General features: G+C 66.2%; 53 protein-coding genes and 2 pseudogenes (2 of these 55 running past the window's edge). 25 read left to right on the plus strand and 30 right to left on the minus strand.

The annotated features are described in order from the left end of the window. Positions 1–350: the 3' portion of an organomercurial lyase gene (gene merB / locus E2484_RS05690; RefSeq protein ID WP_137284263.1), read on the plus strand. 250 nt of this gene lie to the left of the window's left edge; the window shows 350 of its 600 coding nt (coding positions 251–600); its start codon lies beyond the left edge, outside the window; its stop codon occupies positions 348–350. A gap of 1 nt (position 351) precedes the next feature. On the opposite strand, the gene E2484_RS05695 is transcribed toward merB, so the two are convergent. Further along, positions 352–1,302, minus strand: a complete 951-nt coding sequence (locus tag E2484_RS05695; RefSeq protein WP_137284264.1) for a phosphotransferase enzyme family protein — start codon at positions 1,300–1,302, stop codon at positions 352–354. 389 nt (positions 1,303–1,691) lie between these two features. Between E2484_RS05695 and E2484_RS05700 the strand changes: the two genes are divergently transcribed. Continuing rightward, positions 1,692–2,282, plus strand: coding sequence for a DUF7474 family protein (locus tag E2484_RS05700; protein WP_137284265.1), 591 nt, complete (start codon positions 1,692–1,694; stop codon positions 2,280–2,282). Positions 2,283–2,361: 79 nt separating this feature from the next. Here E2484_RS05700 and E2484_RS05705 read toward each other — a convergent pair whose 3' ends face one another. Then, positions 2,362–3,105 carry a DNA polymerase sliding clamp gene (locus E2484_RS05705; protein WP_137284266.1) on the minus strand — a complete coding sequence of 248 codons (744 nt, stop codon included), beginning with the start codon at positions 3,103–3,105 and terminating at the stop codon, positions 2,362–2,364. 137 nt (positions 3,106–3,242) lie between these two features. On the opposite strand from E2484_RS05705, the gene E2484_RS05710 reads away from it, so the two are divergent. Further along, complete coding sequence (locus tag E2484_RS05710; RefSeq protein WP_137284267.1) at positions 3,243–4,001, plus strand: RlmE family RNA methyltransferase; 759 nt, start codon at positions 3,243–3,245, stop codon at positions 3,999–4,001. A 10-nt stretch (positions 4,002–4,011) separates the two neighbouring features. Here E2484_RS05710 and E2484_RS05715 read toward each other — a convergent pair whose 3' ends face one another. The 6 genes from E2484_RS05715 to E2484_RS05740 all read right to left on the minus strand — a co-directional run bounded on the left by E2484_RS05715 (position 4,012) and on the right by E2484_RS05740 (position 8,928). Beyond that, positions 4,012–4,221, minus strand: a complete 210-nt coding sequence (locus E2484_RS05715; protein ID WP_137284268.1) for a hypothetical protein — start codon at positions 4,219–4,221, stop codon at positions 4,012–4,014. A 65-nt stretch (positions 4,222–4,286) separates the two neighbouring features. Continuing rightward, entirely contained in the window at positions 4,287–4,493 is a 207-nt protein-coding gene (locus tag E2484_RS05720) for a hypothetical protein (RefSeq protein ID WP_137284269.1), read from the minus strand. A 57-nt stretch (positions 4,494–4,550) separates the two neighbouring features. Next, a complete protein-coding gene (locus tag E2484_RS05725; protein ID WP_137284270.1) occupies positions 4,551–5,321 on the minus strand; it encodes a DUF7537 family lipoprotein in 771 nt (256 codons plus the stop codon). Positions 5,322–5,441: 120 nt separating this feature from the next. After that, positions 5,442–6,170, minus strand: a complete 729-nt coding sequence (locus E2484_RS05730) for a queuosine precursor transporter (RefSeq protein ID WP_137284271.1) — start codon at positions 6,168–6,170, stop codon at positions 5,442–5,444. Positions 6,171–6,184: 14 nt separating this feature from the next. Further along, positions 6,185–6,358, minus strand: coding sequence for a ribbon-helix-helix domain-containing protein (locus E2484_RS05735; protein ID WP_137284272.1), 174 nt, complete (start codon positions 6,356–6,358; stop codon positions 6,185–6,187). A 287-nt stretch (positions 6,359–6,645) separates the two neighbouring features. Next, entirely contained in the window at positions 6,646–8,928 is a 2,283-nt protein-coding gene (locus E2484_RS05740) for a twin-arginine translocase subunit TatC (RefSeq protein WP_137284273.1), read from the minus strand. Positions 8,929–9,021: 93 nt separating this feature from the next. Here E2484_RS05740 and tatC point away from each other — a divergent pair, with 93 nt between their 5' ends. Further along, entirely contained in the window at positions 9,022–9,858 is an 837-nt protein-coding gene (tatC, locus tag E2484_RS05745) for a twin-arginine translocase subunit TatC (protein ID WP_137284274.1), read from the plus strand. A gap of 221 nt (positions 9,859–10,079) precedes the next feature. Here the strand turns inward: tatC and larE are convergent, their stop codons facing one another. Together larE and E2484_RS05755 are read right to left on the minus strand one after the other, a co-directional pair. Further along, positions 10,080–10,964: an ATP-dependent sacrificial sulfur transferase LarE gene (larE, locus tag E2484_RS05750; RefSeq protein ID WP_137284275.1), complete on the minus strand. Its 885-nt coding sequence runs from the start codon at positions 10,962–10,964 to the stop codon at positions 10,080–10,082. Positions 10,965–11,155: 191 nt separating this feature from the next. Further along, positions 11,156–12,775: a SagB/ThcOx family dehydrogenase gene (locus E2484_RS05755; protein ID WP_137284276.1), complete on the minus strand. Its 1,620-nt coding sequence runs from the start codon at positions 12,773–12,775 to the stop codon at positions 11,156–11,158. Positions 12,776–12,874: 99 nt separating this feature from the next. Here E2484_RS05755 and E2484_RS05760 point away from each other — a divergent pair, with 99 nt between their 5' ends. Continuing rightward, a complete protein-coding gene (locus E2484_RS05760; protein WP_137284277.1) occupies positions 12,875–14,845 on the plus strand; it encodes a MutS-related protein in 1,971 nt (656 codons plus the stop codon). 559 nt (positions 14,846–15,404) lie between these two features. Beyond that, complete coding sequence (locus E2484_RS05765; RefSeq protein WP_137284278.1) at positions 15,405–16,538, plus strand: ORC1-type DNA replication protein; 1,134 nt, start codon at positions 15,405–15,407, stop codon at positions 16,536–16,538. 19 nt (positions 16,539–16,557) lie between these two features. Here E2484_RS05765 and E2484_RS05770 read toward each other — a convergent pair whose 3' ends face one another. Continuing rightward, the gene (locus E2484_RS05770; RefSeq protein ID WP_137284279.1) at positions 16,558–17,529 is read right to left on the minus strand and encodes a hypothetical protein; all 972 of its coding nucleotides are present in this window, start codon (positions 17,527–17,529) and stop codon (positions 16,558–16,560) included. A gap of 294 nt (positions 17,530–17,823) precedes the next feature. Next, positions 17,824–18,132 (minus strand): ArsR/SmtB family transcription factor, encoded by a 309-nt coding sequence (locus E2484_RS05775; protein WP_137284280.1) that lies wholly within the window; start codon positions 18,130–18,132, stop codon positions 17,824–17,826. A gap of 98 nt (positions 18,133–18,230) precedes the next feature. Here E2484_RS05775 and E2484_RS05780 point away from each other — a divergent pair, with 98 nt between their 5' ends. Continuing rightward, positions 18,231–18,533, plus strand: coding sequence for an amphi-Trp domain-containing protein (locus E2484_RS05780; RefSeq protein WP_137284281.1), 303 nt, complete (start codon positions 18,231–18,233; stop codon positions 18,531–18,533). A 250-nt stretch (positions 18,534–18,783) separates the two neighbouring features. Here E2484_RS05780 and E2484_RS05785 read toward each other — a convergent pair whose 3' ends face one another. After that, on the minus strand, positions 18,784–20,031 hold the full coding sequence (locus E2484_RS05785) for an ABC transporter permease (RefSeq protein ID WP_137284282.1): 1,248 nt from the start codon (positions 20,029–20,031) through the stop codon (positions 18,784–18,786). After that, positions 20,031–20,804, minus strand: a complete 774-nt coding sequence (locus E2484_RS05790) for an ABC transporter ATP-binding protein (RefSeq protein ID WP_137284283.1) — start codon at positions 20,802–20,804, stop codon at positions 20,031–20,033. The genes E2484_RS05785 and E2484_RS05790 overlap by 1 nt, the downstream gene beginning before the upstream one ends. A gap of 112 nt (positions 20,805–20,916) precedes the next feature. Between E2484_RS05790 and rpiA the strand changes: the two genes are divergently transcribed. Then, the gene (gene rpiA / locus E2484_RS05795) at positions 20,917–21,603 is read left to right on the plus strand and encodes a ribose-5-phosphate isomerase RpiA (RefSeq protein ID WP_137284284.1); all 687 of its coding nucleotides are present in this window, start codon (positions 20,917–20,919) and stop codon (positions 21,601–21,603) included. A 303-nt stretch (positions 21,604–21,906) separates the two neighbouring features. Here the strand turns inward: rpiA and E2484_RS05800 are convergent, their stop codons facing one another. Then, complete coding sequence (locus tag E2484_RS05800) at positions 21,907–22,074, minus strand: DUF1931 family protein (RefSeq protein WP_137284285.1); 168 nt, start codon at positions 22,072–22,074, stop codon at positions 21,907–21,909. Between the two features lie 181 nt (positions 22,075–22,255). Here E2484_RS05800 and larB point away from each other — a divergent pair, with 181 nt between their 5' ends. The 3 genes from larB to E2484_RS05810 all read left to right on the plus strand — a co-directional run bounded on the left by larB (position 22,256) and on the right by E2484_RS05810 (position 23,702). Continuing rightward, on the plus strand, positions 22,256–23,038 hold the full coding sequence (gene larB, locus E2484_RS05805) for a nickel pincer cofactor biosynthesis protein LarB (protein WP_137284286.1): 783 nt from the start codon (positions 22,256–22,258) through the stop codon (positions 23,036–23,038). A 196-nt stretch (positions 23,039–23,234) separates the two neighbouring features. Next, positions 23,235–23,390, plus strand: coding sequence for a DUF7563 family protein (locus E2484_RS26265; RefSeq protein ID WP_449272299.1), 156 nt, complete (start codon positions 23,235–23,237; stop codon positions 23,388–23,390). 57 nt (positions 23,391–23,447) lie between these two features. Further along, the gene (locus tag E2484_RS05810; RefSeq protein ID WP_137284287.1) at positions 23,448–23,702 is read left to right on the plus strand and encodes a GIY-YIG nuclease family protein; all 255 of its coding nucleotides are present in this window, start codon (positions 23,448–23,450) and stop codon (positions 23,700–23,702) included. A gap of 18 nt (positions 23,703–23,720) precedes the next feature. On the opposite strand, the gene E2484_RS05815 is transcribed toward E2484_RS05810, so the two are convergent. The 3 genes from E2484_RS05815 to E2484_RS05825 all read right to left on the minus strand — a co-directional run bounded on the left by E2484_RS05815 (position 23,721) and on the right by E2484_RS05825 (position 26,681). Next, positions 23,721–24,626, minus strand: coding sequence for an SDR family oxidoreductase (locus E2484_RS05815; protein ID WP_321111930.1), 906 nt, complete (start codon positions 24,624–24,626; stop codon positions 23,721–23,723). 2 nt (positions 24,627–24,628) lie between these two features. Then, positions 24,629–25,249, minus strand: a complete 621-nt coding sequence (locus E2484_RS05820; protein ID WP_137284288.1) for an NADPH-dependent FMN reductase — start codon at positions 25,247–25,249, stop codon at positions 24,629–24,631. A gap of 115 nt (positions 25,250–25,364) precedes the next feature. After that, on the minus strand, positions 25,365–26,681 hold the full coding sequence (locus tag E2484_RS05825) for a cytochrome P450 (RefSeq protein WP_137284289.1): 1,317 nt from the start codon (positions 26,679–26,681) through the stop codon (positions 25,365–25,367). Between the two features lie 198 nt (positions 26,682–26,879). Between E2484_RS05825 and E2484_RS05830 the strand changes: the two genes are divergently transcribed. Further along, complete coding sequence (locus E2484_RS05830) at positions 26,880–28,286, plus strand: phosphoglucomutase/phosphomannomutase family protein (protein ID WP_137284290.1); 1,407 nt, start codon at positions 26,880–26,882, stop codon at positions 28,284–28,286. Positions 28,287–28,371: 85 nt separating this feature from the next. Here the strand turns inward: E2484_RS05830 and E2484_RS05835 are convergent, their stop codons facing one another. From E2484_RS05835 to samp2, 4 genes and pseudogenes are all read right to left on the minus strand, one after another. Further along, entirely contained in the window at positions 28,372–28,572 is a 201-nt protein-coding gene (locus E2484_RS05835) for a hypothetical protein (protein ID WP_137284291.1), read from the minus strand. Between the two features lie 73 nt (positions 28,573–28,645). After that, positions 28,646–29,077 (minus strand): GNAT family N-acetyltransferase, encoded by a 432-nt coding sequence (locus E2484_RS05840; RefSeq protein WP_137284292.1) that lies wholly within the window; start codon positions 29,075–29,077, stop codon positions 28,646–28,648. Positions 29,078–29,086: 9 nt separating this feature from the next. Further along, positions 29,087–29,617 (minus strand): peroxiredoxin family protein, encoded by a 531-nt coding sequence (locus E2484_RS05845; RefSeq protein WP_321112433.1) that lies wholly within the window; start codon positions 29,615–29,617, stop codon positions 29,087–29,089. A 42-nt stretch (positions 29,618–29,659) separates the two neighbouring features. Then, positions 29,660–29,854: pseudogene (gene samp2 / locus E2484_RS25390) on the minus strand (ubiquitin-like small modifier protein SAMP2); the annotation flags it as partial. 314 nt (positions 29,855–30,168) lie between these two features. On the opposite strand from samp2, the gene E2484_RS05850 reads away from it, so the two are divergent. The 3 genes from E2484_RS05850 (at position 30,169) to E2484_RS05860 (ending at position 32,165) form a co-directional block, all read left to right on the plus strand. Then, entirely contained in the window at positions 30,169–30,450 is a 282-nt protein-coding gene (locus tag E2484_RS05850) for a hypothetical protein (RefSeq protein ID WP_137284293.1), read from the plus strand. A 115-nt stretch (positions 30,451–30,565) separates the two neighbouring features. After that, positions 30,566–30,841, plus strand: coding sequence for a hypothetical protein (locus tag E2484_RS05855; protein WP_137284294.1), 276 nt, complete (start codon positions 30,566–30,568; stop codon positions 30,839–30,841). Positions 30,842–31,202: 361 nt separating this feature from the next. Further along, positions 31,203–32,165, plus strand: a complete 963-nt coding sequence (locus E2484_RS05860) for a DUF5787 family protein (protein ID WP_137284295.1) — start codon at positions 31,203–31,205, stop codon at positions 32,163–32,165. A gap of 4 nt (positions 32,166–32,169) precedes the next feature. Here the strand turns inward: E2484_RS05860 and E2484_RS05865 are convergent, their stop codons facing one another. Next, positions 32,170–34,008 carry an aldehyde ferredoxin oxidoreductase family protein gene (locus E2484_RS05865; protein WP_137284296.1) on the minus strand — a complete coding sequence of 613 codons (1,839 nt, stop codon included), beginning with the start codon at positions 34,006–34,008 and terminating at the stop codon, positions 32,170–32,172. 189 nt (positions 34,009–34,197) lie between these two features. Between E2484_RS05865 and E2484_RS05870 the strand changes: the two genes are divergently transcribed. The 3 genes from E2484_RS05870 (at position 34,198) to E2484_RS05880 (ending at position 38,757) form a co-directional block, all read left to right on the plus strand. Beyond that, complete coding sequence (locus E2484_RS05870; protein WP_137284297.1) at positions 34,198–35,982, plus strand: flippase activity-associated protein Agl23; 1,785 nt, start codon at positions 34,198–34,200, stop codon at positions 35,980–35,982. Between the two features lie 116 nt (positions 35,983–36,098). Continuing rightward, positions 36,099–37,493, plus strand: coding sequence for an ATP-binding protein (locus tag E2484_RS05875; RefSeq protein WP_137284298.1), 1,395 nt, complete (start codon positions 36,099–36,101; stop codon positions 37,491–37,493). Positions 37,494–37,932: 439 nt separating this feature from the next. Continuing rightward, positions 37,933–38,757: an MBL fold metallo-hydrolase gene (locus tag E2484_RS05880; RefSeq protein WP_137284299.1), complete on the plus strand. Its 825-nt coding sequence runs from the start codon at positions 37,933–37,935 to the stop codon at positions 38,755–38,757. On the opposite strand, the gene E2484_RS05885 is transcribed toward E2484_RS05880, so the two are convergent. Together E2484_RS05885 and E2484_RS05890 are read right to left on the minus strand one after the other, a co-directional pair. After that, positions 38,754–39,959, minus strand: coding sequence for an aryl-sulfate sulfotransferase (locus E2484_RS05885; protein ID WP_137284300.1), 1,206 nt, complete (start codon positions 39,957–39,959; stop codon positions 38,754–38,756). The genes E2484_RS05880 and E2484_RS05885 overlap by 4 nt on opposite strands. A gap of 68 nt (positions 39,960–40,027) precedes the next feature. Beyond that, entirely contained in the window at positions 40,028–41,506 is a 1,479-nt protein-coding gene (locus tag E2484_RS05890) for an arylsulfotransferase family protein (RefSeq protein WP_321111937.1), read from the minus strand. A gap of 148 nt (positions 41,507–41,654) precedes the next feature. On the opposite strand from E2484_RS05890, the gene E2484_RS05895 reads away from it, so the two are divergent. From E2484_RS05895 to E2484_RS05905, 3 genes are all read left to right on the plus strand, one after another. Further along, positions 41,655–42,113 carry a DUF6653 family protein gene (locus tag E2484_RS05895; RefSeq protein WP_137284301.1) on the plus strand — a complete coding sequence of 153 codons (459 nt, stop codon included), beginning with the start codon at positions 41,655–41,657 and terminating at the stop codon, positions 42,111–42,113. Continuing rightward, entirely contained in the window at positions 42,110–42,841 is a 732-nt protein-coding gene (gene yqeC / locus E2484_RS05900; RefSeq protein ID WP_137284302.1) for a selenium cofactor biosynthesis protein YqeC, read from the plus strand. Before E2484_RS05895 ends, yqeC begins: the two co-directional genes overlap by 4 nt. Positions 42,842–42,907: 66 nt before the next feature. Next, a complete protein-coding gene (locus E2484_RS05905; protein ID WP_137284303.1) occupies positions 42,908–43,357 on the plus strand; it encodes a GNAT family N-acetyltransferase in 450 nt (149 codons plus the stop codon). A gap of 85 nt (positions 43,358–43,442) precedes the next feature. On the opposite strand, the gene E2484_RS05910 is transcribed toward E2484_RS05905, so the two are convergent. Together E2484_RS05910 and E2484_RS05915 are read right to left on the minus strand one after the other, a co-directional pair. Then, positions 43,443–44,057 (minus strand): molybdenum cofactor guanylyltransferase, encoded by a 615-nt coding sequence (locus tag E2484_RS05910; protein WP_137284304.1) that lies wholly within the window; start codon positions 44,055–44,057, stop codon positions 43,443–43,445. 224 nt (positions 44,058–44,281) lie between these two features. Then, on the minus strand, positions 44,282–44,926 hold the full coding sequence (locus E2484_RS05915) for a universal stress protein (protein WP_137284305.1): 645 nt from the start codon (positions 44,924–44,926) through the stop codon (positions 44,282–44,284). A gap of 206 nt (positions 44,927–45,132) precedes the next feature. Here E2484_RS05915 and E2484_RS05920 point away from each other — a divergent pair, with 206 nt between their 5' ends. After that, the gene (locus E2484_RS05920; protein ID WP_137284306.1) at positions 45,133–46,275 is read left to right on the plus strand and encodes a thiolase family protein; all 1,143 of its coding nucleotides are present in this window, start codon (positions 45,133–45,135) and stop codon (positions 46,273–46,275) included. A 349-nt stretch (positions 46,276–46,624) separates the two neighbouring features. Continuing rightward, positions 46,625–48,373, plus strand: coding sequence for a PQQ-dependent sugar dehydrogenase (locus E2484_RS05925; RefSeq protein WP_137284307.1), 1,749 nt, complete (start codon positions 46,625–46,627; stop codon positions 48,371–48,373). Between the two features lie 208 nt (positions 48,374–48,581). Here E2484_RS05925 and E2484_RS05930 read toward each other — a convergent pair whose 3' ends face one another. Then, a complete protein-coding gene (locus tag E2484_RS05930; RefSeq protein WP_137284308.1) occupies positions 48,582–50,270 on the minus strand; it encodes an aldehyde ferredoxin oxidoreductase family protein in 1,689 nt (562 codons plus the stop codon). Between the two features lie 76 nt (positions 50,271–50,346). Continuing rightward, positions 50,347–51,312: pseudogene (locus E2484_RS05935) on the minus strand (aldehyde dehydrogenase family protein); the annotation flags it as partial. Here E2484_RS05935 and E2484_RS25395 point away from each other — a divergent pair. After that, the gene (locus tag E2484_RS25395) at positions 51,202–52,095 is read left to right on the plus strand and encodes an NAD(P)/FAD-dependent oxidoreductase (RefSeq protein ID WP_321111945.1); all 894 of its coding nucleotides are present in this window, start codon (positions 51,202–51,204) and stop codon (positions 52,093–52,095) included. The pseudogene E2484_RS05935 and the gene E2484_RS25395 sit on opposite strands and share 111 nt — an antisense overlap. A gap of 150 nt (positions 52,096–52,245) precedes the next feature. Here E2484_RS25395 and E2484_RS05945 read toward each other — a convergent pair whose 3' ends face one another. Further along, positions 52,246–54,114 (minus strand): cation:proton antiporter domain-containing protein, encoded by a 1,869-nt coding sequence (locus tag E2484_RS05945; RefSeq protein ID WP_137284311.1) that lies wholly within the window; start codon positions 54,112–54,114, stop codon positions 52,246–52,248. Between the two features lie 165 nt (positions 54,115–54,279). Between E2484_RS05945 and E2484_RS05950 the strand changes: the two genes are divergently transcribed. Next, positions 54,280–56,087: the 5' portion of an N-6 DNA methylase gene (locus E2484_RS05950; RefSeq protein WP_137284312.1), read on the plus strand. The gene runs 430 nt beyond the window's last position; only the first 1,808 of its 2,238 coding nucleotides appear in the window; the start codon lies at positions 54,280–54,282; the stop codon falls past the right edge of the window.

A 56,087-nucleotide genomic window follows, 5' to 3' on the forward strand; every position in this document is an offset into this window, starting at 1 on the left:
CCTACCGGTTCGTCTGCGTCCTCGACGCCGTGTTGCTCCCGTTCCTGACGGACAGCACGGTCGAGGTGCGCTCCGAAGGCCCGCGGACCGGTACTACCGTCACCTCGCACGTCTCGCAGGCCGGTATCGAGACCGACCCCGAAGACGCCGTGCTGTCGTTCGGAGTCGCGCCGGTCGACCCGAGCGCCGAACCGACGCCGGAACTGACCTACGAGACGATGTGTCCGTACATCCACGCGTTCCCCGACCGAGACGCTTACGAGGGATGGTCCGAGAGCGTCGACGCGCCGACGACGCCACTCCCGCTCTCAGACGGGTTCGCACTGGCGCGGGCGATGGTCCGGGCCTGACTCACCGCAGGTCGCGCCGCGCGGCGTCGAGTCGGTCGCGGACGAACGACGCCATCACGACGCCGAGTTCGTCGGCCGGAACGTCCGCCCGGGCACCGACTTCGCCGACCTTCCGGAGCGGTTTCAGGGTCAGTGCCGCCCGGTAGACGGCCCTCCGGGCGTCGAACCCCGGCGGAAGCGGCCGGACCGACTCGTAGCCCGCTATCAGCGCGCTCCGGAGGTCGCCGTCGGTCTCGGGGGAGTGGGGCTTCTCGAACCAGCCGAGTTCGGCGCGAGCGAGGTCGAACTCGCCGGGCGCGGCCCGGGCGACCTCCCAGTCGAGGACCGACGACACGCCGTCGTCGCCGAACCGCAGGTTGTCGTCCTCGTAATCGCCGTGGACGAGGACCGGGTCGCCCGCGTCCTCGAACGCGGCGGCGTGGTTCCGGACGAACGCCACCACGTCTCCTCCGAGGTCGGCGAAATCCGACCCGGCGAGGCCGTCGCTCCAGTCGGCGACCCACTCGGCGAAGAGGTCGGGCCACGACTCGCGGGCGTCGAGTTCCAGCCGGTCGTCCGCGGGCCGGAGTTCGCCGTGTGCCTCGAACGGGAACGCCTCGTGAACCCGCGCGAGGGTCGTCCCGGCGTCGCGGAGGCGGCGCTCGCGGACCTCGCGCGGTGCGTCCCCGTCGTACTCGCCGCCCGCCGCGAACGACGCGACGTAGCAGTTCTCGCCGTGGACGAGGAGGTCGGGTACCGGGGCCGCACCGCTCTCGGCGACGTGCTCGTGAACCAGCGCATCGCGGTGTAGGCCGGTCGCGTCGTCGCGGGCGAGTTTGCAGACCGCGCGCCGCCCCTCGAACTCGACCTCGTGGACGACGTGGCGGTCGGTCGTCAACAGTTCCTCTCGGACCTCGAAGTCGTTCGTTACCGATGCGAGCGCGTCGCGTACGTCTTCCGGTGTTTCCGTCATGGGTTGTGCGCCGCGTTACGTGCGGCGACCGGTCGTGCTACGGGCCAGTGCCGCGGCTACGACCGAAAGAAGGTGCGCACGCTCCACTTCTCGGGAGCGCGACTTGAACGTTCGGTTACTCGACTGTTCGCCGAGTTTCGCGCTCGGAAGCGACAGGAGTTCCACCTTCGGAAATGTATTTGTTCTCTACACCACTCTCGACGTTGATCTGAGAATTGTATTTGTTTCTCGGTCGGGATTCCATCGCGCTCCTCGCGTTACGACTCCCGGCGTACAGTACTGTGTAGTCCGGTCCTGATTGGTCTGTGAGGGCTGGTGTCGAGAGACACCGACGCCCCGCGAGAAGCGAATCAGACGAGTTTTGTACCCCGAAAGAGACACTCCGAGTCGTGCCGCGGTTCGACTACCCCTGTCCCGACTGCCGGACGACGAGTAGCCTCCACGGCCCCGACTGCGGGTTCGAAGGCGCGTCGTGGTCCGACATCGAGAAGGCCTACACCGACATCGTGGCGGTGCTGTCGGGCAACGCCCTCCCCGAGGACGCGCTCCGGAACGCCGTCCACGGTCGGTGGAGCAACCTCCACAAGGCCGCGCTGGACCGCCTCCAACACGAACAGCGCGTGATGGAGACCGAGAGCGGCCAACTCGAACTGCTGACCGCCGCCGAGTACAAGGAACACGTCACCGACCCGAACGTCGAACCCATCAAGACCGTCGCAGAGAAGGGGTCGGTGCCGGGTGCCCACGACAACGCCGTCTTCGCCATGATCGCGTGGTACGAGATGGTGGGTCTCTCGTGGGAGGAGACTCGCGAGCGCGTCGTGGACTGGCTTCGCAACACTGGAACGTGGACCCGCGGCGGGTTCGAGGAGGCTTCGCCGCAAGAACTCGTGAACAAGAAGCGCCACGTCTACGAGTCGGGCTACGGTTGGAAGGAGAAGGCCGAGGCCGCGAAGGCGGTCATCGACCGGAGTCTGTAATCGAGGAGTCGGTGTCGGTGCCGATTACGGCTTGCGCTACTCGTTTTGGAGAGTCGAAGGAGAAGGTTCCGCAACCGAGTTAGTCGCTCTGAATCCGCGGCGCGAGCATGAAGGTGACGTTACCCTGCCCCTCCGCGATGTCGAAGTGAAGTTTGACGGGGAACTCCTCGCCGAGTTCGACCGTGACCTCGGCGTCGCTCGGGATGGCCTTGTTCATGTCCTTGAGGTAGTCGAGGCTGAACAGCGACCGGGCGGGACCGGCCTGCAGGTCCACGAGGTCCTCGCGGTCGAGTTCGAGGCGCACGTCGTCGGTGTCGCCCTCGGCCTCCACGACGAAGGTCTCCTCGTCGGCGTCGACCGCCAGCGCGATGTGGTCGGACACCATGTCGGCCGCCGTGACCGAGCGGTCGATGTCCTTGCCCTCGACGACGATTTCCGCCGGGAGGTCGAGGTCCGGGATGTCGGGTTCCTGTCGGATAGAGTCGGGGTCGATGAGCGCGAGGGTGTATTCGAGACCGTCGATCTGGATGTGAAGCTTCCGGGTCTCCTCGTCGAGTTCGAGATGAATCGGCTGGTCGCCGGTCGCCATTCCCGCGATATCTTCGAGTCGGTCGAGATTCACGCCGATGATGCCGCCGTCGGCCTCGTAGGACTCGAAGGCGGCCGCGTCGAGTTCGAGGTCCACCATCCCCACGTTGGCGGGGTCTACTGCCCGAATAGCGAGACCGTCCTCTTCGAGGTGGATCTTACACTCGTCCACCAGCACGCCCACGGAGTCGATAGTGTCCTTGAGCGTGTCGGCGCTCACGATAGCCTTAAACATCTTGGCAAGTGGTACGAACCCCCGGCATAAAAAAGACCCGTTCGGGCGCGCACGCGTGAGAGCGTACGCGGAACGAACCATTACTCGGTTCGAGCGAAGGTGGTAAACCACTCGCTCGACTACTACCTCCCAACTAAATGAGCCACAAAGACCACTACTACAACAAGTCGAAGCAGGAGGGCTATCGCTCTCGTGCCGCGTACAAACTCCAGCAACTCGACCGCGAGGAGGACCTGCTCCACGAGGGCAAGACCGTCGTGGACCTCGGAGCGGCCCCCGGCGGGTGGCTACAGGTCGCCGCCGAGGAGGTCGGCGAGACGGGAACCGTAATCGGCGTGGACCTCCAGCGAATCGACTCCATCGACGGCGTGGAGACGGTTCGCGGCGACATGACCGAGGAGTCCACGAAGGAGGAGGTCCGGGAGATTGCGGGCGACGCGGTGGACGTGGTCGTCTCCGACCTGGCCCCGAACATGACCGGCGAGTACAGCGTGGACCACGCCCGGTCGGTCCACCTCGCCCGGCAGGCGTTCGAGACGGCGCTCGACGTACTCGATTCGGGCGGCGACTTCGCGGTGAAGGTGTTCGAGGGCCAGGACCTGGACGAGTTCCGGTCGGACCTCGACGAGGAGTTCCAGTACGTCCGGACGCTCCGTCCCGACGCCTCCCGCGACTCCTCCTCGGAGGTCTACCTCGTCGCCAAGGGCCGGATGACCGCGCCCGTCGAGGAGGGCGACGTCGTGGAAGTCGAAATCGTGGACGAGGGGTCGGAGGGCGACGGCGTGGCCAAGGTCGAGGAGTACACGCTGTTCGTCACCGGTGCCGATCAGGGCGAGACCGTCGAAGTCCAGGTCACCGAGGTCAAACCCCGGTTCGGGTTCGCCGACCCGGTGTAGCCCGAGTCCGTCACCGCGAAATCCAGCAGTACGTCTGAATCCCGCCGAACACGAGCGCGAGTACGCCGTTTTCTATCAACAGGAACAGATGCGCCTGTCCCGGGTCTACTTGCCGGACCACCAGCAGCAGAATCGCGAACACCGTCGCCAGTACGAGGTTGTACTTCGCCAGCGCCGACCAACACGACTGGTCGAGTTCGATGAGACCGTCGCTGCCCATGTCGGTAAATCGAGACGGAGGCGGAAAAGCCGGACGGGTGTCACGAACCGCGGACTCGCCGTGTGTCAGATGCGCGCGCCGACGTCGGCCCACCTGACCAGCCCTCTGAAGAAGATGACGATGCCGACCAGGAACGCGGTCAGCGCCGCGAGCATCGACGTCGAGTCGAGTGACGGACCACCGAGGAAGGGTCCCCGGACCAGCATCCAACCGCCGAACAGGGTCACGGCGAGGCCGAAAGAGGCGGTCAACCCACCGAGTAGCTTTCGCATATTCGTCTGGCTCACTCAACCACACTCAAGAAACGCTTTTGGCCGTTAATTGACCAGTCAGTTACTAGTCTGGTTGTGCGCCTCGTCGAGCCACGTCGGTTCTTCGACTGCCGTCTCGCCCACGTCCGAAACCGTCATCGTGACCGAGATGCGCGACGCGGCGTCGTCGCGGCCGGTCCGTATCGACGCTTCGAACCGATGGACGACGCCCTGCTCGTCCACGAGGATGGTCGCGTTGTAGTCCGTAACGTTCGTCCCGTCGGGCGCGGAGACGTCGCTCCCGTCTGCTCGGAGAACGACGACTGTCGTACCGTCGACGTCGCGGACGCCGGTCGGCGTGAAGTTCGCTCCGACCTGTCCGGCGAACCGGTCGAGATAGGACGCGCCGGAGTACGACGACGGAACGAGTGACGTACCGTCGGACGTGCGCTCGGACGTCTGATACGTCGCGTCACCGTCGGTACCGATTCGGAGGTAGCGTTGCTCGGCGGTCGTGTACAGTTCCATCGCTCGTTTCGTGTCCGAGACGTTCATTCGCACGTTGTCGCGGTTCGGCCCGACCGCCGCTCGTAGGGCGGTCGACCGATTCGACTGCGAACTGCTCTGGTTCACGTCGAGTCCGAGCGCGAAACTACTCCCATTCAGCGCCTCGGTGTGGCTCTCTCCGAGGGCCGAGACGTTCGTTCCGTTCTCGGAGACGCCTGCCGGATAGGAGACGTCTTCGAGCGACTGTTCACCTGCACCACCGTCGCCGGTGAGCGCGCCGGAGCAACCGGCGAGGGCGACGAGACAACTGATCGCGAGTAACTGGAGGGCCTTGCGTCGCATGTGAATCCACGGTACGCGAGGGGGCAGAAAGAGCCACCGGTGTCAGTCGGGTGTGGGTGTCAGTCGGTAGGCGGGTGCGAGTCGCGGGCGTCCGCCGGAGGAATCGGTCTGGGGTCCGCGTCAGTCGGCGGTCCGCGGCGCTGGCGCGGCCGACCCGCGCGACCGGAGATAGCCGACCGCGGCGTAGACGAACGGGGTGTCGACGACCGCGATGAGGAGTTTGAGGACGTACTGGCCGACCACGAGTCCGAGAAGCGCGTTCAGGGCCTGCGGGTCGCCGCCGCGGAGCGCGGGCATGACGGCGAACCCGACGAACACGAAGATGAAGGTGTCGAGGAGTTGGCTCGTCGCCGTCGAACCGACGTTCCGGACCCAGAGGCGCTCGCCGTCGGTCCACTCGCGGATGCGGTGGAAGACCAGCACGTCCCAGTGCTGGCTCACGACGTAGGCCAGCAGGCTGGCGACGACGATGTCGAGACTCGCGCCGAGGACGCGCTCGAACGTCGCGGGGTCGATGGAACCGAACGGCGCGGCGGGCGCGGCGATGGTCGAGTAGACGAGCGCCAGCAGGACAAAGTTCATCGCGAACCCGACGTTGACCATCTTGTGGGCCTCGTCGGGACCGTAGAGTTCGGAGTAGCAGTCCGACGCGAAGAAGGTCAGGGCGTAGGCCAGCGCCGCGCCCGGCATCACCAGCATGTCGCCGGTGAACGGGAGCGAGGCGGGGATGGAGAAGCCCAGTAGCTTCGAGGCGGTCATCTGGGCCGTCACCAGCGCGGTGACGAACAACGCGACCAGCGCGATGCGTCCGGTAGGGAGCGGTGTGGTCTCTCGGTAGTGGTCGGTCATCTTCGAGTCCTCGGTCAGTCGTCTTCGAGTCGGCCGTGTCGCTCGTCGATTTCGTCCAGTACGTCCAGCATCTTTCGCACGGAGGCCCGGATGGCCTCGCTCCGGTTGACGAACTTCCCGTCTTCGCCGACGTGGTCGTCGAGGTCTTCGAGGAGTTCGTCGGGCACTTCCACGCTTATCTTGCTCATACTGGGGTATTATCGCTCGGTGGTTTAAACTGTTCGAGACTCCGACGTGAGCGGCGTCGAGCGCGAGTTCAGAAATATTTAAATTTCTATCGAGATTGTATTTCGTTCTATTAGAACGTTTTAGACACTTCGGTTTGCCATCTGAACGTCTCGCTCTGCGAGCGAACGGTGTCTGCTCGGACGCGACCCCGGTCGAGACGGCGTGTGCGCTAGCTACTGTTCGGTGGGCAGAACGAGTCTTCCGGAGTAGCGCCGAAACCAACGTCGAGAGACCGGCGGGTCGCGCCCTACCGCCGACCGCCGAGCGTCACGAGCCAGAGACCGCCGAGTCCGATCAAGTACGCCACCGAAATCGGGATGGCGAGGAGGAACATCGTGTAGAGGCTCCCGGGCGTGGCCAGCCCTGCGACCGCGAACACCGCGATGGTAACTTCGCGCCAGCGGTCTTTCATCGCGTCGAACGAGACGATACCGCCGCGCTCGAACAGCCACATCGTCAGGGGTATGTCGGCCAACAGGCCAATTCCGGCAGTGGTGAAGAACACCAGCCAGAAGAAGTTGCTGACGCGGTAGGAGATTATCATCTCGGCCCGAACCGCGTCGGCGACCAGCCACGAGATGACGGTCGGCGCGACGACGGTGTAGCCGAGGGCGCTCCCGGCGACCAGACCGACCGCGATGGTGCCCGACCAGAGACCGAACACGTTGCGGCTACCCGACGCGAGTCCGCGCTCCTTCATCGCGGGCCACGCGTAGTAGAGCACGAGCGGCAGGACCGCCACGGCCCCCAGCAGGGTCGCGATCTTGACCTCGAACACCAGCGCCTCGACCGGGTGGAGCGTCACGATGTTCAGCACGGTCTCGCCCGACCCCATCTCGGGCCTGACCTCGGCCGGAAGCCGCGAGAGGAAGTCCTCGCGGATCTTGCCGATGCCGCCGCGGTAGAGGAACGTGAACACGCTAGCGAGGACCGCCATGAACACCGCCACGATGCGGAACATCTTGGACGTGAGACTCTCGAAGATGAACCGGAGGTCGTAGAACCACCCGCCGATGTCGTCCTCGGTGGTCTCGTCCTCGGTGAAGGCGTCGGCCATGCCCGCGGCCGTGCTTTCGAGGACGTTACCCGAGGACTCGGGTTCGTCGGGTTGGCGGGGGAAGGTCGCCTCGTTCAGGTCCTCGTCGTCTTCGCCGGCCTCGGCCGCCGCCTCTGCTCCGGCGGCCCCCGCGGTCTCGGCGGCGTCCCCTTCGGCCTCCTCGTCGTCCTCGGGGTTGAGCTCGTCGTAGCGGTCGAGGATGGCCTGGGCCTTCTCGGGATCGTCGGCGTCCATCGCCTCGCGGGCGTAGCCGACCGCGTCCTCCTCGCTCATGTCGGCGAAGATTTCGGGTGGGGCCGCCCGGACCGCCCCGGCGTCGAGGGTCCCGAGGTCGATGTCGGCGGGAGCGCCCGCCGAGGGTACGCCGACGCCACCCGCGGCCATCGCGGCACTCGCGGCCTCGTTGAGCGCCTGCGTGAGGTAGTAGAGGAACACGGCGACGAACGCGACCAGTGCGACCGCCCCGGACGCGACGAGGACGGCCTCTGCACGCGGGAGACCGAGCGCCTCACCGACCGCCGGAAGTGCGTACTTCGCGGGAAGTTCCGCGTTCACGGACGCGACGCCGACGCGCGTGAAGAAGGTCCTGACGAGCAGGAACGCCAGCACGGGGACGCCGAGCATCCGTATCCAGTTGTCTCGGACCACTCCGGCGAAACTGAGTCGCTCGCTCCCGCGCTTGAGCGTCACGACGATTTTCGTGAGGTAGAGACTGAAGCCGTACAGCAGGATGAGCGGCGTCGCCCACATGATCTGGGTGAACGGGTCGGGCGGCGAGGCGACGGCCCCGAAGAGGAAGATACCCATGACGGCGTAGCGCCACTTGTCGCGGAACGTCTCGTACGGGACGATACCGGTGTAGCCCAGTCCGCTCATCACCAGTGGGAGTTCCGCGGCCAGTCCGAACGACAGCGAGAGGAACGCGATGAACTCGGTCCACTTCACGATGGAGTAGCGCGTCTCGAAGCCCGCGGTGATGGCGTTGTTGGCGAGGAACTTGAACATCAGCGGGAAGAACACGCCGTAACCGTACAGCATGCCGCCGACGAACAGTCCGAGCGCGAGCAGGACGAGAACGGCGATTTTCCACCGAGCGATGGGGGCACCCGGATACCACGACTGCTGGCGGAGCGAGTCCCGAGAGTAGTAGAGCAGTACCGGGAGTGCGATGATGATGCCCGCGACGGCACCGATCTTCGCCTGCAAGAGGATGACGTCGAACGGGGTCACGGCGATGATGGTGACCGACTCGGCCAGCGACGGCGGCATCTGGGCCTTGGTGACGCTCTTGAGGAACGGCCACCCGACGGAGCGAAGCGCGTAGAACGAGGCGACGAAGCCGACGAGGAAGACGACGAAGACCTTCTGGAGGTGGTCTTGCGCCGTCGAGAGCATCGCACCGACGGTTTCGCGGCCGCTGTTGACGGTGCGGGCGGTGTCCTCGTCTACGATACTACTTCCAGTCCCAGACATTCTTTGGGAAGGGTAGCCGTGTCTTAGTTATCAATCTTCTCGTCCTTCCAAGAGAAGAAAGCCTATAATGACAGGACTGCTTAGAGCGACTGAATGGCTGACGAATCGGAGGCGACGGCCAGCAATCTCTCGCCCGCGGAGGACCACGGAACCGCGCCGAGAGAGACGGAAACGCTGAACGATCCGGCGTCGAGGCCGGACGAGCCGCTCGAAGACGAGGAGATGCCGCTGGCCGACCACATCGAGGAGATGATAAAACGGCTGGCTATCATCATCGCCGTCGCGGGTCTCGTCACCGCCGTCGCGCTCCCGTTCTCGGAGCGAGTGATCAACTTCCTCTGGTACAGCATCATCCCGTTCGACCAGTTGGGAGAACAGGCGCGCCCTCGGCTCTACCACCCCTTGGCGCTGGTGCTGACCGAACTGAAGGTCGCTAGCCTCGCCGGAGTCGTCATCGCGCTTCCAGTGTTCGTCTACGAGACGTACCTCTTCATGCGGCCGGGTCTGTACCCGCACGAGCGCCGGTACTACCTCGCGGCGGTGCCGACCAGCCTCGTGCTGGCGGTCGTCGGCGTGAGTTTCGCGTTCTTCCTCGTCCTCCCCGCGGTGTTCACGTACTTTATCACCTACACCAAGGACGCGGCCGTCCTCGCGTTCGGACTGAGCAAGACGTTCAACCTCATCCTGATGCTGATGGGGTATCTGGCGGTCGTGTTCCAGATTCCGCTGTTCATCATGCTCGCCATCATGATGGGCCTGACGACCCGTCGATGGCTCGCGGACCGCCGACTCCTGTTCTGGGGCGGGTTCCTCGGCGTCTCGTTCCTGTTCACGCCGGACCCGACCGGGATGGCACCCATCCTGGTCACGCTGACCATGATCACGCTCTTCGAGTCCACCCTGTTCCTCCTGAAGTGGACGGGGAACTGAGGTCCGTTTTCCCGCCTTCCGATGCACAACGACACGTTTCCCTCGGCGTAATCGGCATATAACTAAGGGGCAAGGATACCAAGAACAGGTAGCGTTCGCGCCTGCCACATAGCTCGCGTGCCAGCAGCTACAACATCGCAGTTCGCGTGCCAGCAAACTGCCACCCTGGGTGCGAACGCCCATGCCACTTTCTACGACCCAACTGGCGAGTGACTACCGTCCTACTCGGCGGTCGGATACTCCGAATCGAACACGTCCTCCACGAGCGGTTCGTCCAGGTCGGTCGACTCGTCCGTCTCGCCCTCGGGACTGACGCTCCCGGTCTGATACCCCTGAAGGTCGAGCGTCACGTGGTCGAATCCGAGGTCTGTCAGTCGCTCGCGGGCGGCCGCCGCGAAGTCGGGATTCAGCGCCGCGTCGAGCTCGTCCTCGCCGACTTCGATGCGGGCGAGCCCGTCGTGGTCTCGGACGCGGAACTGCGAGAACCCCCACTGGCGGAGCAGCGTCTCGGCCTGCTCGACCCGCGAGAGTTTCTCCTCGGTGACTTCGAGTCCGGTGGGAATCCGCGACGAGAGGCAGGCCATCGAGGGCTTGTCGGCCACCGACAGGTCGTAGGCGTCGGCCAGTTCCCGGACTTCCTCCTTGTCGACGTCGTGGGCCAGCAGTGGCGAGTAGGCGTCCAGTTCCTCGACGGCCTGGAGTCCTGGTCGGTGGCCGCCGTCGGCGTCGCTGGCGTTCGTCCCGTCGCAGACGACCGGGAGACCCAACTCCTCGGCGGCCTCGAACATCTTGCCGAGGCGCATCGTCCGGCAGTGGTAACACCGGTCGTCGTCGTTCACCACGAAGTCGGGGTCGTCCAACTCGGAGAACTCCACGATTTCGTGTCGGACGCCGATTTCGTCGGCGACCCGCTTGGCATCGTCCAGCTCCGCCTCCGGCAGGGTCTCGCTCTTGGCGGTGCAGACCACGGCGTCGTCTCCGAGCGCGTCGTGGGCCAGCGCCGCGACGACGCTCGAATCCACTCCGCCCGAGAACGCGACGAGCACTCCCTCGCGCTCGGCGAGGTCCTCGCGGACCGCCTGCGCTTTCTCCTCGATGGTAGCCATGTCTCGGCGGTTGGAGTCGGCGAGAGAAAAGCGCGTTGAACGCGGCGGCGACTCGTGAAAAAAGAGCCCTTTCGACGCACTGAGTAACATCCTGTCCGTGCGCGGCCACGTCCGGCCAAGCCGATCTTGTAGGTGTATCGCTGTCTACAGACGACGAAGCCGAGTGGCTCGGAGTTCGACCTCGAGGCGGTTCACGCCGGACGACCCATCGTCCAGAGGAACGTCGGAGTCTGGCCGTCGCTCCGTGGCTCGAAGAACTCGGTCACGAGGTCGTCGTAGAAGGTCAGTCCGGTCGCGCCGAGGTCTCGGTGGGCGTAGGCCGCCAAGTACAACCTTCCGGCGGTCAGCGACGCCTCCAGTTGGGCCGCGCGATAGCCGCGGTCGCCCAGTCGCTCGACCACCGCGTCGAGGTCGGTCAGGAAGAACGCGCAGAGACCCGCGTCGCCAGCGAGTCGCTGGTCGAGCGCGAGGTGGGCCGCCTCCCGTCGGAAGTCGCCCTCCCGGAGCAGTTCGAGTTCACCCGCTTCGGGGTGGTACTGGTACGCGCCGGGAGCGACTTCCGCCACGTCGTGGACGACGAGGTAGCAGTCGCCGAACTGGAGCGCGGGTCCCTCGGGGTCCCGGAAGTCGGCCGGGAACCCCGAGACGGCGCGGTCCAACACGGTCGATACCTTCCGGAAGTTGAGGGTCTCGCGGTCGTACTCCCGACACGACCCTCGCCGCCGGACGGTCCGGTGGAGCGGCGTCTTCGCCGCGCGGGCGTCGTCCACGGGGTCTAACTCGACTCGCGCTCCGTCGCCCGGCGGCCGAGTCCCCACGCCCGAGTCCTCGGGTCGCTTCTCGCGCCACTCGCGGGCCGCCGCCCCGTCTTCGAGGGCCGACCCGCGGTAGGCGGCCGGAATCAGGTCGTACTGCTTCTCGCGGCGCGAGAGGGGTTTCGTCGCGGGCGAGAGCGGTTCGACTCCGGGCGCGTCGGGAATCGGCTCCTCGGTTCCGATCCCGGTTCCGGTTCTAGTTCCAGTGCCGGTTCCGACCGGGACGAGTTCGAGCGGCGCTTCCCGCTCCACGTCCACGCCGAGCAAGTCTGCGACCTGCCGGTCGGCGAAGCCAGCCACGACACCTGCCGAGAGGTCGAGCGCGTGCGCGACGCCGAGGAGGTTGGCCAGCACCGTCCCGGAGTCCCAGAAGGCGTGGCGGTACGTTCGCTCGCGGTACTTCCACGCGTTTCGCCACCACGTCGAGGTGGCGACGACGGTCAGCGGTGCGTCGGCGACTCGCTCCTCGTCGCCCGTGGCGTCTGCGAGGACTTTCCGGTAGTCGCCCTCCCGAAGCACGTCGAGCGAGAGCGTTCGCGGGTCGAAGTGGTAGACCCCGGCGTCGAGGTCGGGACGGTCGGCGGTTTCGTCGCCGCCGTCTCGTCGCGCCTGGGGCTCGACGCAGTCGCCGGTGACGAGATAGAGGTCGACGTGGTAGAGCGCCCCGGTGCAAGCGGCCGCCCGGAAGAGAATCTCACGCTCCCCTCGCCGGATTTTCTTGGTGACGCCCGCTGCGTAGTAACAGAGTTGGGTCAGGTCACCGAGGTCGGGGGTTCGAGTCTCCCCCGAGTCGGGGTTTCCGCCGGCGATGGCGGCCAACGTGGGACGTTGCGGCGGGCGTACTCGTCTCGGCAGTGCGACTGTCGGCAACTCCTCGTAGATTTTGTACGGCGTGGGCTTGTTCGAGAAGTCCAGACCGAAGTTCGAGTTCCGGAGTCGTTCCGGGGAGTGTTTCGTCTGCTCGTGGTACTCGCGGGCGGAGACGCGCTCGGCCATGCCATCGAATAACGTGGCTGCGGGCAAAAGTTCCCGGTCGAGACGACCACGTGACCCTCCGCGAATATTTTTAAGCACGGGGTCGGTAGTCCACGCCGAATGGAGTTGGAGGCGATACCCGGCGTCGGGTCGAAGACGGCGACGGCGCTCTCGGAACTCGACGACCCCGAGCGTGCGCTTCGAGAGGGTGACGTGGCCGAAATCGCCAGTGCCCCCGGCATCACGGAGGGCCGAGCGGCAGCAATCGCGCGAGGGGCCATCCGAGAGCGCCACGACGACCCGGGCGGCTTTCTGGCGACCGACCGCGCCAAGGAACTCTACCGAGACGCGCTCGACCTGCTGAAGGACCGGACGGTCACGAGCTACGGCGAGAAGCGCCTCGAGATCTTCTATCCGAGCGGGGTCGGCTCTCGCATCGAGGAGGCCCGAGAGTTCGCCGAGCGGGCCACCAACCGCGACTCCGACCCCGAGGTGTTGGACGCCCTCGCCGACGTGGAACCCCTCGCAGAGCCGCGGGACGTGACGGTCCGAGACCGGTGTCTGGCGACCGCCGACGCCGAGCGATACAGCGAGGCCCAGCAGGCGATTCCGGAGTTGAGCGTCGAAGTGGTCGAGGACGCCCGCGACCTCGCGGACCTCGCGCGGGGCTACTCGACCGTGGTCGCGCTCGACGAGGAGTTCGCTGGCGTGGCAGTAGACGGCGACGTGCGGGTCGAACCCGACGCCCTGGAGCGCCCGGCCGAAATCGTCCCCGAGCGGGTGCTGGCCTTCTACGCGGCGAACCGCGAGTGCCTGCAGGCCGCCGCGCGGGTCCACCGGGCCGCGGGCATCGACCCGCCGCTGGACATCGACGCGCTCGAATCGACGCTCGAACGCGTGGACTCCGAGGGAACCGTAGTCGGCGACGACGAGTTGGACCGACTCTCCCGCGCCATCGACGACCTCGACGCCGCGGTCTCGACCGCCGAGAGCGTGGCCAACGACGAACTCCGGAACGCCATCGAGGAACAGGACGTGACCGTCGAGGGGTCGGACCTGCTCTCGCTGGTCGAACAGGGCGCGGGCGTCGATTCGCTGCTCTCGCGCGAACTCGCCGACGAACACGCCGAGGCCATCGAGCAGGCTCGCGAAGAACTGATAGACTCGCTGGACCTGGATTCGGGCGAGGCGGAGGTCGCTCGCCGGGCGTTCCCGGAGGAACCGACCTTCCCGGTCGAGCGCGACGAGGAGGTCGTCTCTCGCCTGCGCGAGGACCTGCAGGCCGCGAAGGACCGCCGGGCGGCCCGCCGGAAACGCGAACTCGCCGCCGACCTCGCCGACCGCCGGGCCGACGCCGAACGACTGGTCCGGACCGCGCTGGAGTTGGACGTGGAGTTGGCCATCGCGCGATTCGCAGAGGACTTCGACTGCGTGATGCCCGAGTTCGCCGACCACGGCTTCGACATCGAGGGCGGACGCTCCCCGCTCCTCGACGTGGACTTCGAGGACGTGGAACCCGTCGATTACGACGTGTCGGGCGTGGCGCTCCTCTCGGGGGTCAACAGCGGCGGGAAGACATCGACGCTGGACCTGGTCGCGCTCGTCACGATTCTGGCCCACATGGGTCTGCCGGTGCCCGCCGAGTCGGTCCGCATCGAGCGATTCGGCGAACTCCACTACCACGCCAAGACCCAGGGGACCCTCGACGCCGGGGCCTTCGAGTCCACCCTCCGGGAGTTCGCCGGTCTCACGTCGGGCGGGGCCGACCGCCTCGTCCTCGTGGACGAACTGGAGAGCATCACCGAACCCGGCGCGAGCGCCAAAATAATCGCGGGCATCCTCGAAGAGTTGCGCGGCAGGGACGTGACCGGCGTGTTCGTCTCTCACCTCGCCGCCGAGATTCGAGAGATGGCCGATTACGACGTTCCGGTGGACGGCATCGAGGCGAAGGGACTGGAGAACGGCGAACTCGTCGTGAACCGCTCGCCAGTGAAGAATCACCTCGCGCGCTCGACGCCCGAACTCATCGTGGAGAAGTTGGCGGGCGATTCGGACGGCGAGTTCTACGATAGACTGCTGAACAAGTTCTAGAACGTTGTACAAGTGTATTATAGAATTTATATTAATTACTTAAGAAACATTTTTATTGCTCCAGATGGGCTGCGGAAGTGGTCGAGAAGCTAGCTACTTCTTGGCCACGGAGTCCCGCACCGCACAGCCACCGCACCCGTACCGCTCCGCACCGGAGCCGTACCGCCCTGCACCGGAACCGTACCGCACCGCAACCACGGGCCTCACATCTTCACCCTCCTGCGTTGCTCGCTACGCTGTGCTACTCGTCCACCGTCAGAGGCACGCTCTGCCGAGCCTGCACTCGCTTCGCTCGCGCAGACACCGGCAGACGAACCGCGTCCGCCGACCAATCACGCCGTCGGCGCGAAGACGCCAGCACGCGCCGGGGCGAAAAAACGAGGCCAGCGCGACGAGTTCGAACACACTGTCAACCGTAGAGGTCACCCGGTTGATAACGGGAAGCCGGAAGCTGACTCCGACCTAGCCACACCCCCTGAATCGGCCTCGTAGACCTCTCTTCGCTTGAATATTTTCGTCTGCCGAAAAGTTAAGTAGCTGGGACAGCGAGGTGAAAGTGATGGCAGACGACCCCGAGGAGGGGATGCTCTCGTGGGACGAGTCCGTGTTCCGGGACGAACACGTCTTCGAAATCGACTACGTTCCAGAGACCTTCGCCCACCGTGAGAGCGAGATGCGGAGCCTGAAGTACGCGCTCCGCCCTGCCGCGCGGGGTTCTCGCCCCCTGAACGTCATCGCCCGCGGCCCGCCGGGGACCGGCAAGACCACGGCGGTCCAGAAGGTGTTCGGGGAGTTGGGTGCCCAGACCGACGTGCGGACCGTCCGCGTCAACTGTCAGGTCGACTCGACGCGCTACTCGGTGTTCTCCCGCGTCTTCGAGGGTATCTTCGAGTACGAACCGCCGTCGTCGGGCATCTCGTTCAAGAAGCTCTTCCGCCAGATCACCGAGAAACTGGTCGAAGAGGACGAGGTGCTCGTCGTCGCGCTGGACGACGTGAACTACCTCTTCTACGAGGGCGAGGCCTCCGACACGCTCTACTCGCTCCTCCGGGCGCACGAGGCCCACTCCGGCGCGAAGATCGGCGTCATCGTGGTCTCCTCGGACCTGAACTTGGACGTAATCGAGGACCTCGACGGCCGCGTCCAGAGTGTCTTCCGGCCCGAGGAGGTCTACTTCCCCGTCTACGACCGCGAGGAAATCGCGGACATCCTCCAGGAGCGCGTGGACCGCGGATTCCACGAGGGAGTCATCTCGACCGAAGTCCTCGACGAGGTGGCCGAGCTCACGGCCGAGAGCGGCGACCTCCGGGTCGGTATCGACCTACTCCGGCGCGCGGGCCTCAACGCCGAGATGCGCGCCAGTCGGACCGTCAACACCGAGGACGTAGAGGCGGCCTACGAGAAGTCGAAGTACGTCCACCTCAGCCATAGTTTGCAGGCGCTCTCGGACAGCGAAATCGAACTGCTCGAAGTCATCGCCCAGCACGACGGCGAGCGCGCTGGCGACGTCTACGACGCCTTCCACGACCAGACCGGCCTGGGCTACACGCGCTACTCCGAGATAATCAACAAACTCGACCAACTCGACATCATCGACGCGACTTACACCAACGTCGAGGGCCGCGGGCGCTCGCGGCAACTCTCCTTGCGGTACGAACCCGAGGCCGTGCTGAATCGGCTAGAAGGGAGCTAGGCCGGAGCTTCGGCCCGACTCAGACTCGCTGGCCGAGGACCTGCGTCAACTCCGAGAGCGTCCCGCTGGTCTCGAAGTTGGAGACGACGGTCTCTCCGCCCTCAGAGACGTTGGCGAGCGATAGGTCGAAGCGAGCGTTCTGGACTGCCTCGCTCGTGTTGGCGACGGTGACGCCCGAGTCGGCCGCGGCCGACCGAATCGCCGAGAGACTCAGCGACCCCTCGCTGGCCAACTCGCGGAGTTGCGAGGCGAACTCGACGTGGGCCGCGGGTATCGTCTCCGGCGGCCGGAGGGTCGTCGTCATCTCCTCGAAGTCGAACGACCGGCCCGAGACGGTCGCGCTCCCGCCGGGCGAACTGATGGCGACCGCCGCGTCTTCGCGCTGCATCACCACGTCGTTGGCGGTGAACTCGGCGTCGCCGCGCTGGATGGTCAGTCGACTCCACTCCGAGGGTCCGAGTGCGGCGGCCTCCGACAGCGACGCGCCGTCCTGCACCAGTTCCTGACTCCCCTCCGGAACGACACTATCGACGGTTCCGGTGGCCGTTATCTGGTCGGCCACGAGTTGGCCGTCGGCTTCCACCGACTCGACGAACAGGCGAACCGGCGCGTCCGGACTCACGTCCGCTTCCGCGAGCGCGGTCAGGAGCGGCGATAGCGACTCGTTTCCGACGGACTCCACCATCCCCGAGCGAACGGCGGCGTAGGTCTCGGCGTCCACGTCGTCGGCGGCCACGTACGCCTGCCCGATCGACAGCGAGCGACTCGCGTCTTCCATCGACCAGTCGCTCACCTGGAATCGCATGGTGCCCTCTTCGAACGCGAAGGTGGCTTGGCCGATGGAGGCGGTGACGCTGCCGAGATTCACGGACACGTCTTCTACCTGTAACGGTTCGGTCTCTTGTGCGGATGCGTCGGCCGCCACGCCCGTGACCCCTCCGAGCGAGAACGCCGCGGTTGCGAGCATCGCGCCGAATTGACGCCGTTTCATGTCTCTCACGCCGGAGTGCTATTCCGGTCACTAAAATAAATTAGCTATACTGTTTGAACCGTTCGGCGGAATAAGCCGCTTTTTCCGCGTCGATAATCCGCGTGACTCTAGACCACGCTCCGGTCTCGACGATTTTCGGGAATGCTGGCGCACTCGGTCGATAACCGGCTGTTACAGTAAGCCGTCTGTCGTTAGGCAGGCCGTGAGTTGCTCCGGCACGCGACGTGACTCGTCGAACGTGACCGAAACGCGAGTCGGCGCTCCTTGGTTCGGGACGCTCGGTCGTTCGCGGTCTCAGTCGTCGGACGCCGATTCGCCTTCTATCGGGTCGTCCCGGCGCTCGCCGGTCTGGAGGACGAAGGTGCGCTCGGGCGGCGGTGCGGCCCGGAGTTCGACGGTCTTGGCGAGGTAGTAGTACTTCCGATTACCGCGCTCGTAGTAGGCGACCAGACCCGCGTCCTCCATCTTCGAGAGGTGGTGGACCGCGCTTTTACCGTCCATGCCGACTGTCTCGGCGAGTTGAGTGACGTACTGGGGTTCGCGCGAGAGTTCTCGGATAATCTCGATGCGCGCTTTGCTCCCGAGGAGTTCGATGAGCGACACGATAGGGCGAGTACGACCTCTCGAACAAAAAGCGAACGGGCGGTCTCACGGTCGCGTAGCCGGGTCATATTAGACGCGTCGAACCGTACACCGACGACATGGGGGACCGGGTCAACTTGCCCGACGACAGAGACAGACAACGAACCACCGTGACCGACGGCTTCTTCGAGCGCGAAATTCACCTCTCTCGACAGGCCACCGCCACGTTCCTCCGGGACCTGGCCGACCAGATCGAGAACGACACCAGCCTCACGCTCTCCTCGCAGGAGTGGGAGATTCCCTTCGAGTACCGCGAACCCGTCGAGGTCGAAGTCGAGTTCGCTGGCGGGCGCGAGGCCGAGCTGGAGGTCGAGTTCGAGTTCACGGAACCCCGCGGCGGTGACGAACTCAGCGTGGAGTGACGGCGAAGCGTTCGGACGAGTCCGACAGACCCGTCCAGTTCGGTCGGTAGCTACGCCGAAGAAGAATTCGAGGCAGTCGACTACGGTGTTCGAGACAGTCAGTTACGAGTGTTCGTCGCAATCGAGTAGCTACTTCCTGGGCCCCGGAGTCCCGCTCCGCCCCGCACCGCAACCGCGGGCCTCACGCCTCCCCTCCTGCGTTGCTCGCGCGCGCCGAGGTGATGATATAAACTGGTTCTGAGGCGACGTTTCACTCGTACCGGAGGGCGTCGATGGGGTCGGTCTTCGCGGCGCTCCACGCCGGGTAGAGGCCCGCGACGACGCCGACGAGGATACCCACGACGACCGCGATGGCGAACCACTCGAAGGGCAGGACGAGGCTCAGGCCGATGTACTGGGCGGCCGCGTAAGCCCCGCCGATTCCGGCCGGGATGCCCAGAATCGCGCCGAAGGCTCCGAGCAGGACCGCCTCCAGCAGGAACAACTGAAGCACGTCGCGGTTCTGTGCGCCGACGGCTTTCATGATGCCGATTTCCTTGGTGCGCTCGGTGACCGAGACCAACATGATGTTGGCGATGCCGATGGACCCGACGACGAGCGAGATGACCGCGATGCCGGTCACGAAGTTGGTGAGGGTGTTCAGCAGTTCCTTGAGTTGGTCCACGAGGTCCTGGTCGGTCTCGACCGAGAAGGCGTAACTCTCGGGGACGAGTCGGGCCGCGTCCGACCGATTCGTGAGATACGCCTCCACCTCGGTCTTGGCGTCGGGCACCGCGGCGAAGTCCTCGGCCACGACCGTGACGGTCGGGTAGACGCGTTGGCTCTCGCCGGTCGTCGGACTCTCGATGGTCGTCCGATAGAACGGGTCGGTCGGGACGAAGACGAGGGGTTCGGACCCACCGCCGAGTCCCTCGAAGGCCCCGCCGGACGCCGAGGCGTTGAGCAGGCCGACGACCTCGGCTTCGACCGACTCCCCGGACGCGAGTCGGAGCGTGACGTTCCCGCCGACCGAGAGCGCCGGGTCGAACAACTGGGCGGCCTGCTCGTTCAGTACGACCTCACGCCGGCCCTCCCGGAAGGACCGACCCGTCGAGAACTCGCCCGACTCGAAGTTGGACGGCGAGGTGGCGACGACCTGTCGCTGGGCGACCGTCTCGCCGCCCGCCGAGATGGCCGCGGTGGGTACCACCCCCCGCGGAACGACCGACTCGACCCCCGAGAGATTCCGGAGTCGGTCCAAGTCGTGAGTCGTGAACACCGGTTGCGCGCCCGCGCCCGGCCCGCCGTTCTCGCCCTCGGGTCCGGCCCAGACGTAGACGTTAGGCGTACGGTCGGCACCGACCTGTCCGAGTACGTCGGCCCGGAGGCTGGCTCCGAGCGTGACGAACGTGATGACGGCCGCGACGCCGATGACGACTCCGAGCGTCGTCAGCGCCGAGCGAAGTTTGTGGCCCCAGATAGAGCGCAGGCTGAGGCGCAGGCTCTCTGCGAACTCCATCAGGGTAGGTCGGTCTCGACGCGCCGCGGCGACTCTATCTCCTCTATCTTCTCGACGGTGCCGTCGAGGACGTGAATCACGCGCTGGGCGTGTTCCGCGATGGGACGCTCGTGGGTCACCATCAGAATCGTGTTGCCCTCGTCGTGGAGTCGCTGGAACAGGCCCATGATCTGCTCGCCCGTCTCCTGGTCGAGATTACCAGTCGGCTCGTCGGCCAGGATGATGGCGGGGTCGGCCGCCAGCGCGCGGGCGATGGCGACTCGCTGGCGCTGGCCGCCCGAGAGTTCGTTCGGCCGGTGGTCGCCGCGGTCACCGAGGCCGACCTGCGAGAGAAGGTCTTCGGCGCGGTCGATGCGCTCGCTCTTGCTCACTCCCTGAAAGACCAGCGGGAGCGCGACGTTCTCGGCCGCGGTGAGTTTCGGCATGAGGTTGAACGTCTGGAAGACGAATCCGATCTCCTCGCCGCGGGCCGTCGTGCGCTCGCGCTGGGAGATGGACGACACCTCGCGGCCGTTGACCCACACCTCGCCCTCGGTGGGCGTGTCGAGGCAACCGATGAGGTTCAGCAGCGTACTCTTTCCGGAACCGCTCGGACCCATCACCGCGGTGTACGATCCTCGCGGGATGGAGAGGTCTACCCCGTCGAGGGCGTGGACGGGTTCGCCGAGGTAGTAGGTCTTCCGCACGTCTCGGAGTGCCACGGCCTCGTCCTCCTTCGAATCTCCCTGTCCGGTCCCCGCGTCGGACTCGGTGTCCGAGTCGCTGGCAGCCATTGTCTCGAGTGATACGGGAGCGAGTGGCAAAACACTAGCGCCCGTTCCGGGGGAAACGTCCCGTTGCCGTCGTTCGACCAGACTTTTCACGCCGGAAATCCGAAGTAGCGGTATGAAGACGACCGACGGAAGCGAGGCCGAAAAGCGAGCGGCGGGCGAGAGCGCGGCCGAGGCGGTCGAAGACGGCACGGTGGTCGGTCTCGGCACCGGTTCGACCGCGGCCCACGCGATTCGGGCAATCGGTCGGAAGGTCGATAGCGGTCTCGACGTACGCGGGATTCCGACCTCGTTCCAGTCGCGGGAACTCGCCAGAGAGGCCGCGATTCCCCTCACGAGTCTGGACGAAGCGGACGCGGTCCACCTCGCCATCGACGGGGCCGACCAGTTCTCCGGCCCGCATCTGGTGAAGGGCGGCGGCGCGGCCCACGCCCGAGAGAAGATAGTGGACGCGGCCGCGAACCGCCTGCTCGTGGTCGCCGACCCGAGCAAGGCCGTGGGACAACTCGACCACTCGATTCCGGTCGAGGTCCTGCCGGACGCCAGGACGACCGTGGCCGACGACGTGCGGGCGCTGGGCGGGTCGCCCACCCTCCGGTCGGCCGAGCGCAAGGACGGTCCCGTCGTGACCGACAACGGCAACCTCGTGCTAGATTGCGACTTCGGCGACATCGCCAACCCCGCGCAACTCGCCGTCGACCTCTCCGAACTTCCCGGTGCGGTCGAACACGGCCTCTTCGTCGGGATGGCCGACGAAATCCACGTCGGTACCGACGACGGAGTTACCGTCGAGCGATTCTGAACTCCGCAGAAATCCCGGTCGCGTGACCGCGACCGGGCGGGGCTTTCTAAACTAATACTGTTTCTACCGGTTCTGCAGTGTGTAGCGAGTGGGCGGTGACTCTCGAAAGACGCTCACCCTCACTCCGATTTTCCCGACTCCGACGTCTACCGGGCCGACGATACCGAACGGAAACGTGAACATCGTCTAAACAAATACGTGGTAGTCTCAAACATAGCTATAAAATGCTATATCGCCGCGGAGAGAACGAGCCACCGGCTACGTCGGTGAGTACGCGATAAAAGGAACGGAATGGTTCTCAGTTTAAAGGTCGCGGGGCTGGACGGTCTTTCGGTCGTTGGCCTCGGCGCGGCGGGCCGCCTCGTCGAGGAGTTCGTCGACGCGCTCGTCGAGGGCGTCGTAGAAGTCCGACGCCACGTTCTTGTTGTCCAGTGCGTCCTTGACAGCGGCTTTGACGATGAGGTCTGCCATACGACCCTTTCTTTCCTGCCACCCCTAATAAAGCTTCCCAAATTTATGCACGAACGGGCCCGTGTCGGTCAGTTCCCGGTTATCTATCATGGGTGCCAAAAAGTATAAATACAAGGCGGTTGTGTAGCCGCCGCTCGACGGGGTCGGTGGATAGGAGTACGTAGAGCGCCCAGAGTCGGACATGCGTGAACTACTCGAAGCGGTCGCCGCCGGAGACGTGAGTCCGACGGAGGCCGAGGCTCGACTCGCGGGGTACGCGACCGGTGACGCTGGACGGTTCGATGCGGCCAGAGAGACCCGGAGAGGCGTTCCCGAGGCGATTCTGGGCGACGGCAAGACGCCCGAGGAGGTGGCGTCGCTGGCCGACACCGCGGTCGAGACCACCGGCCGTGCCATCGTCACCCGCACCGACGACGACCAGCGCCGCGCCGTCCGCCAGCGACTGGCCGACGACCATCCCGACGCCGAGGTGTCGGTCCACGACCGGGCGCGCGTCGTCGTCGCCCGCGCCGCGGGGTTCGAGCCGCCGGACCTCGACGCGACCGTCGGCGTCGTCACGGCCGGAACGAGCGACGCGGTTCCGGCGGGCGAGGCCGCGGTCCTCGCGGAGGAGATGGGCGCGACCGTTGAGCGAATCAAGGACGTGGGAGTCGCGGCGCTGACCCGCATCGTAGACCAACTCGACAGTCTCCGAGACGCCGACGTGCTGGTCGTCGCCGCGGGACGAGAGGGCGCGCTCCCGACCGTGGTCGCTGGACTCGTGAACACTCCGGTCATCGGTCTGCCGGTCTCGACCGGCTACGGCTACGGCGGGGAGGGCGAGGCCGCGCTGGCCGGGATGCTCCAGTCCTGCTCGGTGCTGTCGGTCGTGAACGTGGACGCGGGGTTCGTCGCGGGCGCACAGGCGGGACTCGTCGCCAGGGCCATCGACGGCGGGACGAACGACGGAAGTCCGTCCGAGTAGAGCCGACCGAACCCGTCTTTCCGAGACGCGAGGGTCGGTTCCGACTGGCGGAGTTCGTCGGGACCTCCGTCGCGCTGGTCCGATTATCGAAAACGTTCTTTGCGTTTCCAAAAAAGAGACTCACAACCGGGAAGCATTTTTGGTGTTGTAGAACAAAGATTTGGACACTGGCAGTGACCCTGCCAGATGAAACCCAATGCCAAAGTGTGACCACTGCGGCGCGCACGTCTCCGAACGATTCGCACGAGTATTCGCCGACGAAGACGGCCGCGTCCACGCATGCGTGTCGTGTTCGGCGAACGCCGGAATCGCGGAAGTCGCGCGCCAACGCGCCAGAGAGGCACGAGTATAGCCCGCCGAACGCGCGGGAACCAAAAAGATAAGAACCACCACGCGAAGCCTGTAAGGCGTGTCGGTCCACTGGGTCTACATTATCGAGTGCGACGACGGCAGTTTGTACACGGGCTACACCACCGACGTAGAGCGGCGCGTCCGCGAACACGACCGCGGCGAGGGCGCGAAGTACACCCGGGGCCGGACGCCGGTCGAACTCGTCTACACCGAGCAGTTCGAGTCGAAGTCGGCGGCGATGTCCCGCGAGTACGAACTCAAGCAACTGTCGCGGGCCGAGAAAGAGCGGTTGGTCGAAGGCGGCGAAGCGTAAGTCACTCCGTCGTGACGGCTATTCCGTTCGCTTCGGCGGGTCACCCTCCGGGACCGACGTCGGAAGGCCGACGAGTTCCGCACTGCGCTCCCAGAGCCGGGTCCGCAACTCCTCGTCCGTCGCGGCCGCGGCGGGCGAGACCTGCTCGCGCCGGTCGAAGTACGCCCCGGACGCGTCGGACACCTCGTCGCTGGCCGCCAGATAGACCAGCGCGTCGGCCGCTCCTTCGACGCTCTCGAAGGGTCCGACGGGCGCGACGCTGGCGACCAGTGCCGCCGCGCTCGTGAACAGTCGCGAGAACCCCGTCGCGTTCCGGACGAGTCGAGTGTTCGGAATCCACCCGGGGTGAAAGCAGTTCGCGGTCACGCCGGACCCGGCGAGTCGGTCGGCCAGTTCGACGGTGAACAGTACGTTCGCCAGTTTCGAGTCGGCGTAGGCGTCGAGTCCGTCGAACTCCTCGCCGCGGACGACCGCGCCGAGGTCCGACAGCGACCCGTTCTCGTGGAGCGCGCTCGTCGTAGTGACCACTCGCGCGGGCGCGCTCGCTCGCAACCGCGATGCGAGGAGATTCGTGAGCAGAAACGGCGCGAGGTGGTTGACGGCGAACGTGAGTTCGACGCCGTCCTCCGTCGTCCGTCGTTCGCTCTGTGAGGTTCCGGCGTTGTTCACCAGCACGTCGAGGCGGTCGAAGTCGGCCCGAACCTCGCGGGCCAGTCCCCGCACCACGTCGAAGTCCGCGAAATCGGCCCGGTAGAACTCGCCGTCGCTCTCGGGGTGTGCCGCCCGCACTCCTCTCAGGACCTCCTCGCCGGCTTCGCGGTCCCGACCCGTGACGAGGACGGTCGCACCGCGTTCGGCCAGTCGTCGGGCGGCCTCGCGGCCGATACCGCTCGTTCCGCCGGTGAGGAGAACGACCCGGTTCACGCTCAGTCGTCCGCGTCGGCGTCGGCCTGCTGGCCGTCTGCTTCGGCGGTCTGTCCCTCGTCCACTCCGGCGTCCGGCGCGGTCACGTCGGGAGTGATGAAGGCGTACTCGACGGCCTGTTGGCCGAGCGTTCGGACGCGCTCCTCGATGTCCTCGTCCACGAACTCGCCGTCCTCGATTTTGTTCCGGGCGTTCCGAATGCCGACCTGATGTGGCAGGACCCACGCGTGGACGCCGCGGGCGGTCACGCGCATGTGGTCGAGCGTGCTGGCGAACGACCCGCCGCCAGCGGCCGTCAGCAGGCCGACCGTGGTGTCCTCGTACTCGTCGAACTTGCAGTAGTCGTGGACGTTGCGGAACGCTGCCGAGTACGACCCGTGGTAGACCGGACTCCCCCAGATTACCGAGTCGGCCGCCCGAATCTTGCGCTTGAGTTCGGTCGCTTCCGGCGGTTCGTCCTCGTCGGGGTCGAAGACGGGTAGGTCGTACTCGCGGACGTCGAGCAGTTCGGTCTCGGCACCGTGCTCCTCGGCCGCGGCGAGGACGTGCTTCAGGGCCGCACGGGTGTAACTTCCGTCGCGCATACTTCCGGCGAGTGCGACGACGACGGGGGTTCGACTCATCTCGACCGAAGGTAGAGGCTCGAAAAGGAAAACAGTTTCCGGAACCTAATTCCTGTAAAAATACGGAGGGGTGAACGACGAACGTTCGGTGCCGAAACGCCCGGTACCGAGACACTCAGCGTCGCTTCGTCGTCACCGGCACGTCGCCCTTCGGCTGGAGCGTGACCGACGCAGAGAGTTCGAGGTCGCCGTACTCCCGCTCTATCGTCCAATCGCGCGCCATCGTCGCCAACACGAGTTGGGCCTCTGTCGTGGCGAACTGCTGGCCGATGCATCGCCGCGGCCCGCCGCCGAACGGAAAGTAGGCGTACTCGGGTCGGTCGCGGTCGTCTTCGAGGAATCGCTCGGGCCGGAACTCGTCGGGATCGTCCCAAAATCTGTCGTCGCGGTGGAGCACCCACGTCGGCAGGACGAGCAGGGAGCCTTCGGGAATCTCGTACCCGCCGATTCGGACGTCTTCGACGGGTTCGCGCCGAATTTCATGGGCGGGCGGGTAGAGACGCATCGCCTCCTTCACGACTGCCTCGACGTACTTGAACTCGAACACGTCCTCGATAGTCGGCCGGTCGTCCACGACTTCGGCGAGTTCCTCGTGGAGGCGGGCCTCGACGCGGGGACTGCGCGAAAGCAGGTCCCAGACGTACGTCAGAGTGAGGGCGGTCGTCTCGTGGCCCGCGAACAGGAAGGTGAGCATCTCGTCTCGAATCTGTTCGTCGCTCATCTCCGCGTCCGAATCGAGCAACATCACCAGCAGGTCGTCGCGGTCGGTGTCGGAACTCCGGCGGTCGTCGAGGATGTCGTAGACCTGGGCTTCGAGGTGGTCGAGCGCGGCGTCGGCCTGCCGGAGGAAGGGGACCGGTGCCCAGTCGGGCGCGAAGAAGGTTATCGGCTGGTTTCGGGGCTTCAGGGGTTCCTGCATGGCCTCGACCGCGTCGTAGATGCCCCGCGCTTCGAGGTCGATAGCCTCGCCGAACATCGCCTCGACCAGAATCTGGAGCGTCGTGCGCATCATCTCCGAGCGCAGGTTCACCGTCCCGCCGTCGCGCCAGCGGTCGGTGGTGTCCTCGGTTCGCGAGACCATTACGTCGGCGTACCGCCGGATGTGACTCACGTAGAACGCCGGTTGAATGGCCTCGCGCTGTCGCTCCCACAACTCCCCGTCGCTGGTGACGAGACCGTCGCCGAGGAACTCCTCGAGTTGCTCGTTGCCGCCGCTGTGCTTCGGGAAGTTCTCGCGGTCCTCCAGCACGCGCTTCACGTCGCCGGGGTCGGTCAGCATGTAGGCGTCCCAGCCGAGTATCTCGTAGTTGACGACCCGGCCGTACCTCTCGGCGCAACGCTCCCGGAAGTCGCAGGGGTCGCGCGCCCACTGGTGAGTGTTACCCAACAGTGGCAGGCCGCGCGGTCCCGGCGGAGTCTGTGCCGTCGTCACGTCTAGACGTAGGGGACAGTCGGCCCTGACTCTACTGCCGCGAATACACGGTTTCTTTATAAGGGGACGTCCACGACCGCTTCGCCGCTACGGGACCGACGGAACAGTCACCAGAAACGAACGTTCGACGTCGGCCGACCGCTTCGTGTGAGACGACCACGCGGTGGTTTTTTCGGCAGGGGTAGCGACGTTGGAGACATGGAGACGCCGATTTCGTTCGGAACCGACGGCTGGCGAGCGACGCTAGACGAGTTCACCGCACCTCGCGTCCGGATGGTCGGGCAGGCGGTCGTCGACTACCTCCGCGAGGTCGAGGGCCGCGAGGAGGGAACCGTCGCGGTCGGCTACGACGCCCGCGAGACCTCGCGCGGATTCGCCGAGGAACTCTGCCGAGTGCTGGCGGCCAACGGCTTCGACGCCCTGATTCCGCCGCGGGACTGCCCGACGCCGCTGGCGGTCTGGACCATCGCGGACCGGGACCTCGCTGGCGCGCTGGTCGTGTCGGCCAGTCACAACCCGCCGAACTACAACGGCGTGAAGTTCTTCCCCCACGACGCCGCGCCCGCCCTGCCCGAAGTCACCGACGAGATTATGGCTCGCGTCGCCGAACCGCGCGCGCTTCCCGACGACGAGCAGGGAAGCGTCCGCGAGGAGGACTTCCTCGAACCCTACGCGGAACACGCCTTCGACCTGCTCGGACTCGACGCCGAGGGGTCGGCCGAGTCGAATCTCGACGGACTCGAAGTCGTCTACGACGCGATGCACGGGTCGGGCCGCGGCTTCACCGACGAACTCCTCGAACGCGCCGGCGCCACGGTCCACCGTCGCCGATGCGAGCGGGACGCCGAGTTCGGCGGGACGAATCCGGAACCCAGTGCCGAGAACCTGCGAGGCCTGGTCGAGGAGGTACGCGAGAAGGACGCCGACCTCGGCATCGCCAACGACGGCGATTCGGACCGAATCGCCGTCGTCACGCCCGAACGGGGCTTCTTGGACGAGAACCTCTTCTTCGCCGCGACGTACGACTACCTGCTCGAAACCGATTCGGGTCCTGCCGTCCGGACCGTCTCGACCACCTTCCTCGTGGACCGGGTGGCCGAGTCCCACGGCGAAGACGTCGTGGAGACCGCGGTCGGCTACAAGTGGGTCGCCGAGGCCATGAAGGACCACGACGCCCTCATCGGCGGCGAGGAATCGGGCGGGTTCTCGATTCGGGGTCACGTCCGCGAGAAGGACGGCGTGCTGATGGCCCTGCTCGCCGGAGCGGTCGAGGCCGACCGGTCCTACGACGAGCGCGTGGACGACCTCCTCTCGGAGTTCGGTGAGATTCACCAGAGCAAGGTCAGCGTGGACTGTCCCGACGACCGGAAGCAGGAGGTGCTGTCGGCCCTCGAAGCCGAACTCCCCGACGAAGTGGCGGGCGAGCGCGTCGAGGGGGTCAACGACACCGACGGGTTCAAGATTCTGCTCGAAGACGGGTCGTGGCTGCTGGTCCGACCGAGCGGGACCGAACCGAAGATGCGGATCTATGCCGAGGCCGCGAGCGAGGGGCGCGTCGAGGCGCTGTTGGACGCGGGCCGCGAACTGGTGGAACCGCTGGTCTAACACCTCTCGATGCGAAAGTAGGTCCGACCCTCTCACGTCTGTTTGGACGTTCGTAGATCGTCGAGCGGAAATCGAAACGCGGTACCTACTCCGTCTCCCCGAAGTCCAGCATCCCGCCGGGATTCGCGTAGTAGAGGTAGGCCAGTCCGAGTCCGAGCGCCACGGCCACGAGTCCGAGCAGGTCGCTGACTCCGACCGCGAATCCGTCCGAGAGCGTGACGTAGGCCATCACGAGCGCGAATCCGGTCCAGATGACGGCGACCCGTCGGCGTCGTTGCTCGTCCATGTCGGTGAGAGAGACGTCGGGGCAGTTGGCTCTGTTGGACTCGTCGGAGTCTCGGTGAGTCGTCGCCGTCGCGTCAGTCCTCGGTCGCGTCGTAGCACCCGCGAAGTCGGTCGTCGTCGCCCTCGACCCGCGATATCTCGAAGCCGAGCGACTCGTAGAAGGGCCGCACGCTCGGGTCGAATTCGGCCGTCAGCGGGGCGTGGCGCTCGGTCGCGGCGCGGACCAGCGCGGACCCGACCCCTTGCCCGCGGCGCGCGCGCCGGACCGCCACGGCATCGACGTGGCCGCCGCGCTCGCGGGGAGCGAGGACGAGCGCGCCCAGAATCGGCGCGTCGTCGCTGGTCCCGCCATCGTCACCGACCCCGCCTCCCTCGCTCGCCACCAGCACGTCCCCGGCGTCGATGCGCTCGCCGAGGTCGTCCCGAACTCGGAGCATCGCGGCGTCGAGGACCCGCCGCACGTCGAGTCGGTCGTCTGCGGTGGCCTCGCGGACGGTGACGCTCATGGTCGCCCGTCAGTCTCGCTCGTCGGCGAGCATCCGGTCTATCATCGCCAGCACGTCGTCCACCGAGGGCCGGTCGCCCGGGCTATCGCCGCGGTGGACGGCGAACAGTCGGAGCTCGCCGTGGCGGGCGTCCAGCACCGCGACCTCCGGCAGTCGACCCACGAGGTCGAGGCGTTCGCCGAGTTTGCCCAATCGCGTGGGCTGGCCGTACTGCTCGGCGACCTGCTTGTCCTCGTCGGCCACCAGCGGGAAGGGCAAGTGGTACTTCTTCTGCCACTTCTCGGCCTTCTCCTCCGACTCCGGCAGGACCGAGACGACGGTGGCGTCCCGGTCGCGGAACTCGCCGTAGCGGTCGGCGACCGCTTGGACCTGTTGGCGCGATTTGCGGCAGTAGTAGTCGCGCTGGAAGAACAGGACGAGCGCGTCGGTTCCGGAGTCGTCGGCGAGCGCCGACAGCGCGAGGGGGTCCGGTCCGGCCCCGGCGTTGGGCAACTCGAAGTCGAGGTCCGAGACGCCCAACGACTTTCGCTCGCGGTCCAACTGCGTCAGGGGACCGGCCTCGGTCTCGTCCTCCGGGCCATTCCCGCCCTTGATGAGTCGCAGGACTTTCACGTGGTCGGTCTCGACCGGTTGGTCCTCCGGCACGGGACGGCCGTCTACCATCACCGAGACCTCGTGGGGACTGAGGTCCACCTCGGCCAGCAGGTCGGCGTAGGTCGCGTCCTCGATTTCGAAGTCGCGGCTCCCCTCGCCGACGACTTCGACGGTCACGTTCATTGCCCGTATTTTCGGGCCGTGGGCCGTAAGCGTGTCGGGGGCGCTCCGCTCCCGACGACCTCGCGCGGTTGGCGCGGCGCGTGTGCGCCGCGCCGGGGTCTCGAACTTCATCTGGAGAAACTTATAAATTTCCTATACCTGACAATATACTTCCTTTAGATAAATATATAATGCCCAAACGCTCCTGGACATTTACCCGGCCCAAAACTGAAAATTAAGTTACAGCATCCGATTCCAGTAGCATCTGCTACAGAAATATTATTAAGATTACACTTTTGGGGCCGTGGTCCCTATCTACACGTGAGGAGACACCGATGAAACTGAACACCCGAATCCGACGGGACGGACCTGCCGACCGGACCCGGCGCGGGCGCATCGTCTCGGGAATCACGCGCTTCACGCTCCCGGTCGCTACCCTGTTGGCGCTCGTGGCGTCGGCACTGCTGACCGGCGCGGCGTTCGCCGCCGTCGCAGAACTCGCCCCGGCGACGGTTCCGACCCTGCTCGCTGGCTGGGCCGCCGCCGTCGGCCTGGCGTTCGCGCTCCCGCTGGTCGTCGTCCGTGGGATGGTCGCGTTGCTCGAACGAATCGAGTAGCGAAACCTTACGCCGGACGGCGAACGGCGAAACCGTGAGGAAAGCCCAACTCTTCTCCTCTCGACCTATCGCCGCACGTCGAAAACCGTTAACACGAATGGCATCTCAGAGTCGTGTGGGGGGTATCATGTGCCACAGACGCGGTGACTGGTCACGAACGTCCGACAGAGCCAGCGAGTCCGACGACGAGCGCGAACGCGACGAGACCCCGGGATGGACCGCGCGCGCCGCGGACCGACTCGCCACGTTCCTCTCGGTCGGTAACAGCCACGCCGACGGCGAGACGCCCGAACGCCCGGTGAGCGAGACCACGCCGACCGGGGAAACGACCGATAGCGAGGCCGACGAGACCGAAGACGAGCGCGAGGAACCGATTCCGGCCGACGACTAGCGAGATTTCTTTTCGGCAGCTCGGTCGCCCCGTATCGCAGCGGTCGGGAAAGTCGCGTCGGTCTCGGAAGCCCCTGCTACGAGTCGTCATCGGCGGTAAGAGAAAGTCGTCGTGATTTCGTTTTAGTAAGCCCCGCCGGTCGCGTTCCCTGGCCGATAGGGGTCGCCGAGACGACCACACTCTTCGGGCGCGACCGGGCGGCCCTTTTCAGTCCACCCGGACAGTCTGCTGTGTCGCCGAGTGCCTTCCGGTGGTTCGTGACACCGAGCGCGTACCGTGGCGGATGCGGCATCGAGTGGGACAGTTCCGACCACGGGAGCGACTAGAGGGGTTTTTCGTTCCGGCGCACCGAGTGCGAGTCGTGCGCGAGTACCCCTTCGAGTTGGCGCTGTGCGCGCACCTCGAAGCCCACGAAGAGACCGTCGTTGCCCGTCAAATCGGCGGCGGGGTTCACGCGCCCGCCAATCGCGTCCTCGACGTGGTGCTGGTCGAACCCGGCCCCGAGTTCGAGGCCCGCGCGAATCTGACGCCCGAGACCGTCCCCGACGCGGCCATCGAGAGCGACGTGGGCGTCGGGCGGGCCAGCGACCCCCGCGAAGCCATCGACGCCCGACCCGAGCGCGCCCACCGAATCGCCGAGCAGGCGGTCGAAGTCGGCTTCTTCGAGCGCGCGGTCGGCGGCGGCGTCCGGCAGGCCGCGCGCTACCCCGACGACTGGTTCGGACGCCTCGTCGCCGTCGAGAACAAGCCCGACCTCGGCGACCCCGGCGACCTACAGACCCAACTCCGGAAAGACGCCAGTCTCGCCCTCGTGGACGAGGTGGTCCTCGCCACCGAGAGCTACGTGACCGGCGCGCATCTCAACCGGATTCCCGAACCAGTCGGCGTCTGGCGGTTCGACCCCGAGACGGGCGACCGGGAGGTGGTCCGGGAGGCCGACCGCCTGCCGAGCGACGAGGCGGGCGTCGAACTCCTCGACGAACACCCGCTCCGGACCGACGTGGCGGTCGCCTCGGCCGAGGCGAAGGCCCGTCGGCGCAGGCGGATGGCCGAGCGCGCCTACGGCAAAGGCTGGCGGCCCGACGAGTTTCCGGCCTGCGCCGAAATCGAGGCGGTCGCCCGCGAGGGGAGCCACGGTCTGCCCTTCTGTCACTGGAAAGGCCGGGTGGTCGACCCCGCGCGCTGTGGGCCGGACTGCCCGGGCCACGACCCCGCTGACGCGCCCGAGGTGGACGCCGAGGAGGTCCGGGACGGCCGGACGCCGTGGGTCGCGGACCCCGAGGGGAAAGCGAGGCGGCAGTCGGGACTGGACAAGTTCGGGTAAGCGATCACCCGACCGGCGTCTCGTCGTCCACCGCCTCCAGCAAGTCGAGTCTCGCCAGCAACTCCCGGGTCGGCCGACCCTGTTCGTCCCACCCGCGGCGGTCGTAGTAGGTCGAGAGCAGGTCGTCGAACTCCTCGCGGTCGATCGCCTCGCCCGCCTGCGGGCCGCTTTCGAGCGGGTCGGTCAGTTTCGCGGGGAGTTCGTCGTCGGCCCGGCCGAACCCCTCTCGGACGTTGAACAGGCGCGTCAGCGTCCAGATTCGCTCGCCTGCGGTCCGGAGTTCGTCGGGCGAGTAGTCGAGACCGACCGCCGAGAGCCACTCCGCGCCCAGGTCCTCGAAGGTCTCGCCAGCGAAATCGTCCGCGACGAGACTCCAGAGCAGGGAGCGAGCGTCCTGCTCGGCGACGACGGCCTCGACTCGGCGCTCGCGGCTCCACGACTCGGTGGCGAACACCTCCTCGACCACGGGTCTGGCACGCCGGTGGCAGGCACCCCGGTCGCTGGTCGCGTAGGCCAGCGCCATCGACGCGGAGCCTCGGGGGTCGTAGGTCGGTAGTTCCATCGCCTTGACGGTCGGCACGAGGTCGGCCCCGCCGTAGCGGTCGGCCGCGGCGTCCACGCCTCGCGCCAGCAAGTCCCCGAGTTCGGTCTCCCTGCGGGCGATTTCCTGAAGGAGGTCGCGGGCGGCCGCGTCGTCGCCGAACGAGAGGCCCCGGTCGATGACGCCCTCCTCGCTGGCCCGGATGGCCCACGCCACGGCGTTGCCTGCGCTGATGACGTCGATGCCGAGGCGGTCGCACGTCTCGCCGAGGGCGGCCACCGCGTCGAAGTCGGCGATGGCGAGACCCGACCCGAGCGAGATGGCGGTCGCGCCTCGCGGGACGGTTTCGCGGGCGTCGTCCGCCTCTCTCGTCGTCTCCACGCGGAATCCGCCGGGAGTCGGCCCCTCGCGCTCGCGTGCGACCGCGGCGCGCCGGACCGCCTCGATACCGACCGCGCTGGCACCCTCGAACGAACCGTCCTGCCAACCTCTGGTCGGGAGGACGCCCACCTCGTCGGCGAAGTCCACGGTCTCGACGGTCTCGCTCGCGGCCTGCCAGCGGCCGGTGTCGCCGTCGGCGTACCGGGCCTCGTACTTGGCCCGGAGGTCCGCGAGTGCGTCGGGCGGGTCGATCGGTTCACCGTCGGCCACGACCGCCTTCAGGTTCTTCGACCCCATGACGGCCCCGGCACCGCCGCGGCCCGCCTGATGGTCGCCGCCGTCTGAGGCGACGGTGGCGTATCGGACCTCGCGCTCGCCCGCGGGACCGACGCAGGCGACGGGAGCGTCGAACGCCTCGCAGGTCGCCGCGGCGTCGCTTCCCCACAGGTCGCCCGCCGGTTCGAGGGTCGCCGGTTCGGGAGTCGCCGATTCGAGTCCGGCGTCGCCGTCTCCGATTCGGAGGATGGTCGGTTCGTCGGCCGCACCTTCCACGAGGACCGCGAGGTGGCCGCCGTGTTCGTCGCTCGGCCCGCCCGCCAGGGCTCCGACGAGCGCCGCGGGAAAGTCGCCGCCAGCGTAGGAGTCGAGGAACGTCCCCGTCAGCGGCGACTTGGTGACCGCGGCGTATCGCTGTTCGCCGGGAGTCGCTCCCGAGAGCGGGCCGAGTGCGAACAGCAGGACGTTCTCCGGCCCCAACGGGTCGGTTCCCGGGGCCAGTTCGTCGTAGAGATACCGGGCCGCGAGTCCCTTTCCGCCGACGTATCGGCGTCGCCACGCCTCGGGAACCGGTTCGCTCTCGACGCGCCCGTCGGTCAGGTCCACTCGGAGCAGGCGGTCCGGCGGTTCGTACCCCGATTCCATTCAGCGACGATACGGTACGCTCGGTGGTAACAGTTCGGGTAGGAACGGCCCCGTCTCGTCGGTGTACGCACCCTCCCGAAGACGCGTCGGTCCAGAAACTATTTGTCCGAACCCGAAGCAATGGTTCTGTAATGAAGTCCTCCAATCGCGCCGTGCGCAGACCGACTCGCGTCCGTCACTCGATGGTACATGGCCTCGAAAACTGAGTCGTCCGTCTCGACTGCGAACGCCCGCGAGACGCTGACCCGTTTCGCCTCCCGCACGCAGTTACTCGTCGTCGGGGTCACGCTGGTCGCGCTGGTCGCCCGCTTCGTGAATCTCGGAACCCGAGTCGCCCACCAGGACGAGGCTCGGGTGGCCTACTGGGCGCTCCGGTTCATGGAAACCGGCGTCCACGAGTACCGCCCCATCGTCCACGGCCCGTTTCTGACCATCGTGGACGGCCACCTGTTCGGCGCGTTCGGCGCGTCGGACTTCACGATGCGGTTCGTCGTCGCGCTTCTGAGCGGTCTGTTCCCGCTGTCGGCGCTCCTGTTCCGCGAGCGACTTCGGGACTCCGAGACGGTGGCGATGGCGCTCCTGCTGGCGTTCAACCCTATCCTGCTCTACTACTCGCGGTTCTACCGCAACGACGTGCTGCTCGCCGGGTTCATGCTGGTCGCGTTCGGCTTCTTCGTCCGAGCCTACGACGACCGGCGACCGGCCTACCTCTACGCCGGAACCGCGGTCTTCGCGCTCGCGTTCACGACCAAGGAGAACGCGCTGGTGTATCCGGTCTGTTGGGCCGGTGCCACCGTCCTGCTCTGGGACCACCGCCTGTTCGTCGAGCGAGCGGGCGAACGTGGCCTGTTCTCGGTGGTCTGGGAGCGCGTCAAGCGAACCGCGCTTGGCGTCTGGAACTGGTGGCCCCACTTCGCGCTGGCCGTCTTCGAGTTCTTCGCCATCGTCGTCTTCTTCTACGCACCGCGCAAACCCGACCGGCTTTCGGGCGTCGACTCGCCGGGTCTGTACGAGGCGCTCGGAAGCCCGCTCCTCCTCCCGACGGTCGTCAACGAGGCGGTGTTCGGGTCGTGGGACAAGTTCGTCGGCCAGTGGGGAAGCGGCAATCAAGAGTCGTACCTCTCGGCGCTGAAGGCGCTCTGGCCCGTGATGCAGGAAGGTGCAATCGTCCTGCTCGCGTTCGCCGTCCTCGGCTTCGTGGTGGACCGCTACACGGGCGAGCGACCACGAGACGCCGTGTCGTTCGCGGCGTACTGGGGCTTCGCCAGCGTCCTCGGCTACCCCGTCATCGTGTCCAACCCCTTCCCGTGGGAGACGATTCACGTAATCGTGCCGCTGGTCGTCCCCGCCGCGGTCGGTCTCGCGCTAATCGCTCGCCTCGGGGTCGAGAGCGCCACTGACGGCGACGCGCTCTCCGCGACGGCGGCCGCGTTGGTCCTGCTGGTCGTCGTCGGGCAGGTCGGTGCGACCGCAGTCGGCACCTCCTATCTCGACTCCCAGAGCGAGGACAACGAACTCGTCCAGTACGCCCAGTCGTCGAGCGAGATGAAACCGGTCCTCCACGAGGTCCGTGACGTCGCCGAATCGAACGACGGAATCGACGTGATGTACTACGGCGACGACCCCGACTTCGACGGCGACAACTTCCACGCGCCCAACCCCAGTTCGCACGACGTACCGCCCGCGGGCGACGGCTGGTTCGCTCGCCTGCCGTTCGCGTGGTACATGGAACTGTACGGTGCGGAGACCGATAGCGTCAAGCAGGCCGAACTGCTGGAGGGCGACGACAAGCCGCCGGTCGTCATCGCGCTCGCCGACGCCAGTTCCTGCTCGAAGGAGTACGACAGCGCCGACGACATCGACCAGTACATGGAGGGCTACGACCGCCACGAGGTCCAGCGTTATCTCCACGACAGCGGGTGCGTCATCAGCACGACGGTCGTCTACGTCGACCGAAACGCGACGCGAGGGTAATCGCTCGCCTCCGGTTTTCGGCTATCTGGAGTGTGACGCCGACGAATCGGGCGAGTCGGCTCGCCTTCGCGGGGCTTCGACGCGCTTAAGCACCTTTGGCGTCAAAACTCCGGGGAATGAGCGACGCGGCATTGGACGTCGTCGAGTTCCTGCTCACCGCGAGCCTCTACAACGACAACCGAGAGCTAGACGAGAATGACCTACCTCCGCGCTACCGGCAGGTCTTCTGGCCCGACGGCACGACCGAATCGACAGACCGTGACAGACCCGGCAGTGACGACTCCCCGCTCGGCATCGAGCGCCCGATTCGACCCACTATCGAGACCACGCGCCGAGCGACCGGGGTCGAGAACCCGTGGAGTGCCATCTCCGAGTTGATGTTCAGCGACCGCGACGAGTTCTCCGGTTCGCTCGAACTCACCCAACGAGATATGGCCGAGGAGTGGTTTCTCGACCGCGGCGAGGAGCGCGTCCTCCACAACCCCGTGCTGGCTTACGCCTTCGCCGAGGAGGTGGACGGTGTGGACTACGAGGCCGCCCGCGACGCCAACCGTCCGGTGCAGGCCGACCGAGCGTGGATAGACGGCCTGCTCTCCCAGTACTTCGCCGACGAGGACGAAGAGGAGATGCTCGACCTCGTGGACATCCGCGCGCCCGAGGAGATAGAGACCACGCTGGACGACCTCGTACTGACCGAGGACCAGGAGGCCGAGATTCACAAGATAGTCAAGGCCATCGAACACCGGGAGTATCTGGCCCAGATCGGCCTCCGCGAGATCGGAAAACTCTTGTTCGTCGGACCGCCCGGCACGGGCAAGACCTCGACCGCGCGGGCGCTGGCCTACGACCTCGACCTCCCGTTCGTGGAGGTCAAACTCTCGATGATTACGAGCCAGTATCTCGGCGAGACCGCCAAGAACGTCGAGAAGGTGTTCGAGGTGGCCAAGCGACTCTCGCCCTGTATCCTGTTCATGGACGAGTTCGACTTCGTGGCCAAGACCCGCGCGAGCGACGAGCACGCCGCCATCAAGCGCGCGGTCAACACCCTCCTGAAGTCCATCGACAACATCAGCCTGATTCAGGACGACGTACTCCTCATCGGTGCGACCAACCACCCCGACCAACTCGACGCCGCGGCGTGGCGGCGCTTCGACGAGATCGTCAACTTCCCCAAGCCCGACGCGGGGATGCGTTCGGACATCCTCCGACTCATCACCCGGCCGATGGACATCGTGGACTTCGACCCCGACGAGTTGGCCGACGAGACCGAGGGGCTGACCGGGAGCGACCTCCGGATGGTCCTCCGCGAAGCGGTGCTGGACGCCCTGACGGAGGAGCGAACCGCGCTCACCCAGGAGGACTTCGTGGACGCGATAAAGGACTTCGAGGAGCGCGACAACCTCAAGGATCTCGACATGATAGAGGGCGACCACGACGCGCTGGTGGCCGGTGGCGACATCTCGGGGTCCGGCGACGCGAGCGCCGACGGCGGCCACTCTCACGACCACTGACCTCCTTCGCCGTGCTTCCTCGTCCTTCCTACGCCCGTTCGCGCCGAGACGGAAATCTGTAATCCACGTAGTCGTAACTGACTGCCTCGCAGCGTCCTAGACATACCAAAACAATGTCTAAGAACATATTTACAATCCTCAAAGATGGTTGTACCCACCTTAACCGTGGCGCTTCTCGTCGCGAGACTCCGTTAGCAAAAGCGTGGACGACTCCACGCAAGCCCGTTCTCACTCCGAGGAAGCGAGGTGGTGGCTACGAATCGCCGCAAACGCTGCGACGATTCTCACCTGCATCCTCGCGACGGCCACAGCCTTCGGTTGCTGTGAACTACCCCTCTTGGGGTCGGATGAGGGCTGGCGACCAGGCTCGTAACCTTCAGTCTCGCGGTTCGGTCCCTGTCCCGGAGAACTTTGTACCCCAAGCGACTACCTCCGGCAAATGCAGGTCACGTTGCTCGGGACCGGAGACACGACCGGCACGCCCACGCCAGATTGCGACTGTGACACCTGTCGGGAGGCCAGAGACCGCGGCGTCGAACGCTCCAGGTTCTCGGTCCACGTCCGGAACGAGCGCACCGACGAGGCGCTCCTGATAGACGCCAGTCCCGACTTCCGCCACCAGTTTCTGACCCAGGAGGTCGGTCTCCCCGACGAGGCCGTCATCACCCACGTTCACTTCGACCACCTCGACGGACTGGGCAACGCCTACCGACTGTTCGACGACCTGCCGGTCCACGCCGCGAACGAGGTGGACCCCCTGACCGACGAGAGCGTGGCCGGGACCATCCGGAGCAAGTACGACTACCTCGACAGGGTGACGGTCCACGACCACGCGCCGCTCGAACCCTTCGAGACCTGCGGGTTCGAGGTGACGCTGGTGCCGGTCGTCCACCCGCCGATGCTCTGTTACGGCGTCGCGGTCGAGGACCCCGAAACCGGCGCGAAACTCGCGCTGACCGGTGACACCAACTACGACGTGCCCGACGAGAGTCGCGCGGTGCTGGCCGACGCCGACCTCCTGCTCGCCGAGGCGCTGGTGCCCGCACACCTCTGCGAACACCACCCGCTCGGCGGCGACCACCACGACGAGAACGGTGTCCCCCAAACGTTCGGCACCAAGCACATGACCCGCGAGGGCGCACTGGCGCTGGCCGACGACCTCGACGCGGCCGAAACGCGACTCGTCCACGTCTCGCACTTCTACCCGGCCGAGGAGGCCTTCGAGGAACCGCTGGCGCTGGACGGCGAGCAGTACCGACTCTAGCCCGTCGAGTTTCGCGCTCCGGCGTCTTCGGTCTCCTCGCCGTAGAACGCCCGCCTTGCGTCCGTCAGGCCGCGAGCCTCGCGAAGCGTTGCGTGACAGGCCGCGAGATCGCCATCGTCGGCGTGTAGTCCGGCGCTGTCGGTGATTTCGTGCAATCCTGTCGCGTTCTCGTCGCGCATGGTCGGACCTGCGCTCTCCTCTACGTGGGTCAGGCGCGCGGCGTCGTACGGCAACCACGGTGCGTAGAACTCCCACACGAGCGTTCCCTCGGGGATCACTTCCGCGACGCGCTCGTTTTTGGTGTCGGTGACGAGGGTGTTCCCGCTCGGGAGGCGGTCGGCGTCTCGCGGCCAGTCGAGCGTCTGCTCCGAGCGTCCACGTTTGACTCCAATTCGTGCCCTCCTTGGCGTACTCCACGATCCGGTCGTTGTGGCTGTCGGCGACCAGAATCGTGGGGTCCCGTTTCGGCTTTCGAGGTAGTCGGGGTTGTGCTGTCGGTTCAGAACGTCGTAGTCGTCGCTGCCGAGGCGCATCTCGATCTCCTTCGTGGAGCGATTCACGAGGAGGGCCTGGTCGAAGTTCCGCGGGGAAACGAGGTACCGGCCCGGCGCGATTTCGTCCAGGTCGTTGACGTGAGTCCACGCTTTGGTGTAGTCCGCTCCCCGTTCTTTCTCGAAGTCGGTCTGCTCGTGGAATTGCCACTGCCAGACGATTTCGTCTCGCGTCCGATTGTAGACGAAAATCCGAGCGTCGTTCTCCCCGACCGTCTCGTTGTAGTTACGCATATTGGCGACCAGAATCTCGCTCCCGCCGTCGATGAGGTCGGCGTCGTGGGTGTCGGCGATGTCGAACTCGACCGACCGGACGGCCTCTTGGGTTCGGGGGTCGAACTCGTAGACGACCGTCTTCCCGCCTCGGACTGCCGCGGTGACGAAGACGTTTCCGTTGGCCATCGGGTCCACGTCGTAACTCCAGACCGCACCGAACCGCTCGGCGTTGTGATGCACCCACAGAATTTCGCCCGTCGGCCCGACTCCGACCAGCATCGCAGGTTGTTTACCGCTCTCGTTGTAGCCCTGTACGCTGAGGACAGTTACTCCGTCTGCCGGGCGCTCTACCGTTCCGACGCAAGGATTCTTGGCTACGGGTCCCGCGACGGCCCCGGTCGAGAGCCAGAGACAACACGCCAACGCGACCGCCAATCGAGAATTGCTCGAACTACCCCCATAGGACGTTCCCTCGACGCGCTCGTTCTTGTAGGTTTGCCGACCTACCGCCGCGTGAGCCCGAGTGCGACGAACAGGCCCGCGAGCGCCGCGAGGGGGCCGAAGCCGGGGACGCCGGTCGAACCTGCGGATTCGCCGTCCTCGTCGCCGGTTCCGCTCGCGTCGTTCTGGTCCGAATCGCTCTCGTCCGTCTCGTCGTCCATCGCGCCCTCCGAGGTCTGGCCGTCGTCGCTCGCGTCGGCGGGACTCTGCCCGTCGGCCCACCCGCTGACGTTCTGGAGTCGGTCGTGGCACTCGCTCAGTCGGGTCTGATTCTGGTGGAGGTCGCTGTCGCCGCTAAGTTCGTGGGTTCCGGTGGCGTTCAGGTCAGTCGCGGTCGGGCCGCCGTGTTCACCTGCGGGGATTCGGGCCGCGTCGTACACCAGCCACGGAGCGTAGAACTCCCAGACGACTTCGCCCTCGGGAGTCACTTCCATCACGCGGTGGTTGCTGGAGTCCGTGACGAGGGTGTTCCCGCTCGGGAGGCGGTCGGCGTCTCGGGGCCAACTCAGGTCGCCTTTCAGCGTCCACGTCCGGGTCCAGCCATCGCCGTCGGTCAGGTCGCCGTCGGGGTTGGCGTACTCCACGATGCGGTCGTTCTCGCTGTCGCCGACGATGAGCGTGGGCGTCCCGTTCTCGCTTTCGAGGTAGTCGGGGTTGTGCTGTTCGGCGAGGATGTCCGTCTCGCCGTCTTCGCCGAGTTTCATCTCGATGTCGTTCGTGGACCGGTTCACGACGATGGCCTGGTCGAAGTTCCGCGGCGAGGCGAGATATAGACCGTCGCCGATCTTGTCCACGTCGTTGACGTGGGTCCAGTCGTCGGTGTAGTTCTCTTCGAGATTCTCGCGGTCGTAGTGGTCGTCGAAGCGCCACTCCCACTCTATCTCCTCGGTCGTGCGGTTGTAGACGAAGATACGGTCGTCGTTACGTTCGGCAGTAGCGTTGTAGTTGCGCATATTCGCCAGCAGAATCTCCTCACCGTCGTTGATGAGGTCGGCGTCGTGGGTGTCGCCAAGGTCGAAGGTCTTCGACCAGACGCGCTCCTGAGTCTCGGGATTCAACTCGTAGACGAGCGTCTCGTGGCCCTTCACGGTGGCAGTGACGAAGAGGTTCCCGTTGTCCATGGGGTCGACGTCGTAGCCCCAGACCACGTCGTACTTCTCGCCGCTCTGGTGGACCCACCGTATCTCGCCGTTCGGGCCGACCCCGACGAGTTTGGCGGGACGTTTGCCGCCGTCCTCGCCGAACTTGAACCCCTGGACGCTGATGACGGTCGTCCCCCCGGCGGATGACTCTATCGTCCCCGCGCAGGGATTGGGGTGGCCGTCGGCCGCGTTCTGGGCGACTCCGACTGAACCGGTTCCGTTCGGGGCGATTTCGCTCGGACCGGTTCCGCCCGAGACGGCGACCACGGGAGTTATCATCGAAAGGCTACACAACAGCGCCAGCGCGGCGGCGAGTGGCCGCCGGGAGGGTACGTGCATGGATTCTGATATCGACATCGTTCGGTTTCTACTTACTGGTTGGCGTGCGCTCCGCGAGAGACCGACCGGAGGGCACGGCGATTCACGCCCGGTTGGTTGCATTTCCGACGTGAATACTTTGTGTCTTCTCGCCGTACTCGTCGAGTGTATGGCCGCGACACTCCGGCGACGACTCGCCGACGCCGACTTCTGGGACCGCCACGCCAACCCCGCGAGTGGGTGGTCGCGGATTCCGACGGGCCCGCTACTGACGTACGCCATCTACGCCCGGAACTGGAAACTCCTCGCCGCGACGGTGGCGTTCGTCGTCGTCAACCCGGTCCTCTTTCCGGAACCTGGCCCCGGGGCCGACGAAGGCTGGATGACCAGAGGCGTCCGCGGCGAGCAGCTGTGGATGCAGGGCGCGGACGCGGGCCGGGCGAACCTCCTGAACGTCGCCAACGTTCCGGTCTTCCTGTACGCGCTCTACTCGGCAGTCCGACGACGCCCCGCCCGAACCACCGTCTTCACGGCGCTCACGATGGCGCTGAAACTGGCGTTCGTGAACGAGATGGCGACGCTCTACGACCGGGAGACGGGCCGAGCGTCCGCCGAGGAGGGCGCATGACCCTCCCCGAAGCCCTCGACGCCGAGACCGGCCTGACCTGCGTGGTCGGCGCGGGCGGGAAGAAGACGACCCTCTACGCGCTGGCCGACCGACTAGACCGGGCGGTCGTCACCGCTACGGTTCGCATCCCCATCTTCGACGCGGAAGTCGCCGAAGTCGTCGTGACCGAGCGACCGCAGACTGTCGTCTCCGACGCCCGGTCGTGGCCGCTCGGTCTCGTCCCCGAACGCGAACGCGACGACCGCTACCGGGGCTACGACCTCGAGACGGTCGCCGACCTCGCCGAGGCACACTCCGGGCCGGTCCTCGTCAAGGCCGACGGCGCGCGCACTCGGTGGCTGAAGGCCCCGAACGAGCGCGAACCCCGGATTCCCGCGGCGGCCGACACCGTGGTTCCAATCGCCAGCGCCCGAGTCGTCGGTAAATCGCTCTCGGCGGAACACGTCCACCGGCCCGAGCGCGTGGCCGCGGTCGCGGGCCGCGAGGAGAGCGCGGAGATTCGGCCCGAAGACGTCGCGGCGGTCCTCGCTAGCGACGACGGCGGTCTGAAGGGCGTCCCGGAGGACGCGACCGCGGTTCCGGTCGTCAACATGGTCGACTCGCCGGAACTGGAGGAGACTGCGCGCGAAATCGCCGACGAGGTCCTCGCGCACGCTCCCGACTCGGTGCCCCGCGTCGTGCTGACCCGGATGGTGGCCGACGACCCCGTGGTTGCGGTCGCGGAGTAGCGCCAGCGGACTCCTCGTTGCCAAACTTCTTGGTACCGGACAGATGATAGGAAATCGAGGCTCGAGATGGCAACGGCTAGAGTTATTCGAGAAGAGGAACTGGACGAACTGTTGACGCTGTACCAGATGCTCAACCCGGACGACCCGGTCCTCGAAGGAAACGAAGCGCTACGCGACCAGTGGCGCGACGTGATGTGTGACGAATCACTCGTAATCGTCGTCGTGCAACACGACGAACGACTCGTCTCTTCGTGCGTCCTCTTGATTACGAAAAACCTGACCAGAAACGCCAGACCTTTCGCCGTCATCGAGAACGTCGTAACGCACGAAGAGTACAGGCAGCACGGCTTCGCCAAACGCTGTCTGCAGAAAGCGACCGAGATCGCCGAGAACCGGGACTGCTACAAAATCATGCTGTTGACGGGGTCCGACAAGGAGTGGAAACACGACTTTTACGAGAACTGTGGGTTCGACAAGGAGGAGAAGACGGGGTTCGTACTCGACTTACGGGAGTAGAGAACAGTTCCTTTCCGACGGACGAACGTCTTCGCGTCTGTATCGCCCGAGGAGGCGAACGGAAGAACTGGGCGTATCCGGCACTTCAGCGAAACCGCTCTGCCGCTGCCTCGAACTCCTCACGAGTGTTGACGTTCGCGAAGCTATCGGCGTCGAACTCCTCCAGTTCGTCCGCCTCGACCACCACGTAGTCCAACTCGAACAGGGGTTCGATGATCTTGCTCTCGCCGCGTGCGAGGGCGCCGTCGCAGGCGTCGGCCATCGCTCTCGCTCGGTAGACGGCGTGGGTGGTCTCGAACCACTCGGTCGGTCGGGGGACCGCCGCGTCGCCGCCTCGAGCGCGCTCGAAGAGGTACCGCACGAGGTCAGCGTCGAGAAACGGCATGTCGCAGGCCGCGACGAAGGCGTACTCCGAGTCGGTGGCTTCGACCTCCCGCAAGCCGTTCCGAATTCCGGCCATCGGCCCCTCGTCGGGACTGGGGTCGATTGCGAACCGGACGGGAGCGTCGTAGCCCGCGAGGGCGTCGGTGATTTGCTCGCGCTGGTCGGTCCGGCAGTTGACCACGAGAACGTCCACGACGGGCGCGAGGCGGTCGGCGACCCGGCGAATCATCGGCACGCCCGCGAGGTCGGCGACCGCTTTGTCACCCTCCCCGAACCGCGTCGAGCGACCTCCCGCGAGGACGACTCCGGCAGGCATGGCCCGAGGTTCGACCGCCAGCGGGAAAGGCTTCGGGGCACTCCGGACCGCGCCGGAGGACACGTCTACGTCAGATGGGCAATCTCTGCGTTTGTTATGGAAATAACATTCTGCGTCTAAGCGTTTCGAGGGCGTCCGAACGTCACTCGTGCGGACGACCGGAGCGCGGCGGTCTCAGGACCAAAACGCCTCCTCGTTCTCGGCCTCTCGTCTCGACCGTCGTCTCACTCGCTGCGAATCTGAGCGACCCGCGATTCGCCGGAGGAGGCGTCGATGTGGACGTTGAAGGTGTCGCCGTCCGCGGTGACGGCCCGGACGAGCCACGTGTTGCTCTCGCGGTAGGGTTGCTCGGGCACCTCGGCGACTTCGTGACCCTCCTCGACGAGGACCTGCCTCGCGCGCTCGATTGCGGTCTCGTCGTCCCTGACCGCCCGACGCTGGCGCGCGAGGTTGACGGTCAACACCGGCACCTCGCTGGTCCGGACGACCTGCTCGGTCACGCTCCCGAGGACGTAGCGGTCCACGCCCGACCGGCCGTGGGTGCCCATCACGATCATCTCGGCGTCCTCCGCCGCCGCGTACTCCACGATGGTCTCGGCGGGCGTCCCCTCCTCGATTGCGGTGACGACTTCGAGGCCGCGGTCTTCGGCCGCCTCCGCGATGGTGGCGACGGCCTCCCCGCCCTCGTTTTCGCGCGCCTCCCGCGTCTCCTCGCGGCCGGACTCGGAGGGTTGGTAGTCCAGCGCCTTCTCATCTACGACGTAGAGGGCGTGGACCGTCGCGTCACAGAGTTCGGCCACGTTCAGGGCGTTCGAGACGACTGCTGGCTGTTCGCTCCCGTCGGTCGGAATCAGAATCCGGTCGTACATGTGGGACCGTTCGACGGTGAGACGGAAATATCTCCCCGCTCGTCCCATCCGACCGAGAATCGTTGAGGTCCGAACCGAGCGAGCGCGGTCGGGAGTCCACCGAGTGCGGTCGGAGTCCGCCGGTTTTTCGCGCAGGGGCGGAAACTCCGAGCGACGAGTCCGGAGTTCTACCGTCCTTTAAGACCATCGAGACCCCATACAGAGGTATGGGAGACGACACCACTCCAGTCATCGCCAAGGCGATCCGAACGCCGCAGGGTAAGGAAGACGGCGTCTACGCGGACACTCGGAGCGAAGACCTCTCGGTGCCGCTCATCGACACTATCCTCGACGAGACGGGACTCGATAGCGAACACGTCGACGACCTCATGTGGGGTGTCGCACAGCAGCGCGAGGAACAGGACAACAACGTCGCGCGGGTCATCGCGCTCCTCTCGGACCTCGGAGAGGGCGTGCCCGCGACGACCATCAACCGCTGGTGCGCCTCGTCGATGCAGGCCATCATCAGCGCGAGCGACGCCATCCGGGCGGGCCAGCGTCGAGCCATCATCGCGGGCGGCGTCGAGAACATGAGCCGCGTCCCGATGAGCCAGAGCTACGGCAACGTCCACCCGCGGATGGCGGAACACTACAACGTCGGCGAACTCTCGATGGGGATGACCGCCGAGAAGGTTGCCGAGGAGTACGGCATCTCCCGCGAGCAGCAGGACGAGTACGCGCTCCGGAGCCAACAGCGCGCCGCCGAAGCCACCGAGTCGGGGCGGTTCGACGACGAAATCGTCCCCATCGAGACCGACGACGGACTCGTCGAGGAGGACGAAGGCATCCGCCCCGACACGTCCATGGAGGCGCTCTCGGGGCTGCCGACGGTGTTCAAGGCCGACGGAACGGTCACGCCCGGCAACTCCTCGCAGATATCCGACGGGGCGTCGGCTACCCTCGTCACCAGCGAGGCGTTCGCCGAGGAGCACGGCCTCGACGTGCTCGCGTACGTCGGCGACAACAACGTCACGGGCGTGGACCCGACCGTGATGGGCATCGGCCCGGTCCCCGCGACGAAGGAGCTACTGGAGCGCACGGGCGAGTCCATCGAGGAGTTCGACCTCGTGGAACTCAACGAGGCGTTCGCCAGCCAAACCGTCTACGCCAAGAACGAACTCGGCGTCTCGGACGAGAAGTTCAACGTCAACGGCGGCGCGATCGCCATCGGCCACCCGCTCGGGGCCTCGGGCGCGCGCCTGCCCGTGACGCTGGTCCACGAGATGATGAAGCGCGACGCGAAGAAGGGGCTGGCGACCCTCTGCGTCGGCTTCGGTCAAGGGGCGGCCATCACGTTCGAGCGGAAATAGGTAGCAGTTCCACCGCGAGCGAAGTGAACGCAGGTTCGGAGAGCTTTGCTCTCCTGCGGCTTTTCGTCGACCTTTTACTGCGCTCGCTCGCGTTGCTCGCTCGCTGGTAAAACGTCGTCGCGTCAGGGCGCGGCTATCACGTTCGAGCGGGAGTAGATAGCGAGCGGATAGAAGACAGGAAACCTACACTTTTCCGAACGGTTGCCAGAGCGTAGCACTCGAACGTTCGCGTTCTACGAGTCCAGTTCCGAGGTAATCGACCGGCTCTGGACGGTAATCGCCACTACCGGCGCGAACTATCTGGCGTCCTTAACCGGTCGCTCGCCGAGACTCTTCGGGACGGTTCCTCATGAGCGAAAACGACGACGCCGAACGGCGTGCGGAATCGGACGGCAAGAACACCTCGCGGCGCAACGTCCTCCGGGGCGTCGCCGCTGGCTCTGCGGCCGGGTTCGCGGGCCTCTCCGGAGGAGAGGTGGCGACGGCAGGACGGGGAGCGACCGGACAGGAGACGACGACCCAGCAGGACGGCCAGCGGGCCGGGTTCTTCGAGCGAGGGACGGAGGTCGGCATCCAGATGGTCGCGGACGGCGACCTGACGGCACCGACGGACTTCGCCGTCGCAGAAGGCGACGACCGACAGTTCGTGGCCGACCAGACCGGACAGGTGTACGTCATCACGCCCGACGGTCTGCGGGACGAGCCGTTCGTCGACGTGAGCGACCGACTGGTCGAGCTCGGCAGGTTCTACGGCCTGTACGGGTCGGGGTTCCCGGGCTACGACGAGCGGGGGCTGACGGGCATCGAACTCCACCCGAACTTCACCGAGAACCGGAAGTTCTACCTCCACTACAGCGCACCACCGGACCAGACGCTCCGGTCCATCCAGTGGGACCACATCGAGATCGTCTCGGAGTTCGAGGCCACCGGGAACCTGAGGATGGCCAGACCGAACTCCGAGCGCGTCCTGCTCAGGATTCCGAAGCCACAGTACAACCACAACGCCGGACCGATGGCCTTCGGCCCGGACGGCTACCTCTACGTGCCGATGGGGGACGGTGGCGGTGCGAACGACGACATGTACGGCCACGCGCCCGACTGGTACGACGGCAATACCGGCGGGAACGGTCAGGACGTGGTCTCGAACCTGCTCGGCAACGTCCTGCGCATCGACGTGGACAGCCAACAGGGCGACAAGCCCTACGGCATCCCCGACGACAACCCCTTCGCAGGCGACACGCCCGGGCTGGACGAGATATACGCCTACGGATTCCGGAATCCCTTCGGCATCTCGTTCGACAGCCGGGGCCGGTTGTTCGTCCCCGACGCCGGACAGAACCTCTTCGAAGAGGCCAACATCGTCGAGCGGGGTGGCAACTACGGTTGGAACATCAAGGAGGGCACGCACTGCTTCAGCACCCAGAACCCGGGCCAACCGCCCGAGCAGTGCCCGAGCCGAGAGCCAGACGAGGACCCGTACGACGGAGGGCCGCTCATCGACCCCTTCGTGGAGTATCCACACCAGTATCGGGGCGAGTGGGTCGGCATCGTCATCGTCGGCGGGTACTTCTACGAGCAGGACACCGTTCCGGACCTGCGAGGGAAGTACATCTTCGGCGACTGGACCAAGGACCCCCAGCGTGCCGAACCCGCGGGTCGGCTGTTGGCCGCGACTCAGCCCGAGGAGGGGACCCAGACCACGCAGACGACGACTGCCCAGGAGACGACGCCGGAAGGAACCGAGACGGGCGAAGGGGACGGTCAGGTCGTGCCGCGCGACCGGCTCTGGGACATGGAGGAACTGGTCGTCGCGGGGTCCGACGACGGCACCCTCGACTGGTTCGTCCGCCAGTTCGGCCGCGGAAACGACGGCGAGATATACGTCCTCGTGGGCAAGCAGGGCGTCCCGGAGGGCGACAGCGGCGCGGTCCTGAAGATCGTCCCGCCCGGCGAAGGCGACGGTGCGGCGACAGGGACGACCACGGAAGCAGGCGGTGAGACCACGACCGAGGGAAGCGGGGGTGACACTACGACCGCGACCGACGAGACGACGACCGTCGATACCGAGGAGACCACGACCGTCGCACAGGACCGATGATTCGGTGAGGTTCCGGTCGGCACGCGATCAGCATCGCATTAGAATCCCCTGTATTGCTTTAAGAAACGTATATTAATATCATAGAAATTAATAATTTATCCTCAGACGATAGACAGTATCGGTCGGGAATCACCCGACTGGCTCGACCGGTTTTCGCTCCGGATATCTCCGGTTTCTGATCGCAAGAAGTCGCCGGACGTAACCGTCCTCAGTCGTCCGCGCTGACCGCACCCGACCCACCGGAAATGTTCGCGTCCGGCACCGTCCCGTCCTCGTTCCAGCCGCGAACCTCGTAGTACTCGTCCAGCGCTTCCTCGAAGCCCGGCAGGTCGTAGGGCAGGCGGTCGGCGTCCCGAGCGATGCTGCGCTGGTTGTTGAAGTGGCGTTCGAGTTCCACGACGCGGTCCCCGACCTCCAGCAGGTCCTCGAAGTCCGCGTCGAACAGCATCTCGTAGCGGTCGGGGTTCATGAAGTCCCGGGAAAACTTGCAGACGACGCCGGAATCGTTGAGCGCCATCAGGTTCTCTCGCTCGACCAGACGGTCGGGCTTGCCCTCCAGTCCGGTCGGTTCCATGGCCTCGTCCTTGCCGACGAGGGGGTACTCGACCGAGTAGAAGGTGGCGTACATGTGGTCGGCCCCGCGGTTGGCGACGGCGTAGCTCAGCCCCTGGCCGTGGAGAACTCGTCCCTCGTGGGCGGCGAAGTCCATGCCCTTGACCGTCCAGTTCTCGACGCCCAGTTCCTCGTGAGCGCGGTCGATGCCCTCCGCGAGCAGGTCGCCGACGCCCTCGCGGTGGGCGATCTTCTCCACGAGGTCGAGAATCAACTCCTCGTCGCCGAACGCGTCCTCGCTGGCGAGGTACGCCGAGACGGTGTTCCCGGCCGAGATGGTGTCGAGGCCGTAGCGGTCGCAGCGCTCGTTCGACTGCATCACGTCCACGATGTCGTCGATGCCCGCGTTCGACCCGAACGCCATCGCGGTCTCGAACTCGGGGCCTTCGGTCTCAACGCCGCGCTCCTCGTCCCTCGTCGGGAGCTTGCAGGCGAACGCGCAGGCCGAGCAGGTGCCCTTCTTGTACTTCTTCTCGGCGACCGCAGAGCCGTTGATGCCCGCCGCGCCCTCGAACGACTGCTCGGAGAAGTAGTACGAGGGGAGGCCGTCCATCTCGTTGGCGAGGTCCATCACCGCCACCGTCCCCTGCTCTTTCATGATGTGGTCGGTCGTGGCCGCCTCGCGGTGGACGTCCATCTGCCCGGCGGGAATCTCGACGTCGGGCCGCGAGTCGCCCTCGAAGGTGACGGCCTTGACGTTCTTTGCGCCGAGGACCGCGCCGAGGCCGCCGCGGCCGAAGGCCCGCTCCTCGGTGGTCATGACGGAGGCGAACCGGACCTGGTTCTCGCCCGCCGGGCCGATGCAGGCGACGTGCTCGGATTCGAGGCCGTGCTCGTCCTCGACGTACTCGCAGGTCTCGGGCACCGTGGCTCCTTCGAGGCCGGGCACCGCCTCGAATTCGACTCCCTCGTCGGTGACGTGGACGACGAGCAGGTCGTCGCTCTCGCCCGCTATCTCGACCGCGCTGTACCCCGTATCGGCGAAGTGCCGGGACATGAAGCCCCCGGCGTTCGAGGACAGCAGGCCACCGGTCAGCGGCGAGACGCCCGTGACGTTCATCCGACCGGTGAAGCTCATGTTCGACATCTGCATCGGTCCCGTCGTGAAGAACAGGCCGTTGTCGGGGCCGAGCGGGTCGGCGTCGAACGGGACGCGGTCGTGTGCCAGTTTCGTTCCGACGCCGCGGCCGCCGACGAACGATTCCAGCACGTCGTCGATAGATTCGGTGCGAGTCTCGCGCTCGCCGACGTCGACGGTCAGGAGCGGTCCTTCTGCGTGGTTCATGGTATCACGTATCTATTCGAAGTTCATAAAGGTGAGTCGTCCGTCTGCGCGGAGAGGCGATGCGGTCCGGACCGGGTCACTCCTCCGGCCAGCGCTCGATATACACCGTCTCGTCGGTGTAGAACCGGACCATGTCGTCGCCCTGCGCGTGGAGGTCACCGAAGAACGATGCCTTCCGCCCGCCGAAGTGGAAGAACGCCATCGGGGCGGCCGTGCCGACGTTGACTCCGAGGTTGCCCGCCTCGGCCTCGTGGCGGAATCGCTTCGCCTCCGCGCCGCGCTCCGTGAACAGGCTGGCGGCGTTGCCGTACTCGCTCCGGTTCACGACGTCCAGCGCCTCGCCGAAGTCGTCCGCCCGAATCAGCGCGAGGACCGGACCGAAGATCTCGTCGCGAGCGACCGTCGTCTCGGGGTCTACGTCGCCGAAGACGGTCGGCGCGAGGTAGTGGCCCTCGTCGGGCAGGTCGGCGTCGCGCTCCCGGCCGTCGAGCAGGACCGTCGCGCCTTCCTCGACGCCGGTCTCGACGTACTCTCGGACGGTCGCCTCGTGGTCGGCCGTGACGAGCGGCCCCATCTCGGTTCTCTCGTCGAGTCCGTCGCCGACCGTCAGACTCGCCGCTTCGTCGACCACGCGGTCGGCGAACTCGTCGTAGACGCCGTCGTGGACGACCGCGACCGGGTTGGCGAGACAGCGCTGGCCGGAGTTGGCGAACGCCGACGAGACGGTCTGCTCGGCCGCGAACGCCAGATTCGCCGAGTCCGAGACGACGATGTGGTTGTTCGCGCCGCCCTGAGCCTGCACGCGCTTGCCGTGCGCGGCCGCGGTCTCGTAGACGTGTTTGGCGACCGGCGTGGACCCGACGAACGACGCGCCCACCACGTCGTCGTGGGCCAGTAGCGCGTTCACGGTGTCGGGCCCGCCGTTGACGAGTTGGACGACGCCGTCGGGGAAGCCGGCCTCGTCGATCAGTTCGAAGAGCTTCCGCGCCGTGAAGGGGGTCCGCTCGCTCGGCTTGAGGACGAACGCGTTCCCGGTCGCCACCCGCGGTTCGACCTCTCGGCGTTCGCGGGCGCGGTCCGCCACGAGGAGACCGGCTTCGTCGACCCGTACACTTTCGCGGTCACGCTCAAAGAAGACGCGGAGGCGAGGGGCGCGACGGTTTCGACCGACACCGAGGTCACGGGCCTGCGGACCGACGGAGGGCGGGTCGCGGGCGTCGAAACCGAGGCCGGGAGCGTCGACGCACCCCGAGTGGTCGTCGCCGCGGGGTGGCGAACCGAGCGATTCCTCCGCGAGCAGGTTCGACTCCCGATCAGACCCTACCGGACCCAGTGCGCGGTGCTGGACCCCGGTAGAGAACTCGACGCCGAGTTCCCGATGGGCTGGGTCCCCGGCGAACACGTCTACTTCCGGCCCGAGCCCAACGGGGACCTGCTGGTCGGAGGCTGGTCGTTCGCGGAGGACGACCCCGAGGGCGCGAGCGAGCGGGAGGACGAGGCCTTCCGCGACCATGTCGCCGACCTCGTTCCGGGGTTCCTTCGGGACTTCGACCGGGCGCGGTTCGTCAACGGCTGGGCCGGGGTGGACGGCGCGACTCCGGACACGCGACCCATCGTGGACGCGCCCGACGACGGCCCGGAAGGGCTGGTCGTCGCCACGGGCTTCCACGGACGCGGCGTGATGACGGCCCCGGTGGCCGCGAGCGCAGTGCGAGAGCTGGTCGGCGGACCGGCCGCGCCGTTCTCGCTGTCGACGTTCGCCCTCGACAGGTTCGATTCTCGGAGTCGTGACTTCGAGTTCTCCAGCATCAGCGCGGGCGACTGACACGGTCGGCTGGAAGTACGTAAATTGCGAAGCGAGTACGCCGTTATAGTTCCGACACGTCGTTCTCTGTCGGACCTCGATTCGACGAATTACGGCCGACAGTACGAGGAGAGATAACGGGTCGGCGAACGACGGGCTACCGCTGGCGGCTCACGCGGGCGGGTGACATCGGTCGATGGCCTCCCAGACCGCCTCCTTCCGTCCGAGGAAGGTGATGTGGTCGCCGTTCTGGAGGGTGAAGTCCTCTTCGGGGACTTCGCTGTTGCCGTCCCGACCGACGAGCGCGATGAGGACCCCGTTCGGGAGTTCGTCGTCGAGTTCCGAGATGGTCTTGCCCACGAGGTCGTCGGCCGTGACCTCTATCTCCTGTACGTCACCCGACCGACCGAGCTCGGTCATCCAGTCCGACAGCGCCGGGCGCTCGATGACGTTGTCGATGGCCCACGCGGTCGCCGAGGAGGCGTCGATGGTCTGGACGCCGAGGTCCTCGAAAGCGTCGACGTTGTCGGGGTTGTTCGCTCGCGCGATGACGGTCTCGGCGTCGAACTTCGAGTTCGCAAGTTGGGCGACCAGCAGGTTGGCGTCGTCGTCGCCGGTCGCGGCCACGACGATTTTCGCGTTGTCTGCACCCGCACTCCGGAGGACCTCCGTGTCCGTCCCATCTCCGTGATGGACGGTGAAGTCCTCGCTGCGGGCCAACTGTACCATCTCTTGGTCCTTCTCGATGATGACCACGTTCTCGCCACGGTCTTCGAGGCGTTCGGCGAGCGAACGGCCCACCTTGCCGCCTCCGACGATGATTACACGCATAGGTATCACGTCCAGGTATTCCGCGATGTGTCGGGCGAATCCGCCTTCGAACACGACCGTCGCCAGGATGACGAGGAAGACGGTTCCGACGAGGACGTTCGCGGTCTGGTTCAGTCCCTGGTTCTGAAGTTGGACCGCGAACAGGGTCGCGACCGACGCGGGGATGATACCCCGCGGTCCGACCGCGCTCATGAAGATGCGCTCGTTGAGGGTGTAACGGTCGCCGGTCGTCGAGAGGAGGACGCCCAGCGGCCGAACCAGCAGCGCCACGACGGCGACGACCACGATACCGCCGAGTCCGAGCGCAATCAGGTTCTCGAATTGGAGCAGGGCCGCCAGCGCGATGAAGACGAACGAGAGGACGAGCAACGTGATGTCGCCCTTGAACGCCGCGATGTCCTCCTCGTAGGGAAGGTCGGCGTTACCCAGAACGATGCCCGCGGTAGCGACCGCCGCGATTCCGGCCTCGGCGGCCAAGGTGTTCGCGCTCCCGAACGCGACCAGCGCACCCGCGAGGGTGATGAGTCGCGCGTTCTGCGGGGCGTTGTCCGGCGAAAGGTCCACGTGACGCAAGAGGTACCAGACGACTCCGGCGACGACGAGACCCGCGAGTATGCCGATGCCCAGTCGCTGGGCGAAGTCGGCGACGACCTCGTTGACGGTCGGGTCTTCGAGGACGACCACCTCGAACGTGACGACCGCCAGAATCGCGGCGGTCACGTCGTTGACGACGCCCTCGGTTTCGAGCGCGATTTCGACGCGGTCGCGGGCGGGGACCACTTCGAGGATGGGCGTGATGACGGTCGGACCGGTGGCGACCAGCAGCGACCCGACGAGCATCGCCACGTCCCAACCGACGCCGAGCGCGAACCGGACCACGATTGCGGTCCCGACGAGCGCGATGACGGCACCCAACGTCACGAGTTTGAGCGTCGCCGAGGGTGCCTCGCGCAGTTTTTCGATGGTGAGGTGGAACGCGCCCTCGAAGACGATGATGGCGACCGAGAGTCCCACGATGGCCGACAGCGCGCCACCGAACGCCTCCGGCGTGACGACTCGTAGTCCTTCGGGGCCGATGATGATGCCCGCGAGGATGAGAAACAGCACGCTGGGCACTTGGAATCGGTCGGCTAAGACCTGCGCTCCGACGCCAAGTCCGATGATCGCGGCGACGATGGGGACGAGTTGTGCGCCACCTTCTGCTGCCACTTTGTGAGACCTCCTATCGGAGTAATGTGGCGAAGGGTGTTTAAACTGGTCGGTAGCGGACAGAGAAGCCGTCTAAATTTGCGTGAGGGTGCCGGACCGATACGCGAACCGCGCGAGCCGAACCAATATTTAAATAACCGAACCGAACCACCGTAGCAATCACGGATGAACGACGGTGGGACCTTCGAGCGTTGGGGCCGCGAGAGCGCGTCGTACAGGGATTTCAGCGAGACCGCCTGCGACCTGCTGGCGACCGACGAGCGGTTTCGAACCGCCCGGAGAGAGTGGGAGGCCTTCTTCGAGACGAGCCACGGCGACGTGTTCGCCGACGTGGGCGTCGAGAACCCGAGAGACCGACTGTTCGTGGACGCCCTCTACTACGATTTCGTCGTGGACCGAATCGTCGCGTTCGCCGAACAAGAGTTCGACTTCGCGCTGGCCAACCCGGAACCCAGCGCGAACACCGACGCGCTGTCGTTCAACTTTCGGGAGTTGCATCGCCGCGTGGCCGACGCGGGAGGTCTCACCGACGCGATACCCGACCGCCTCACGAAGGACGACCTCCGAACCGCCGATACCGGTTTCCTGCGCACCCTCTACGAGAGCGTCGTCTCCCGCGAAATTCGGCTCGAACTGGGCGAGTACTACACCCCCCGCGGGGTCGCCGAACTCGCGGTCGACGCCCTCGCCGTCGACGACTTCGAGACCGCCACGTTTCTCGACCCGGGGTGTGGCTCGGGCGTGTTCAACTCCGTCTGCATCGCCCGGAAGATTGCGGCGATGGACGACACCCACTCCCCGGACGAAATCGTGGAGAACGTCACCTCCTCGGTCGTCGGCATCGACCTGAACCCGGTCGCAGTCAAGAGTACGAAGCTGAACTACCTGCTCTCGCTGCTGCCCGTCCTCGAAGACGCCGACGTGGACCGCATCGAACTCCCCGTCTTCCTCACCGACGCGCTCGGTCTGAGCCACGACGACGCCGTCTCGTTCGCGGGCGAGACCTTCGAACCGTCCGCCGACTACCTCGTCGGAAATCCGCCGTGGATTCCGTGGGGCCGGCTCTCGGAGGACGTGAAGGCTCGGTGGCGCGAGACCTACGCCGACGACCTCGACCTGCTTCCCCACGACGGGGCCGACTCGCGGTTGGGTTACGCCAACGACGACGTGTCGATTCCCTACGTCTGGGTCTGTATCCACCGGTACCTGACCGAAGGCGGCGGCGCGAGCTTCGTCATGAAGCGCGACATCATGAAGGGACCGGCGGGGAAGCTCCTCCGGACCCTGACCGTGGACGACCGACCGCTGGCGCTCGACCGCGTTCACGACTTCAATCGGCTCCGGCCCTTCGGCGAGCAGGTCGGCGCGAACGCGGCAATCTACGCGCTCCGGGCCGACGCCGACCACTCGTTTCCCGTCGACGCCACCTCGTGGACCGAGGACGGGGCAGTCGACCGACCGGCCGACTTCGCCACTGCGGACGCGATTCGGGAGACGCTCACCGCCGCGCGGACCGGCATCGTTCCGGTGGACGACGAGGACGCCACGTCGGCGTGGGTACGGGAGGACGCCGAACGCGCCGCGCTCGGCGAGTGCGACCACGACATCCGCCACGGCGTCAAGGACGACGCCCAGGACGTGTTCTCGATACGCCGCGAGGAGTTGGCCGACCTCGAACCCGAGTTCGTCTACCCGTACGTCAAATCGAGACACGTCGTGAAGTACGGCCTGTTCGGTCACGAACTCCGACTGGTCCCGCTCCGAAAGGCCAACGAGGACAACGAAGCGGAACTGGAGAGTGGGTACCCGAAGACGTACGAGTACCTCCGGAGTCACCGAGAGACGCTCGAAGACCGTTCGTCGTCGTGGCTCCAGAAGGGACCGTTCTACAACGTGTTCGGACTGGGCGATTACACCTGGAGCGAGTACAAGGTGGTGTGGTGCCGGCTCGGGTTCAAACCCCACTTCGCGGT

It is taken from the genome of Halorussus salinisoli (assembly GCA_005239435.1).
GTDB classification, from domain to species: Archaea; Halobacteriota; Halobacteria; order Halobacteriales; family Haladaptataceae; genus Halorussus; species Halorussus salinisoli.

What these genes read in the sequence shown, in the direction of transcription:
- E2484_RS05695 (WP_137284264.1), bottom strand. Translation starts at nt 1,302, where the DNA reads ATGACGGAAACACCGGAAGACGTACGCGACGCGCTCGCATCGGTAACG.
- E2484_RS05705 (WP_137284266.1), bottom strand. Translation starts at nt 3,105, where the DNA reads ATGTTTAAGGCTATCGTGAGCGCCGACACGCTCAAGGACACTATCGAC.
- E2484_RS05710 (WP_137284267.1), top strand. Translation starts at nt 3,243, where the DNA reads ATGAGCCACAAAGACCACTACTACAACAAGTCGAAGCAGGAGGGCTAT.
- E2484_RS05715 (WP_137284268.1), bottom strand. Translation starts at nt 4,221, where the DNA reads ATGGGCAGCGACGGTCTCATCGAACTCGACCAGTCGTGTTGGTCGGCG.
- E2484_RS05720 (WP_137284269.1), bottom strand. Translation starts at nt 4,493, where the DNA reads ATGCGAAAGCTACTCGGTGGGTTGACCGCCTCTTTCGGCCTCGCCGTG.
- E2484_RS05725 (WP_137284270.1), bottom strand. Translation starts at nt 5,321, where the DNA reads ATGCGACGCAAGGCCCTCCAGTTACTCGCGATCAGTTGTCTCGTCGCC.
- E2484_RS05730 (WP_137284271.1), bottom strand. Translation starts at nt 6,170, where the DNA reads ATGACCGACCACTACCGAGAGACCACACCGCTCCCTACCGGACGCATC.
- E2484_RS05735 (WP_137284272.1), bottom strand. Translation starts at nt 6,358, where the DNA reads ATGAGCAAGATAAGCGTGGAAGTGCCCGACGAACTCCTCGAAGACCTC.
- E2484_RS05740 (WP_137284273.1), bottom strand. Translation starts at nt 8,928, where the DNA reads ATGTCTGGGACTGGAAGTAGTATCGTAGACGAGGACACCGCCCGCACC.
- tatC (WP_137284274.1), top strand. Translation starts at nt 9,022, where the DNA reads ATGGCTGACGAATCGGAGGCGACGGCCAGCAATCTCTCGCCCGCGGAG.
- larE (WP_137284275.1), bottom strand. Translation starts at nt 10,964, where the DNA reads ATGGCTACCATCGAGGAGAAAGCGCAGGCGGTCCGCGAGGACCTCGCC.
- E2484_RS05755 (WP_137284276.1), bottom strand. Translation starts at nt 12,775, where the DNA reads ATGGCCGAGCGCGTCTCCGCCCGCGAGTACCACGAGCAGACGAAACAC.
- E2484_RS05760 (WP_137284277.1), top strand. Translation starts at nt 12,875, where the DNA reads ATGGAGTTGGAGGCGATACCCGGCGTCGGGTCGAAGACGGCGACGGCG.
- E2484_RS05765 (WP_137284278.1), top strand. Translation starts at nt 15,405, where the DNA reads ATGGCAGACGACCCCGAGGAGGGGATGCTCTCGTGGGACGAGTCCGTG.
- E2484_RS05770 (WP_137284279.1), bottom strand. Translation starts at nt 17,529, where the DNA reads ATGAAACGGCGTCAATTCGGCGCGATGCTCGCAACCGCGGCGTTCTCG.
- E2484_RS05780 (WP_137284281.1), top strand. Translation starts at nt 18,231, where the DNA reads ATGGGGGACCGGGTCAACTTGCCCGACGACAGAGACAGACAACGAACC.
- E2484_RS05785 (WP_137284282.1), bottom strand. Translation starts at nt 20,031, where the DNA reads ATGGAGTTCGCAGAGAGCCTGCGCCTCAGCCTGCGCTCTATCTGGGGC.
- E2484_RS05790 (WP_137284283.1), bottom strand. Translation starts at nt 20,804, where the DNA reads ATGGCTGCCAGCGACTCGGACACCGAGTCCGACGCGGGGACCGGACAG.
- rpiA (WP_137284284.1), top strand. Translation starts at nt 20,917, where the DNA reads ATGAAGACGACCGACGGAAGCGAGGCCGAAAAGCGAGCGGCGGGCGAG.
- E2484_RS05800 (WP_137284285.1), bottom strand. Translation starts at nt 22,074, where the DNA reads ATGGCAGACCTCATCGTCAAAGCCGCTGTCAAGGACGCACTGGACAAC.
- larB (WP_137284286.1), top strand. Translation starts at nt 22,256, where the DNA reads ATGCGTGAACTACTCGAAGCGGTCGCCGCCGGAGACGTGAGTCCGACG.
- E2484_RS26265 (WP_449272299.1), top strand. Translation starts at nt 23,235, where the DNA reads ATGCCAAAGTGTGACCACTGCGGCGCGCACGTCTCCGAACGATTCGCA.
- E2484_RS05820 (WP_137284288.1), bottom strand. Translation starts at nt 25,249, where the DNA reads ATGAGTCGAACCCCCGTCGTCGTCGCACTCGCCGGAAGTATGCGCGAC.
- E2484_RS05830 (WP_137284290.1), top strand. Translation starts at nt 26,880, where the DNA reads ATGGAGACGCCGATTTCGTTCGGAACCGACGGCTGGCGAGCGACGCTA.
- E2484_RS05835 (WP_137284291.1), bottom strand. Translation starts at nt 28,572, where the DNA reads ATGGACGAGCAACGACGCCGACGGGTCGCCGTCATCTGGACCGGATTC.
- E2484_RS05840 (WP_137284292.1), bottom strand. Translation starts at nt 29,077, where the DNA reads ATGAGCGTCACCGTCCGCGAGGCCACCGCAGACGACCGACTCGACGTG.
- E2484_RS05850 (WP_137284293.1), top strand. Translation starts at nt 30,169, where the DNA reads ATGAAACTGAACACCCGAATCCGACGGGACGGACCTGCCGACCGGACC.
- E2484_RS05865 (WP_137284296.1), bottom strand. Translation starts at nt 34,008, where the DNA reads ATGGAATCGGGGTACGAACCGCCGGACCGCCTGCTCCGAGTGGACCTG.
- E2484_RS05870 (WP_137284297.1), top strand. Translation starts at nt 34,198, where the DNA reads ATGGCCTCGAAAACTGAGTCGTCCGTCTCGACTGCGAACGCCCGCGAG.
- E2484_RS05875 (WP_137284298.1), top strand. Translation starts at nt 36,099, where the DNA reads ATGAGCGACGCGGCATTGGACGTCGTCGAGTTCCTGCTCACCGCGAGC.
- E2484_RS05880 (WP_137284299.1), top strand. Translation starts at nt 37,933, where the DNA reads ATGCAGGTCACGTTGCTCGGGACCGGAGACACGACCGGCACGCCCACG.
- E2484_RS05890 (WP_321111937.1), bottom strand. Translation starts at nt 41,506, where the DNA reads ATGCACGTACCCTCCCGGCGGCCACTCGCCGCCGCGCTGGCGCTGTTG.
- E2484_RS05895 (WP_137284301.1), top strand. Translation starts at nt 41,655, where the DNA reads ATGGCCGCGACACTCCGGCGACGACTCGCCGACGCCGACTTCTGGGAC.
- yqeC (WP_137284302.1), top strand. Translation starts at nt 42,110, where the DNA reads ATGACCCTCCCCGAAGCCCTCGACGCCGAGACCGGCCTGACCTGCGTG.
- E2484_RS05905 (WP_137284303.1), top strand. Translation starts at nt 42,908, where the DNA reads ATGGCAACGGCTAGAGTTATTCGAGAAGAGGAACTGGACGAACTGTTG.
- E2484_RS05910 (WP_137284304.1), bottom strand. Translation starts at nt 44,057, where the DNA reads ATGCCTGCCGGAGTCGTCCTCGCGGGAGGTCGCTCGACGCGGTTCGGG.
- E2484_RS05915 (WP_137284305.1), bottom strand. Translation starts at nt 44,926, where the DNA reads ATGTACGACCGGATTCTGATTCCGACCGACGGGAGCGAACAGCCAGCA.
- E2484_RS05920 (WP_137284306.1), top strand. Translation starts at nt 45,133, where the DNA reads ATGGGAGACGACACCACTCCAGTCATCGCCAAGGCGATCCGAACGCCG.
- E2484_RS05925 (WP_137284307.1), top strand. Translation starts at nt 46,625, where the DNA reads ATGAGCGAAAACGACGACGCCGAACGGCGTGCGGAATCGGACGGCAAG.
- E2484_RS05930 (WP_137284308.1), bottom strand. Translation starts at nt 50,270, where the DNA reads ATGAACCACGCAGAAGGACCGCTCCTGACCGTCGACGTCGGCGAGCGC.